General features: G+C 62.5%; 50 protein-coding genes and 2 tRNA genes (2 of these 52 running past the window's edge). 27 read left to right on the top strand and 25 right to left on the bottom strand.

Annotated elements, in window-relative coordinates:
• Positions 1–452, bottom strand: the 5' portion of a protein-coding gene (locus BM216_RS08840; RefSeq protein ID WP_092998052.1) for an FAD-linked oxidase C-terminal domain-containing protein. It extends 982 nt beyond the left edge of the window; 452 of the gene's 1434 nt are visible here — the first part of the coding sequence; its start codon is at positions 450–452; its stop codon lies off the left edge, out of view.
• Between the two features lie 378 nt (positions 453–830).
• On the opposite strand from BM216_RS08840, the gene BM216_RS08845 reads away from it, so the two are divergent.
• From BM216_RS08845 to BM216_RS08860, 4 genes are all read left to right on the top strand, one after another.
• The gene (locus BM216_RS08845; RefSeq protein WP_244530124.1) at positions 831–1349 is read left to right on the top strand and encodes an NUDIX hydrolase; all 519 of its coding nucleotides are present in this window, start codon (positions 831–833) and stop codon (positions 1347–1349) included.
• Between the two features lie 123 nt (positions 1350–1472).
• On the top strand, positions 1473–2978 hold the full coding sequence (locus BM216_RS08850) for an inorganic phosphate transporter (RefSeq protein ID WP_092998055.1): 1506 nt from the start codon (positions 1473–1475) through the stop codon (positions 2976–2978).
• A gap of 12 nt (positions 2979–2990) precedes the next feature.
• Positions 2991–3728 carry a 16S rRNA (uracil(1498)-N(3))-methyltransferase gene (locus BM216_RS08855; RefSeq protein ID WP_092998058.1) on the top strand — a complete coding sequence of 246 codons (738 nt, stop codon included), beginning with the start codon at positions 2991–2993 and terminating at the stop codon, positions 3726–3728.
• A 154-nt stretch (positions 3729–3882) separates the two neighbouring features.
• The gene (locus BM216_RS08860) at positions 3883–5256 is read left to right on the top strand and encodes a glutamate--cysteine ligase (RefSeq protein WP_092998061.1); all 1374 of its coding nucleotides are present in this window, start codon (positions 3883–3885) and stop codon (positions 5254–5256) included.
• Positions 5257–5497: 241 nt separating this feature from the next.
• On the opposite strand, the gene BM216_RS08865 is transcribed toward BM216_RS08860, so the two are convergent.
• The gene (locus tag BM216_RS08865; protein ID WP_092998064.1) at positions 5498–5815 is read right to left on the bottom strand and encodes a DUF1127 domain-containing protein; all 318 of its coding nucleotides are present in this window, start codon (positions 5813–5815) and stop codon (positions 5498–5500) included.
• A gap of 241 nt (positions 5816–6056) precedes the next feature.
• On the opposite strand from BM216_RS08865, the gene BM216_RS08870 reads away from it, so the two are divergent.
• From BM216_RS08870 to BM216_RS08880, 3 genes are all read left to right on the top strand, one after another.
• On the top strand, positions 6057–7007 hold the full coding sequence (locus BM216_RS08870; RefSeq protein WP_092998067.1) for a LysR substrate-binding domain-containing protein: 951 nt from the start codon (positions 6057–6059) through the stop codon (positions 7005–7007).
• A 19-nt stretch (positions 7008–7026) separates the two neighbouring features.
• Entirely contained in the window at positions 7027–7482 is a 456-nt protein-coding gene (locus tag BM216_RS08875; protein ID WP_092998070.1) for a TM2 domain-containing protein, read from the top strand.
• A 114-nt stretch (positions 7483–7596) separates the two neighbouring features.
• Complete coding sequence (locus tag BM216_RS08880) at positions 7597–8532, top strand: hydrogen peroxide-inducible genes activator (protein ID WP_092998073.1); 936 nt, start codon at positions 7597–7599, stop codon at positions 8530–8532.
• On the opposite strand, the gene BM216_RS08885 is transcribed toward BM216_RS08880, so the two are convergent.
• Positions 8529–9425 (bottom strand): dienelactone hydrolase family protein, encoded by an 897-nt coding sequence (locus BM216_RS08885; protein ID WP_092998076.1) that lies wholly within the window; start codon positions 9423–9425, stop codon positions 8529–8531. The two genes, BM216_RS08880 and BM216_RS08885, sit on opposite strands and share 4 nt — an antisense overlap.
• A 102-nt stretch (positions 9426–9527) precedes the next feature.
• Complete coding sequence (locus tag BM216_RS08890; protein WP_092998079.1) at positions 9528–9947, bottom strand: MAPEG family protein; 420 nt, start codon at positions 9945–9947, stop codon at positions 9528–9530.
• 83 nt (positions 9948–10030) lie between these two features.
• On the opposite strand from BM216_RS08890, the gene BM216_RS08895 reads away from it, so the two are divergent.
• Positions 10031–10423: a VOC family protein gene (locus tag BM216_RS08895; RefSeq protein WP_092998082.1), complete on the top strand. Its 393-nt coding sequence runs from the start codon at positions 10031–10033 to the stop codon at positions 10421–10423.
• Positions 10424–10535: 112 nt separating this feature from the next.
• On the opposite strand, the gene guaB is transcribed toward BM216_RS08895, so the two are convergent.
• Together guaB and BM216_RS08905 are read right to left on the bottom strand one after the other, a co-directional pair.
• Positions 10536–12029 (bottom strand): IMP dehydrogenase, encoded by a 1494-nt coding sequence (gene guaB, locus BM216_RS08900; RefSeq protein ID WP_092998085.1) that lies wholly within the window; start codon positions 12027–12029, stop codon positions 10536–10538.
• 189 nt (positions 12030–12218) lie between these two features.
• Positions 12219–13223, bottom strand: a complete 1005-nt coding sequence (locus BM216_RS08905; RefSeq protein ID WP_092998088.1) for an MBL fold metallo-hydrolase — start codon at positions 13221–13223, stop codon at positions 12219–12221.
• 213 nt (positions 13224–13436) lie between these two features.
• Between BM216_RS08905 and BM216_RS08910 the strand changes: the two genes are divergently transcribed.
• A complete protein-coding gene (locus BM216_RS08910) occupies positions 13437–14846 on the top strand; it encodes a DHA2 family efflux MFS transporter permease subunit (RefSeq protein WP_092998091.1) in 1410 nt (469 codons plus the stop codon).
• A 3-nt stretch (positions 14847–14849) separates the two neighbouring features.
• Here the strand turns inward: BM216_RS08910 and BM216_RS08915 are convergent, their stop codons facing one another.
• A complete protein-coding gene (locus BM216_RS08915; RefSeq protein ID WP_092998094.1) occupies positions 14850–15590 on the bottom strand; it encodes an RlmE family RNA methyltransferase in 741 nt (246 codons plus the stop codon).
• Positions 15587–17230 carry a Ppx/GppA phosphatase family protein gene (locus tag BM216_RS08920; protein ID WP_092998097.1) on the bottom strand — a complete coding sequence of 548 codons (1644 nt, stop codon included), beginning with the start codon at positions 17228–17230 and terminating at the stop codon, positions 15587–15589. Before BM216_RS08920 ends, BM216_RS08915 begins: the two co-directional genes overlap by 4 nt.
• 314 nt (positions 17231–17544) lie before the next feature.
• On the opposite strand from BM216_RS08920, the gene BM216_RS08925 reads away from it, so the two are divergent.
• Positions 17545–17618 (top strand) — tRNA-Gln (locus BM216_RS08925).
• Positions 17619–17772: 154 nt separating this feature from the next.
• Here BM216_RS08925 and paoC read toward each other — a convergent pair.
• From paoC to BM216_RS08945, 4 genes are all read right to left on the bottom strand, one after another.
• Positions 17773–19971: an aldehyde oxidoreductase molybdenum-binding subunit PaoC gene (gene paoC, locus BM216_RS08930; protein WP_092998100.1), complete on the bottom strand. Its 2199-nt coding sequence runs from the start codon at positions 19969–19971 to the stop codon at positions 17773–17775.
• Positions 19972–19974: 3 nt separating this feature from the next.
• Complete coding sequence (locus BM216_RS08935; protein ID WP_092998103.1) at positions 19975–20925, bottom strand: FAD binding domain-containing protein; 951 nt, start codon at positions 20923–20925, stop codon at positions 19975–19977.
• Positions 20922–21563 (bottom strand): aldehyde dehydrogenase iron-sulfur subunit PaoA, encoded by a 642-nt coding sequence (gene paoA / locus BM216_RS08940; RefSeq protein WP_092998106.1) that lies wholly within the window; start codon positions 21561–21563, stop codon positions 20922–20924. The genes BM216_RS08935 and paoA overlap by 4 nt, the downstream gene beginning before the upstream one ends.
• Positions 21564–21840: 277 nt before the next feature.
• A complete protein-coding gene (locus BM216_RS08945) occupies positions 21841–22731 on the bottom strand; it encodes a LysR family transcriptional regulator (RefSeq protein ID WP_092998109.1) in 891 nt (296 codons plus the stop codon).
• A gap of 171 nt (positions 22732–22902) precedes the next feature.
• On the opposite strand from BM216_RS08945, the gene BM216_RS08950 reads away from it, so the two are divergent.
• From BM216_RS08950 to BM216_RS08990, 9 genes are all read left to right on the top strand, one after another.
• Positions 22903–23892 carry an aldo/keto reductase gene (locus tag BM216_RS08950; protein WP_092998112.1) on the top strand — a complete coding sequence of 330 codons (990 nt, stop codon included), beginning with the start codon at positions 22903–22905 and terminating at the stop codon, positions 23890–23892.
• An 88-nt stretch (positions 23893–23980) separates the two neighbouring features.
• Positions 23981–25228 carry a multidrug effflux MFS transporter gene (locus BM216_RS08955; RefSeq protein WP_092998115.1) on the top strand — a complete coding sequence of 416 codons (1248 nt, stop codon included), beginning with the start codon at positions 23981–23983 and terminating at the stop codon, positions 25226–25228.
• Positions 25229–25232: 4 nt separating this feature from the next.
• A complete protein-coding gene (locus BM216_RS08960; protein ID WP_092998118.1) occupies positions 25233–26039 on the top strand; it encodes an SDR family oxidoreductase in 807 nt (268 codons plus the stop codon).
• Positions 26040–26228: 189 nt separating this feature from the next.
• The gene (locus tag BM216_RS08965) at positions 26229–27446 is read left to right on the top strand and encodes a (R)-mandelonitrile lyase (protein WP_092998121.1); all 1218 of its coding nucleotides are present in this window, start codon (positions 26229–26231) and stop codon (positions 27444–27446) included.
• A gap of 79 nt (positions 27447–27525) precedes the next feature.
• The gene (locus tag BM216_RS08970) at positions 27526–28104 is read left to right on the top strand and encodes a flavodoxin (protein WP_092998123.1); all 579 of its coding nucleotides are present in this window, start codon (positions 27526–27528) and stop codon (positions 28102–28104) included.
• An 84-nt stretch (positions 28105–28188) separates the two neighbouring features.
• Entirely contained in the window at positions 28189–28893 is a 705-nt protein-coding gene (locus BM216_RS08975) for an SDR family oxidoreductase (protein WP_092998126.1), read from the top strand.
• Positions 28894–28994: 101 nt separating this feature from the next.
• A complete protein-coding gene (locus BM216_RS08980) occupies positions 28995–30242 on the top strand; it encodes an NAD(P)/FAD-dependent oxidoreductase (RefSeq protein WP_092998129.1) in 1248 nt (415 codons plus the stop codon).
• A gap of 32 nt (positions 30243–30274) precedes the next feature.
• Positions 30275–31633 carry a glutamine synthetase family protein gene (locus tag BM216_RS08985; RefSeq protein ID WP_092998132.1) on the top strand — a complete coding sequence of 453 codons (1359 nt, stop codon included), beginning with the start codon at positions 30275–30277 and terminating at the stop codon, positions 31631–31633.
• Position 31634: 1 nt separating this feature from the next.
• Entirely contained in the window at positions 31635–32933 is a 1299-nt protein-coding gene (locus tag BM216_RS08990; protein ID WP_092998135.1) for an NAD(P)/FAD-dependent oxidoreductase, read from the top strand.
• A 37-nt stretch (positions 32934–32970) separates the two neighbouring features.
• On the opposite strand, the gene BM216_RS08995 is transcribed toward BM216_RS08990, so the two are convergent.
• From BM216_RS08995 to BM216_RS09015, 5 genes are all read right to left on the bottom strand, one after another.
• On the bottom strand, positions 32971–33627 hold the full coding sequence (locus BM216_RS08995) for a TetR/AcrR family transcriptional regulator (RefSeq protein WP_092998138.1): 657 nt from the start codon (positions 33625–33627) through the stop codon (positions 32971–32973).
• Positions 33628–33795: 168 nt separating this feature from the next.
• Positions 33796–34329: a gluconokinase gene (locus BM216_RS09000; protein ID WP_092998141.1), complete on the bottom strand. Its 534-nt coding sequence runs from the start codon at positions 34327–34329 to the stop codon at positions 33796–33798.
• 38 nt (positions 34330–34367) lie between these two features.
• On the bottom strand, positions 34368–35399 hold the full coding sequence (locus BM216_RS09005; protein WP_092998144.1) for an AbrB family transcriptional regulator: 1032 nt from the start codon (positions 35397–35399) through the stop codon (positions 34368–34370).
• Positions 35400–35563: 164 nt separating this feature from the next.
• The gene (gene rirA / locus BM216_RS09010; protein WP_092998147.1) at positions 35564–36034 is read right to left on the bottom strand and encodes an iron-responsive transcriptional regulator RirA; all 471 of its coding nucleotides are present in this window, start codon (positions 36032–36034) and stop codon (positions 35564–35566) included.
• Between the two features lie 770 nt (positions 36035–36804).
• On the bottom strand, positions 36805–38301 hold the full coding sequence (locus BM216_RS09015) for a CoA-acylating methylmalonate-semialdehyde dehydrogenase (protein ID WP_092998150.1): 1497 nt from the start codon (positions 38299–38301) through the stop codon (positions 36805–36807).
• Between the two features lie 111 nt (positions 38302–38412).
• Between BM216_RS09015 and BM216_RS09020 the strand changes: the two genes are divergently transcribed.
• Positions 38413–38721 carry a putative quinol monooxygenase gene (locus tag BM216_RS09020; RefSeq protein WP_092998153.1) on the top strand — a complete coding sequence of 103 codons (309 nt, stop codon included), beginning with the start codon at positions 38413–38415 and terminating at the stop codon, positions 38719–38721.
• Between the two features lie 6 nt (positions 38722–38727).
• Positions 38728–39615 (top strand): LysR family transcriptional regulator, encoded by an 888-nt coding sequence (locus BM216_RS09025; RefSeq protein ID WP_092998156.1) that lies wholly within the window; start codon positions 38728–38730, stop codon positions 39613–39615.
• A 63-nt stretch (positions 39616–39678) separates the two neighbouring features.
• On the opposite strand, the gene BM216_RS09030 is transcribed toward BM216_RS09025, so the two are convergent.
• The gene (locus tag BM216_RS09030) at positions 39679–39924 is read right to left on the bottom strand and encodes a helix-turn-helix domain-containing protein (RefSeq protein WP_092998159.1); all 246 of its coding nucleotides are present in this window, start codon (positions 39922–39924) and stop codon (positions 39679–39681) included.
• Between the two features lie 212 nt (positions 39925–40136).
• Here BM216_RS09030 and BM216_RS09035 point away from each other — a divergent pair, with 212 nt between their 5' ends.
• From BM216_RS09035 to BM216_RS09045, 3 genes are all read left to right on the top strand, one after another.
• Positions 40137–40652: a hypothetical protein gene (locus BM216_RS09035; RefSeq protein ID WP_092998161.1), complete on the top strand. Its 516-nt coding sequence runs from the start codon at positions 40137–40139 to the stop codon at positions 40650–40652.
• A 165-nt stretch (positions 40653–40817) separates the two neighbouring features.
• On the top strand, positions 40818–42017 hold the full coding sequence (locus BM216_RS09040; protein WP_092998164.1) for an acetate/propionate family kinase: 1200 nt from the start codon (positions 40818–40820) through the stop codon (positions 42015–42017).
• Positions 42018–42081: 64 nt separating this feature from the next.
• Positions 42082–44490, top strand: coding sequence for a phosphoketolase family protein (locus BM216_RS09045; protein WP_092998168.1), 2409 nt, complete (start codon positions 42082–42084; stop codon positions 44488–44490).
• A gap of 77 nt (positions 44491–44567) precedes the next feature.
• On the opposite strand, the gene BM216_RS09050 is transcribed toward BM216_RS09045, so the two are convergent.
• Positions 44568–45311: an SDR family oxidoreductase gene (locus tag BM216_RS09050; RefSeq protein WP_092998171.1), complete on the bottom strand. Its 744-nt coding sequence runs from the start codon at positions 45309–45311 to the stop codon at positions 44568–44570.
• Positions 45312–45406: 95 nt separating this feature from the next.
• On the opposite strand from BM216_RS09050, the gene BM216_RS09055 reads away from it, so the two are divergent.
• Positions 45407–46318 carry an AraC family transcriptional regulator gene (locus BM216_RS09055; RefSeq protein WP_092998174.1) on the top strand — a complete coding sequence of 304 codons (912 nt, stop codon included), beginning with the start codon at positions 45407–45409 and terminating at the stop codon, positions 46316–46318.
• Between the two features lie 88 nt (positions 46319–46406).
• On the opposite strand, the gene BM216_RS09060 is transcribed toward BM216_RS09055, so the two are convergent.
• Both BM216_RS09060 and BM216_RS09065 read right to left on the bottom strand, forming a co-directional pair.
• Positions 46407–46483 (bottom strand) — tRNA-His (locus BM216_RS09060).
• Positions 46484–46647: 164 nt separating this feature from the next.
• Positions 46648–47091, bottom strand: coding sequence for a phasin family protein (locus tag BM216_RS09065; RefSeq protein WP_244530125.1), 444 nt, complete (start codon positions 47089–47091; stop codon positions 46648–46650).
• Positions 47092–47351: 260 nt separating this feature from the next.
• Between BM216_RS09065 and BM216_RS09070 the strand changes: the two genes are divergently transcribed.
• A complete protein-coding gene (locus BM216_RS09070; protein ID WP_244530126.1) occupies positions 47352–51566 on the top strand; it encodes an ATP-binding protein in 4215 nt (1404 codons plus the stop codon).
• 247 nt (positions 51567–51813) lie between these two features.
• On the opposite strand, the gene BM216_RS09075 is transcribed toward BM216_RS09070, so the two are convergent.
• Positions 51814–53784 (bottom strand): acetoacetate--CoA ligase, encoded by a 1971-nt coding sequence (locus BM216_RS09075; RefSeq protein ID WP_092998179.1) that lies wholly within the window; start codon positions 53782–53784, stop codon positions 51814–51816.
• A gap of 147 nt (positions 53785–53931) precedes the next feature.
• On the opposite strand from BM216_RS09075, the gene BM216_RS09080 reads away from it, so the two are divergent.
• Positions 53932–55779 carry an AsmA family protein gene (locus BM216_RS09080; protein ID WP_177230742.1) on the top strand — a complete coding sequence of 616 codons (1848 nt, stop codon included), beginning with the start codon at positions 53932–53934 and terminating at the stop codon, positions 55777–55779.
• Here BM216_RS09080 and BM216_RS09085 read toward each other — a convergent pair whose 3' ends face one another.
• The 3 genes in view from BM216_RS09085 to BM216_RS09095 are tightly spaced (at most 17 nt apart) and all read right to left on the bottom strand, a layout consistent with a single transcriptional unit that may run on beyond the window.
• Positions 55780–56598, bottom strand: coding sequence for an ABC transporter permease (locus tag BM216_RS09085; RefSeq protein WP_092998183.1), 819 nt, complete (start codon positions 56596–56598; stop codon positions 55780–55782).
• Positions 56598–57527: an ABC transporter permease subunit gene (locus tag BM216_RS09090; RefSeq protein ID WP_092998185.1), complete on the bottom strand. Its 930-nt coding sequence runs from the start codon at positions 57525–57527 to the stop codon at positions 56598–56600. The genes BM216_RS09085 and BM216_RS09090 overlap by 1 nt, the downstream gene beginning before the upstream one ends.
• 17 nt (positions 57528–57544) lie before the next feature.
• Positions 57545–57671, bottom strand: the 3' portion of a protein-coding gene (locus tag BM216_RS09095; RefSeq protein ID WP_092998187.1) for an ABC transporter ATP-binding protein. The gene runs 1031 nt beyond the window's last position; 127 of the gene's 1158 nt are visible here — the last part of the coding sequence; its start codon lies off the right edge, out of view; it ends in the stop codon at positions 57545–57547.

Below are 57671 nucleotides of genomic sequence, written 5' to 3' on the forward strand. Positions count from 1 at the left end.
TGCGAGCTCGGATCGGGCGCATAAAAGAATCCGTCGACGGCGACCGTGTCCGAAATGTTGAGGTTGGTGACGCCGGCCTGCACCGTGGCAGTGCGGTTGGCATAATCGAGTTCGAGAATGCGGGCCATGCGCGACAGGCCGAGCACGACCGCATCCTCCTGCGGGATCGCGCCTCCCGACAGCGAGGTGCCGGCGCCGCGCGGCACGACGGGTATGCCGTTCTCGTGACAATATTTCATCACCGCCGCCACCTGCGAGGTGGTACGCGGCAGGACAACGGCGAGCGGCAGGCGGCGGTAGCTGATGAAGGCATCCGTCTCGAACGGGACCAGTTCGCGGCCCTCATGGATGACGCAATCCGCCGGCAGGATGCCCGCGAGATCGGCAATGATGGCCGCGCGGCGCGACAGGACCTCGCTCCTTGGCGGCAGAAATTGAATGGCCTCCGGCATGCATTCCTCCTCGCATCCCAAATCGGAACCTAACGCATCGATCGCAAAATCGAAAACCGATTTTCGGAGGTGATTTGATCGGTTTTCCCAAATCGCGACATGCCTCCTGTCCCGCAGTCGACCAGGGGACCGACCGCGCGAAATTATTCGGGGAAAAGTCGTTTCGGGACCACCGACATATGCATTTTCGCCATAGTCCCGGGAAAATTGAACAGCTGTGCAATAACCTGTTGACGCGCCCGCCCGACGCACCCACTTATATTTAGCCGGACAAAGGCTTTAACGAGTGATTCACGATCAAAATCGTTGGCGACGCCTCGTTAATCCCGGCGCAAGCATTATATTAGAAAAATAACACTTTCGGAGGTGTTTTCGAAATTGGGCCTAGTCAAACGGATTGCCAGCAATCTTCGTCTCATGGTGCAGCGACCGCCGCGCCAGCAATATGCTGCGCTCTGCTATCGCACGAAGAAGAATGGCGAACCCGAAGTTCTGGTGGCGACCAGCCGTGATACCGGCCGCTGGGTTATCCCCAAGGGCTGGCCCATGGAAAACAGGAAATCGCACCAGGTGGCCGAGCAGGAAGCCTTCGAGGAAGTGGGCGTGAAGGGCAAGGCCGAAAAGGCTGCGTTCGGCTTCTACCACTACAACAAGGGCCTCGATAACGGACTGAAAGTTCCGGTGCGCGTGCAGGTGCATCTGCTGAAGGTCGAAGACTGCGTGAAGAACTTCAAGGAAAAGGGCGCGCGACGGATCGAGTGGGTCTCCTGCCAGGAGGCTGCCGAGCGGGTTAACGAGCCAGAACTGAAGATCCTGATGCTGGAGTTTTCCGAGCGGATGCGGCCGAAGACACCGGCCACCCCTGTGGTTACGCCCGCCGTCAAGTTCGCCAACTAGAACCCAAGCCGTCCGGGCGCGGCAAATTCCACACGCATCACAATCTTTTCGCAAGCGAATGCTAAACGACGGGTCCAGTGATCCGGGCGCCGCTTGTGCCCTCTCTGCCGATCAAAGAACAAAATGGGCCAAAGAAATCCGCGTCTGGCCAAGCCGACGCTCGACAAAGACCTGGAGAAACTCTCCTCCGTCGAGGATGCCGCCCGGCAGGCGTCGCGCGGACTGGCGGCGCCCGGCACGGCGCTGCTGTTCATCATCCTCACCGCGATCTTCGCCGCGTCCTATGTCACGGGCACGCCCGGTGCGGTGATCATCGTCGCCGCGGCCGCGCTCGCGGGCTACATGGCGATGAATATCGGCGCCAATGACGTGACCAACAATATCGGCGCGGCCGTCGGCGCGCGAGCGATGACGATGGGCTTCGGCCTGGCGCTCGCAGCGGTTTTCGAGATCGCCGGCGCGGTGCTTGCCGGTGGCGGCGTGGTCCATACGATCGCCAGCGGCATCATGGACGATACGCTGGTCGCCAACCCCAGTGTGCTGATCTGGGCGATGATGGCGGCGATGCTGTCTGCCGCCGTGCTGATCAATATCGCCACCTGGGCCGGAGCGCCGGTCTCCACCACCCACTCCATCGTCGGGGGAGTGATGGGCGCCGGCATCGCTGCCGCAGGCTTCGGCGCGATCAACTGGGGCATGGTTGTCGGCATCACCGCGAGCTGGATCCTCTCTCCCCTTCTCGGCGGACTGATCGCCGCCGGCTTCCTGCTGCTCGTCAAGGAGACGATCATCTACCGGGAGGACAAGATCGCCGCGGCCAAGACCTGGGTGCCGGTTCTGGTCGGCACGATGGCGGGAGCGTTTGCGGGCTATCTGGCGCTGATCGGCTTCGACCAACTCCTGGAGCGATCGCCCCTCAAAGCTACCGCGATCGCCGTCATCACAGGCGCGATTACCTGGCGCGCGCTGATCCCGATCATCGCCCGGCAGGCCGAAGGGCTGGAAAACCGCAACCAGTCGCTCAGAAAACTGTTCCGCATCCCCCTCATCCTGTCGGCGGCACTGATGTCCTTCGCGCATGGGGCGAACGACGTCTCCAACGCAATCGGGCCGCTGGCGGCCATCGTTTCGGCGGCACAGAGCGGCATCCATGGCGTTCTCAAGGTGCCGCTCTGGGAACTCGTCATCGGCGGCCTCGGCATCTCGCTCGGGCTTCTGCTCTACGGCCCGAAGCTGGTGCGACTGGTTGGCGCCGAGATCACCAAGCTCAATCCGATGCGCGCCTATTGCGTATCGCTGTCGACGGCGCTAACCGTGATCGTCGCCTCCTGGGGCGGGCTTCCGGTGTCATCCACCCATATCGCCGTCGGGTCGGTGTTCGGCGTCGGGCTTTTCCGTGAATGGTACACGCGCCATTCGAAACGCCGTTTCGAATACATGCGGGTCAGAGCCGGCAAGGATCCGGACGCGACCGAGCCTTTCGAACGCAATGACGACGAGCTGCGGCGCCGCTACCTGGTCAGGCGCTCGCATATGCTGAGCATCGTCGCAGCCTGGATGATCACGCTTCCGGCCGCGGCAGGCCTTGCGGCGATCATCGCGACGGTTATGTTCGCGCTGTTCTTGTAAGGATTGAGATCAGTGCGCGCCAATTTTCGCCTGCAACGGCTTTTCGTCGATACTCCACTCGCGCTTCACACGAAGCACGAGGTTTCGTCGGAGCAGTTCAACTATCTCGCAAACGTGCTGCGGCTCGAGGCCGGGGCAAACGTGCTGCTGTTCAACGGGCGCGACGGCGAGTGGCTGGCCGAGGTGACCTTCCCGAGCCGCAAGAAGATCGTACTGGAACCGACCGAGCAGACGCGGCCGCAGCCGGAGCCTTCCGACCTGCATTATCTGTTCGCGCCGCTGAAGGTCGGCCGGCTGGAGTATCTGGTGCAGAAGGCTGTTGAGATGGGCGCCGGCGTTCTGCAGCCGGTGATGACCCAGCACGTGCAGGGCAAGATCACCAATCTCGACCGTCTGCGCGCGAATGTCGCCGAGGCGGCGGAGCAGTGCGGCATATTGTCGATCCCCGAGGTTTCCGAGCCGCGCAAGCTCGCAGGTGTGCTCGAGCGCTGGCCGGCCGACCGGCGCATCATCTTCTGCGACGAGGGCGACGAGGGTCAGAACCCGCTGCCGGTTCTGGCCGGAGTTAGTGAACGGAAGCTCGCGCTTCTGGTCGGGCCGGAAGGTGGCTTTTCGGAAGAAGAACGGGCACTGTTGCGTTCGCTGCCCTTCGTCACCGCCATCCCGCTCGGACCACGTATCCTGCGGGCGGATACCGCTGCGGTTGCAGCGCTTGCCGTCATCCAGGCGGCAATCGGCGACTGGCAGTGAACACGGCTGCAACACTGCGCCAGTATTTCTGAAATGATCTTGAAACAAATTCGCTTGCACAGCAGATGAATTCGGTTCAAGCAGCCGGACGTTCCTCCGCATCTTTCACCCAGATGCGGCGTCCAGACTAAGGCATTCGACCAGGGTAATTTTCATGGCGCGTGATACGACCGACCAGACACCGCTTTCCTCGGTGTCCGAGCTTTCCGCTTATCTGGCACAGGGCTCGCGCCCGAAAGACAAATTCCGTATTGGCACCGAGCACGAGAAGTTCGCCTTCTTCCGCAAGGATAACAGCCCCGTGCCTTACCACGGCGAGGCCAGCATTTCCGCGCTCCTGAAGGGCATGCAGGAAAAGCTCGGTTGGGAGCCGATCATGGACGGCGACAACATCATCGGGCTCGGCGAACAGTCCGGCATGGGGGCGATCTCGATCGAGCCCGGCGGCCAGTTCGAACTTTCCGGCGCGCCGCTGGAGACGATCCACGAGACCTGTCGCGAATCCAACCGGCACCTTGCGCTGGTGAAGGAAATCGCCGAGCCGATGGGCATCGGCTTCCTCGGCCTTGGCGGCAGCCCGAAATGGTCTCTTTCCGAGACCCCGCGCATGCCGAAATCCCGCTACGACATCATGACCCGCTACATGCCGAAGGTCGGCACCAAGGGTCTCGACATGATGTACCGAACCTGCACGATCCAGGTGAACCTCGACTTCTCGTCGGAAGAAGACATGGCGCGCAAGATGCGCGTGTCGATGAAGCTGCAGTCAATCGCGACGGCGCTGTTTGCCTCTTCGCCGTTTACCGAAGGCCGCCCGAACGGGCTCGTCTCCTGGCGTGGCGACATCTGGCGCGACACCGACAACCAGCGCTCGGGCACGCTGCCCTTCGTCTTCGACGCCGGTTTCAGCTTCGATGATTATGTCGAATGGGCGCTCGACGTGCCGATGTATTTCATCGTCCGCGACGGCAAGTACAAGGACTGCACCCACGTCACGTTCCGCCAGTTCATGGATGGCGCGCTGAAGGGCGAGGTTGCCGACTGGCAGCCGAACATGGGCGACTGGACGAACCACCTATCGACGCTGTTCCCCGACGTTCGCCTAAAGCGCTTCCTCGAAATGCGCGGCGCCGATGGCGGTCCGTGGCGCCGCATCTGCGCCCTGCCGGCCTTCTGGGTCGGCCTGCTCTATGACGATGCCGCGCTTGCCGATGCCGAAACGCTGACCGCCGACTGGACCTTCGAGGACGTTACCGCCATGCGCGACGCCGTGCCGGCGGAAGGTCTGAAGGCGACGATCAAGGGCCGTTCGGTTCTGGACGTTTCCCGCGATGCCGTCTCGATCGCCAGAGCCGGCCTCAAGTCGCGCGCGCGGCTGAACGGCGAAGGCCAGGACGAAAGCATCTTCCTTCAGCCGCTCGAAGAAGTGCTGGCGAAGAAGGCGACCATGGCGGAAGACCTGCTCTCGCTCTTCAACGGCCGCTGGAACGGGTCGGTCGAGCCGGCGTTCAAAGATTACCAGTATTAATTAAAGGCAAGATGGCTGGCGCGGACATGCGCTTCCTCTCCTCATTCCTGTGCTCGTCACAGGGATGAGGGAGAGTGGGGCGGGCCGTCGCGCCAAAAGCCAGGCTTGCGCAAGCTTCCAATTCTCCACCAACCGACCACATAAAAAAAGCCCGGCGCGGATCGTCCGGCCGGGCAAGGGGCAGGGTTATTGGCTATCACCCTGCGGGGAAAATCGTCAGATGCCGAATTGAGGCACGCGGTCAGCGTCTGGCGGGGCGCTTGAACCGCGTGCGGGCGCGTTCGCGGGCCGCCCGTGCCAGAAGCAGGGACGGATCGTCCAGCGCGCCGGACTGATCGAGTGCTGCGACGACATCACGGCGGCTAAGTCCGATATCGTCGAGCATTCGATCGTCAAAGTCCGAAAGTCGGTTCGCTGCCACGCGATTGCGGAAGGCACGCCATGCGGACTTGATGCGCACCAGCATGGTCGTGGCCATAATGGTCTGGGCAGAGACGACGGAGCCGACGCCCCGGGCCTGAACAAGCTTGATCTCGGTTCCGCATTCGGTCGTGCTCATCGGAATATCCTTTCATCGGGCACGGGTAAGACTTTCCAGCCGCAACGGATGCGGTCGGATTGTCAGGTGATGCTGCGCATTCCGGATGCCTGCGCGTGACCTACACATCCTTTCGGATGCATGGACGCTGCTGCGAGGAACGCCTTTCTTTTAGAATTGCACACGTTATCGGCGAATCTTATTGATCAGTCCAACGAATGTTTTTAATGATCATCATCAAACACACTGATGGATGACCGCCATGTCTGCGCCTCTCGACATCGACCAGTTGCATACCTTCATCGCCATCATCGACACCGGCAGCTTCACCAAGGCTGCGGACAGGGTGTTCAAGACCCAATCGGCCGTCTCCATGCAGATGCGCAGGCTGGAGGAGCGGATCGGCAAACAGCTGTTCGCAAAGGATGGGCGCGGCAACCGGCTGACGGCCGAGGGCGAGAAGCTGATGAACTATGCCCGCCGGATCATCCGCCTCAACAACGAGGCGATCGCCGCCTTCGACGACAACCGCCTTGAAGGCACGATCCGGATCGGCACGCCGGACGATTATGCCGACCGCTACATGCCGGAAATCATCGGGCGGTTCGCCAAGACCCATCCCAATGTCGAGCTCTATATCGTCTGCGAACCCTCGGTCAGCCTCGGCGAGAAGATGGCGCGCGGCGAGCTCGATATCGCGCTCGTCACCCACAATCCGCGCCAGCGCATGTCCGACGTGGTGCGCACCGAGCCGCTCTGCTGGGTCGCATCGGCCAACCATCCGCTGAAGGACGACGCGCCGGTGCCGCTCGCCGTCGGGCGCCGCGACTGTCTGTGGCGGCAGCTTGCCTGCTCGGCGCTCGATGCCGACGGGCGCGAATATCAGGTGCTGTTCACCAGCTGGTCCTCCACCGTGGTCGCGGCCGCGGTGCTTGCCGGCATGGCGGTATCCGTCCTGCCGGAATCGGCGCTGCGCCCGGGCATGAAGGTGCTGACGGCCGCCGACGGTTTTCCGCCCCTGCCGCCGGTGCAGATCGGCCTGATGAAGCGACCGGGACTTTCCGTCTCGCTGATGAACGCGATCACCGACCATATCACCGCCTGCCTCGACAACATCTCGCCGGCCGCCGTGCCGGAAGAATTGGAAGGCGACCTGAAAGGCTTTGCCCGCCAGCCGCGGGCACGATCGGGCCAGGTGATGACGGGATGGTGAGGCTCCCTGGGAGCGACTGTTGAGATTTCCTCGCACGAAAAGCCGCAAGCCAGCCTTCGCGGAGGACGAGATCGTTCGCTCCTACGAAACGCATCCGCGTTATCTTGAAGAGCGGAAATCCTTATCGCACGCATATTACAGACAGATACGATACGGACACGGATGGCTAGGGTCACACCGGCGCTATCTGGGCTACCGCCGTTCCGGCAACATCCAGGCGCTGCTGACCTGCCTTCTGTTTCTCACTGTCTTCACCCTGGGGCATACCTATCTGTTTTTCGGCATCTTCGCGCCGGTATTCGCCTGGTTCATCATCGATCTCTTCCTCCTGCCCGGCATGACGCGCAGCGCAAACCAGCGCCTTTTGCGGCAGATTGCCCACGAAGAGGGCGGACTTCCCTATAGCGACCCTGAACAGGCATCATCCTCCACACCGGGAGATCCTCAAAGATCGGACAAACCTGCGACCCAATAGGGCGACGACACGGACGATCGTTGAAACAACCCGCAGGTTTGCACTTGAACGACGGGGTACCGTCTCATAATTTCCAGCAGCGACCTTGGTCATTTTCAATCAGGAAAACCTATCATGCTGACATTGCGGCAGATGCGCTATTTCGAGGCGCTGGCGACGACGCGGCATTTCGGGCGGGCGGCGGCGCTGGTGCATGTCAGCCAGCCGGCCTTGTCCTCGCAGATCATGGAGATGGAGGATCATCTCGGCATCAAGCTGGTGGAGCGCAGCCGCGCGGGCGTGCTGTTGACGCCGAAGGGGGCGGAGGTGTTGCGGCGCATCCATATCATCCTCGGCGAGGTCGAACGGCTGGAGGAGACGGTGCGCGAGCGCGGCGGGCTTTTGGGCGGGCTGATCCGCATCGGCATCATACCGACCGTCGCGCCCTATCTGGTGCCGCATCTGGTGCCGCATCTGCGGGAAAATTTTCCGGCAATCGAGATCGAGCTGAAGGAGGCGGTGACCGACCGGCTGGTCGCGGAACTGGCCGACGGCAGGCTGGATGCGGTCATCGCCGCGCTGCCTGTCGAAGCGGACAATATCGAATCGAGGGTGCTGTTCTCCGACCGCTTCTTCATGGCGGTGGCGGATAATGATCGCGATATCCTGACCTCGCCGCTGACCGAAGCGCAGGTGGATGCCGAGCGGCTTCTGCTTCTGGAGGAGGGCCATTGCCTGCGCGATCAGGCGCTGGCCGTCTGCGGCACGGCCGGACGGCGCAGCCTCGTCAATTTCGGCGCCACCTCGATGGCGACGTTGCTGCAGATGGTGTCCCACGACATGGGGATGACGCTGATCCCGGAAATGGCGATCTCATCCGAGACTGCCCGCAACAACCTGCGCATCGTGCCCTTTGCCGACCCGGCACCTTCGCGCGAGATCGGGCTGATCTGGCGCAGGTCCAGCAGCCGCGCCGAGGATATGGCGGCGCTCGCCGATGCCATCATAGCCTGCGCGCCGCCGGCAGGCGGCACCGCAGGCCCCGCTCAGCCGAAAGCAGCCGTCGTCTAGGACAGATATTTCTTGAAGAACTCGACGGTCCGGCTCCAGGCGAGATCGGCGGCGGCCTTGTCGTAGCGGGCGGCAGACGTATCGTTGTTGAAGGCGTGGTTGACGCCCTCGTAGACGAAAATCTCGAAGGTCTTGCCGTTCTTCTCCAGCGCCTCGCGATAGGCGGGGATGCCGGCATTGATGCGCTCGTCGAGGCCGCCATAGTGGAACATCAGCGGCGCCTTGATGGCCGGAACATCGTCGGCTTTCGGCTGGGCACCGTAATAGGCCACGCCGGCATTCAGGTCGGGCGAATGGACGGCGAAATTGTTGACCGTTCCGCCGCCCCAGCAGAAGCCGACGGCGCCGACCTTGCCGTTGGCGCCATCGATGCCGGCAAGATATGTCCGGGCCGCTTCGGCATTGGCGGCCGTGTCCACGGCATCGAGGGTGGAAAACATCTGCCGGGCCTGATCTTCGTCTGCCGGCGTGCCGCCAAGCGGCGAAAGGAAATCCACCGCCAGCGCGTTGAAGCCTTCTAGCGCCATGCGGCGGGTGATATCCTTGATATGATTGTTGAGGCCGCGGTTCTCGTGAATGACGATGACGCCGCCGCGCGGGCCGGTGGCCGATTTCGGGCGCACCAGATAGCCCCTCATCATCACGCCCTTGGTGCCGGGAAAGGTAACGTCCTCGATCGCCAGGCGATCGTCGGTATCCGGCACGATCTCAGCCCTCGCGCCATCGGCGGCGAGCATCGGGGCAATCGCAGCTGCCGCAGCACCGGAGCCCGCAAGCACGCTCAGCCGCTCCATGAACTTGCGGCGATCGAGATGAAGATGGGTGTATTCGTCATAGGCGCTGATCATCGCCTGGGTGATCTTCGGGGTTTCCCCGCTGCCTTCCTTTTCCATTGCTCGGCTCCTCGTCCGGACGGAATTCCGAACGAAGCCTACAGCCAATGGAGGCCGGGGAAGCTACACGTGTTCGTGAAAGCCTGCCCCGACCCACAGGGATCAGTTGAGCGCCAGCCAGACGGCAAGCCAGATCCACATCAGGATCAGGGTGAAGAAGCCGACGAGGAAGGCCGGGCGGCGGTAGCGCAGCCGGTTGTTGGTCAGGTGCACCCAGACATGCACATAGCGGGAGACGACGAAAAGCCAGCCGAGCGCGACCGTTCCCCAATTGTCTGCCGTCGAGGCATAGAGCGTCAGGCTGACGGCATAGAAGAGCACGGGCAGTTCGAACTGGTTCTTGATGCTGTTATGAACGAGCAGGCTTTCCGGCGGCTCCTCGCGGTTCTCGCGGAACTGGCTGGCCTTGGCGCTGCCGCGCGTTACCGCGAAGGTGCGTTTTACAGACAGAAGCCAGTAGAGGAAAAAGACGAGCGCCGCATGGGCGATCATCGGCCAGAGCGTTGCATTGGTGGAAAGCATGGGGTCTCCTAATAATGCGAAGAGCAATAGCCTTTGAATGCTTTGGAGACAACGGCGCTTACAGAAGAACCGGGGGAGTTTCAGTGTCCATCATCAGCCACATCACCTTGGGAACCAACGACAAGGCTCGATCGGCAACATTCTATGACGCGGTTCTGGGAGCTATCGGCTTTGCCCGGTTGCCCAAACCGCCCGAGAAGCCGCTTGCCTATGAGCGGGATGGCCAGATGCCGACCATCTACATCTACACTCCGGAGGATGGCCGCCCGGCGACATGGGGCAACGGAACGCACGTTGCCTTCATTGCCGAAACGAGATCGCAGGTCCATGCCTTCCACGACCATGCGCTGAACTGCGGCGGAACCAGCGAGGGGTCACCGGGTCCGCGACCGCATTACGGCCCGAACTACTACGCCGCCTATGTCCGCGATCCTGATGGCAACAAATTGCAGGCGGTCTGCTACTCCCCGGAGTAACTGGTAATCCTGGCCATGACGCCGGGGTGGTGCCCAAGCTGAAGACGGACCAGAAACAAAACGGCCGGACATTTCTGCCCGGCCGGAAATATGCTGAAGAGGTTCAGAGACCTCAGGAGCTGGCACCCGGATAGTTCGGGCTTTCACGGGTGATCGTCACGCCATGCGGGTGGCTTTCGCGCAGGCCGGCGCCGGAAATGCGCACGAAGGTCGCCTTGTCCTGGAAGTCCTTGATGTCCTTGCCACCGACATAGCCCATGGCGGCCTTTAGGCCACCGGCGAGCTGGTGCAGCACGGCCGAGACCGGCCCCTTGTAGGGGACCTGGCCCTCGATGCCTTCCGGCACGAGCTTCAGCGTGTCGCGCACTTCCGCCTGGAAGTAGCGGTCTGCCGAGCCGCGGGCCATGGCGCCAACGGAACCCATGCCGCGGTAAGCCTTGAAGGAACGGCCCTGGTAAAGGTAAACCTCGCCCGGGCTTTCATCGGTACCGGCGAGCAGCGAGCCGACCATGACGGCCGAAGCGCCGGCGGCGATGGCCTTGGCGAGATCGCCCGAGAACTTGATGCCGCCATCGGCGATGACCGGGATGCCGTGCTTGTTGGCTTCTTCAACCGAAGCCATCACCGCTGCGAGCTGCGGCACGCCGACGCCTGCAACGACGCGGGTGGTGCAGATCGAGCCCGGACCGATGCCGACCTTGATGCCATCAGCACCGGCATCGATCAGTGCCTTGGTGCCTTCAGACGTCGCGACATTGCCGGCGATGATGCGAACCGAGTTCGACATGCGCTTGGTGGCGGCAACGGCATCCAGAACCTTCTGGGAATGGCCATGGGCGGTATCGACGACGATGACGTCGACGCCGGCTTCGATCAGGCGCTCTGCGCGCTCGACGCCATCAGGCCCGGTGGAGATGGCGGCAGCGACGCGCAGGCGGCCATGGGCATCCTTGGCGGCGTTCGGGTTGAGCTGCGACTTCTCGATATCCTTGACGGTGATGAGGCCGATACAGCGGCCTTCATTGTCGACCACCAGCAGCTTTTCGATGCGGTGCGAGTGCAGCAGGCGCTTGGCTTCGCTCTGCTCGACGCTTTCCTTGACCGTGATCAGGTTGTCCTTCGTCATCAGTTCGAAGATCTTCTGCGAAGGGTCGGAAGCGAAACGAACGTCGCGGTTCGTCAGGATACCGACCAGACGACCCGGGCGGCCGCCGTTTTCGACGACCGGGATGCCGGAAATGCCATGCGCCTTCATCAGCGAGAGGGCTTCGGCGAGCGTCGCGTCGGGGCCGATCGTGACCGGATTGACGACCATGCCGCTTTCGAACTTCTTGACCTGGCGGACCTCTTCGGCCTGCTCGATCGGGGTCAGATTGCGGTGGATGACGCCCATGCCGCCCGCCTGGGCCATGGCGATAGCCAGGCGGCTTTCGGTGACGGTGTCCATGGCCGAAGATAGGATCGGCAGCGAAAGGTCGATGTCCTTGGCGATGCGGGTGGAGATATTGGTCTGCCCCGGCATGATTTCCGAGTGTCCCGGCTGAAGGAGGACATCGTCAAAGGTAAGCGCTTCTGCGCCGGTTGCCGAGATTACGATCCGAGCCATTGCCAATTCCTTCGGTTGAATAGGCAGAATCCTCCGGGAAAGGGAAAATCCCTGTCCGGCTTCTTCTGCATGAAATACATGGAAGTTGGCGAGGGCTGGTAACACGTTCATGACAGGAAGGGAACAGAAAAAACCCGAAGGGCTGCCCCTCCGGGTTTGCATGGCTCGCAATTCAGCCGTGAGCTCTCGTCAGATGTCGAACTGGTAGCTCTTCGGGACGAAGCGGTAGCCGGTTTCCTGCTTCTCCGCGTAGCCGACAGCCGGGAACGGCATGTGGTAGCCGAGGAAGGCGACCTTGTCGGTGGCGATCATGTCGAACACCTTCTTGCGCGTCGCAGCAGCAGCGGCCTTGTCCATGTCGAACTTCACTTCCCAATCCGGGCGCTGCAGCGACAGGACGAAGTGGTTGGCGGTATCGGCCGTCAGGATCAGGCGCTTGCCCTGCGATTCCACGTTGAAGATCAGCATGCCGGGCGTATGGCCGGCGGCGAGCATGCCGGTGATGCCGGGGACGACTTCGCCGCCGTCACCGATGAAGGTCATCTTTTCGGCGAGCGGCTTGACGTTGGCAAGCACGGCCTTCTGGTTGCCTTCGGCCGGCGTGCCGGCGCGGGCGGCATCGGTCCAGAAGTCGTATTCGGTCTGGCCGGTGATGTAGCTGGCATTCTCGAAGGCCGGCTTGCCGTCTTCCATCAGGCCGCCGATATGGTCGCCGTGAAGGTGGGTGAGCACAACCTTGGTGACATCCGCCGGCATGTAGCCCGCAGCCGCCATGCCTTCCACCAGGCGACCCGCGCCCATGGCGTGGCCGGCCTTGCCGAAGCCGGTGTCGAACAGGATGACGTCACTGCCGGTATCGATCAGCGTCGGGGAGAAGCTGTTGACGAACTGGTCGGTCGGCAGGAAGTTTTCGGCAAGCAGCGCGCCGACGGTCTCGGCCGACTGGTTGGTGCCGAAGGTCTCATTGGGCACGCCGGACGGACGCGCGCCGTCCTTGACGACGAGAACCTGGAAACCGCCGACCTTGAACTTGTGAATGTCGGGTGGGGTGACACGATCGATTGCCAATTCACTACTCGCTTTTGTGCTGTCCTGGGCAAATGCTGCCCGATTGCCGATGATTGCCGGGGCGGCGAGGATGGTGACACCTGCCGTACCAAGTAATGTTCGTCTTCCGATACCTTTTTCAACCATATCCCAAATCCCTCGCGACAGATCGTTTTGCCACGCCTATCTAACGCGCCGGCGAGAAAAGTAGACGACGCGGCGGGTGGAAAAGCCGCATTTCACGCAGACGTGACACCAGAACGAGAAAGCGCAGGATCGTCCTTGGCAGACGGGCATTAGAGGTTTACACCGCCCTCACCTCTTTCTTTCCGGGCCTGTCATCCCATGGCATCCGTCTCAATGAACCGCATCATTCCCCTCATCCTCGCCGTCGCGCTCTTCATGGAGCAGATGGATTCCACCGTAATTGCCACGGCGCTGCCGACGATCGCTCTCGATCTCGGTGTCAGCCCGATCACCCTGAAGCTGGCGCTGACCTCCTACATGGTGGCGCTCGCCATGTTCATTCCGATCAGCGGCTGGATGTCGGACAAGTTCGGGGCGAAGAAGATCTTCCGGCTGGCGATCCTGGTCTTCGTCATCGGCTCGGTGCTCTGCGCCATATCGGATTCGCTGATCCAGTTCGTACTGTCGCGCTTCCTGCAGGGGATGGGCGGGGCGATGATGACGCCAGTCGGGCGTCTCGTGCTGTTGCGCACCACAAGCCGCAGCGATCTCGTCTCCGCCATGGCACTGCTCACCATCCCGGCGCTGGTCGGGCCGCTGACGGGACCGCCGATCGGCGGGTTCATCACCACCTATTTCTCCTGGCACTGGATCTTCATCATCAACGTGCCGATCGGACTTGCCGGCATCTATCTGACCGGTGTCCACCTGCCGGACGTGCCGCCGATGGCAACCGAGCGGCTGGACTGGATGGGTTTCTTCCTGACCTCGGTCGCCGCTTCGGGCGTCGTCTTCGGGCTATCGGTGATCGGCCTGCCTGCCCTGCCACCGGCCGTGGGGATCAGCGCCACGATCGCAGGCTTTGTCGCCTCCTTCCTCTATGTGCGTCACGCCCGGCGGCATCCGCACCCGATCCTCAACCTGAAGATTTTCAACGATCGCGCGTTTCGGGCATCGACGAGCGGCGGCACGCTGTTCCGCATCGCGACCGGCGCCATCCCCTTCCTGATGCCGCTGATGCTACAGCTCGGTTTCGGGCTCAATCCGTTCCAGTCAGGCCTCATCACATTCGCCGGCGCCATCGGCGCGCTGACGGTGAAGTTCCTGGCCCGGCGGCTGTTTTCGCTTCTCGGCTTCCGCACGGCACTGCTCCTGGCCGGCCTGCTCGGAGCGGCGATGACGGCGGTCAACGGCTTCTTCACGCCCGAGACGCCGCATATCCTCATCATCGGCTCGCTGCTGGTGGCGGGGTTCTTCCGCTCGCTGTTCTTCACCGGCGCCAATGCGCTCGGCTATTCGGAAATCTCCGATCAGCTGGCAAGCCAGGCGACGTCCATGGCATCCGCCATGCAGCAGGTCAGCCTAGCACTCGGCGTGGCCTTTGCGGCCTTCATCCTGGAAATGTCGTCGGCGTATTCCGGCACGCATCTGCAGCTTGCCGATTTCCACATCGCCTTCTTGATCGTGGCGACGGTCTCGGTGTTTTCGATCGTGCCGATCTTCAATCTCGACCCTTTGACAGGAGCCGAGGTTTCCGGCCACCGCCGCGGAATGCGCGTCGTGCAGCCGGAAGCAGGCGAGTAAGGATCAGAGCGCGGACGCTTCGTCCTCGCCCTCGCTATCAGTCTCTGCGGCACGGCGGCCCTTGAAGTGCTTGGCGAGCAGGAACATCTCGACCGATTCCTGCCGCGACGAGGCGGGCTTCACATGGATGACCTGCTTGAAATTCTTCTTCAGCAGGTCGAGCAGATCCTTTTCCGTGCCACCCTGGAAGGTTTTCGCCAGGAAGTGACCGCCTTCGGCCAGAACCTCGATGGCGAAATGCGCAGCGACCTCGCACAGATGCATGGTGCGCAGGTGATCGGTGCGGTGATGGCCGGTGGTCGGCGCCGCCATGTCGGAGAGAACGAGATTGGGCACCCCGCCAATCGCTTCCTTCAGGAGTTCGGGTGCGCTGTCATCGAGAAAGTCGAGCTGTAGGATTTTGACACCCGGCAGCGGATCGACCTCGAGGAAGTCGATTGCGGCGACGCGGGGATCCTCGTCCGTCGAATTCGTCACCTTGGCGGCGATCTGCGACCAGCTGCCCGGAGCAGCACCAAGGTCGATGATGCGCTTCGCGCCCTTGAGGATCTGGTGCTTCTCGTCGATTTCGAGCAGCTTGAAGGCCGCGCGGGCGCGATAACCTTCGAGCTTCGCCCGCTGGACATAAGGGTCGTTGATATGGCGCTCGAGCCAGCGGCGCGAAGAGGCCTTCAGCTTGCCCTTCTTCACCTTCTGGCCCAGCTTGCGGCCCGTTCTGTTTATGCCGACCGGTGGTTTTGTCATCGCCGTTTCAAACCTTCTTCGGTACCGCCGTTCGCCGCGCGGCGCGAGCGGCCGCGCCGCCATACGCCGTCATCGGCCATCATGTCTGTCAAAAGCCCTTCGCGCAGGCCGCGATCGGCCACCCGCATGCGGTTGGACGGCCAGCGGCGGCGGATCGCCTCCAGGATGGCACAGCCGGCGAGCACGAGATCGGCCCGGTCCGGACCGATGCAGGGATTGGCGGCACGACCGGCAAAATCCCACGACAAAAGCTTCGCCTGCATGGCGGAGACTTCCGCATCCGAAAGCCACAGCCCGTCGACCCTGCGGCGATCATAGCGCGGCAGGTCTAGATGGACGCCGGCAAGCGTCGTGACCGTGCCGGACGTGCCGATGAGGTGGAAATCGTGATCCGGATTGCGTCTGGCCGAGCCGATCGGCGGGCAATCGAACTTTGCCAGCATGCCCTCGACCTCGACCACCATCGCCTCGAAGACATCGGGCGTGACATCGCGACCGCCATGGCGTTCCGACAGCGTCACGACGCCGACGGGAAGCGAGGTCCAGTGGGTGATGTGGTTGGCAAGCCTGCTCGAACGATTGTCGCCGATGCGGATTACCGCAATTTCCGACGAGCCGCCGCCAATATCGAAGAGCACGATGGAGCGCGCCTCGCGGCCGACGAGCGACGAGCAGCCGGAGACCGCAAGCCGGGCTTCCGTCTCGCGATCGATGATCTCGAGATCGAGCCCGGTTTCCGCCGTGACGCGGGCCAGGAACTCCTCGCCATTGGCCGCCGCGCGGCAGGCCTCGGTGGCGATCAGCCGCATCTTGCGGATCGGCTTGGCCGAAAGCTTGGACGCGCAGATGCGCAGCGCCTCGACGGCGCGGTCCATGGCATCAGCGGACAGCCTGCCGGTGGCGGCAAGCCCCTCGCCGAGCCGCACGATGCGGGAAAAGGCGTCAACGACGCGGAAATGGCCGGGCCGCGTCGGCTGGGCGATCAGCAGGCGGCAATTGTTTGTGCCGAGATCGAGCGCGGCATAAAGATCGTCGCGGAAGGGAAGTGCCGCCTCGAAACCGTGCTGGCCGGGCATCGCAGCGCCATTGGCGCGCTCCGCCGCATGGGGGGAGTTTGCGCGCAGCAGCGCCGGCTGGGAGACGCCGTTCAGCGCATCGCGGGCGTGCGCGTCCTTGGCGGAACCCTGAGCGTGTCCATGATTTCCCCTGCCCTGGCTTCCCTGGCCCTGGTTTCCCTGGCCCTGGGCGAGCGGGCGCCCCTGAAGACCACGGCCGCCGCGATTCTTCTTGCGGCGGTCCCGTCCCTTGGCCTTTACGGCATTACCGGGTTGTGCGGAATTCTGACGCTGGTCCTGTTCGGCGCGCACGGGTGCGGCCGACGGCGCGGCAGCCGTATCGGGATTGGCGGGACGGTCGGATCTCGACCGCCGACGCTTACGCTTGCGCGCAGGATGATCCTGCTTCGCTTCGAGACGGGCGGCATTCTCGGCGGAAGGGGCCGATGATGCGTGCGGAGAGGCCGACGCGTTACGGTTCTTGCCGCCGCGCTTGCCCTTCCTGCGGCGGGACGGCTTGCCAGCCCCGCCTTCTGCCGCCGACGCCCCGCCATTTTGCGGCACACGGCCGCTATCGGGGTCCATTGGTCGTTCTGTCCATCTCGCCGCGCACCACCTGAAAAGGGACGCTGCGGCGTCTGATTGCTTCGTTGTCCCAAAGATAACAGCGAGGGCGCCATTCGCCAACCGCCTTTTTCGAAGGGCGGGCGCAGCATCCGTCGAACACCGGCTGCATCCCCCGTGCGGCCTTCGTCCAGCCCCTGTGCAAGCCCCCTCGCCCGGGGTCGGCGGCCAACGAAGAACGTTGCGAAAAAATTTCGGAAAAAGGTATTTGCAAGTCGCAAAGGTTTGGCTATAAGCGCCGCACACCGATGAGCCGGCCAATGGCCGCTCCCTGCTGGGGAATAGTTCAACGGTAGAACGACGGACTCTGACTCCGTTAATCTTGGTTCGAATCCAGGTTCCCCAGCCAATTTCTCTCTTCATGTCATAAAAATCGCACGCCAAAGGCGTCCGGAAGAATAATTTACGTAGCTTTGCTGCCTCTGGCCAGCCCCTGCGCCGAGCCCCACGCCGGGCGAGGAACAAACGTGCGCACCGCTTCCCGCGATGCGCACATCCCAAACTTACCCGATCCGCGGCAGGTCGCGGATGATCTTATCGAGTGTGACCGGATAGTTGCGGACACGCACGCCGGTGGCGTTGTGGACGGCGTTGGCGAGGGCAGCTGCAACGCCGCAGAGGCCGAGTTCGCCGACGCCCTTGGCCTTCATCGGCGAGGAATAGGGATCGGTCTCGTCGAGGAAGATCACCTCCTGGTCGTGGATATCGGCGTGGACGGGCACTTCGTAGCCGGCGAGATCGTGGTTGACGAAGAAGCCGCGGCGCTTGTCGACGGCGAGTTCTTCCATGAAGGCGCCGCCGACGCCCATGGTCATGGCACCGATCATCTGGCTTCGCGCCGTGATCGGGTTGAGGATGCGGCCGGCGGCGGCGACGCCGAGCATGCGGCGAACGCGGATTTCCGCCGTATAGGCATCGATGCCGACCTCGACGAAATGAGCGCCGAAGGTCGACTGCTGCTTTTCCTCGGAGACATCGCCGTATTCGATCGTGTCCTCGGCGGTGATGCCGTCATCGCCCGCCGCCTGCGCCAGCGAGATGGCCCGGTTGCCGGAGCGGATCTCGCCATCGGCAAACGTCACGTCGGTCGAGTTGAAGCCGAGCTTCTGGGCGATCTTTTCACGCAGTGCGACGCAGGCGGCATAGACGCCGGCGGTCGAGCTGTTGGCGCCCCATTGGCCACCGGAACCGGCCGAAACGGGAAAGCGGGTATCGCCGAGATTGACCGCCACTTTGTCGACCGTCAGACCCATCATTTCCGCCGCCGTCTGGGCGATGATCGTATAGGTGCCGGTGCCGATATCGGTCATGTCGGTCTCGACGGTGACCACTCCTTCCCGGTCCAGCCTGACGCGGGCGCCGGACTTCATCACCAGGTTGTTGCGGAAGGCGGAGGCAACGCCCATGCCGACCAGCCAGCGGCCGTCGCGGACGCTGCCCGGAGTGGGGTTGCGTCTCTCCCAGCCGAATCGTTCAGCGCCTAGGCGCAGGCACTCGACGAACTGGCGGTGCGAGAACTGCTTTTCCGGCTTTTCCGGGTCGACCTGCGTGTCGTTGATGATGCGGAATTCGACCGGATCGATGCCGAGCTTCTCGGCCATCTCGTCCATGGCGATTTCGAGCGCCATCAGGCCTGGAGCCTCGCCCGGGGCCCGCATCGCATTGCCTTCCGGCAGGTCGAGGGTGGCGAGCCGCATCGCCGTCATCCGGTGCTGGCCGGCATAGAGCAGCCGCGTCTGCATCACCGCCGCCTCCGGGCCGCCGCCGGGCAGATCTCCCGACCAGCTTTCATGGCCGATGGCGGTGATCCTGCCATCCTGCCCAGCCCCGATGCGGATGCGCTGGATGGTGGCGGGACGGTGCGTCGTGTTGTTCATGAGGAAGGGGCGCGGCAATGCCAGCTTCACCGGCCGTCCGGCAGCCTTGGCGCCGAGTGCTGCCAGCAGCGCATCGGAGCGCAGGAAGAGTTTCGAGCCGAAGCCGCCGCCGATGAAGGGCGACATGATGTGGATCTTGTCTTCTTCCATGCCAAGCGTGGCAGCGATCTGCGCCCTGTTCCAGGCAATCATCTGGTTGGAGGTCCAGAGCGTCAGCTCGTCGCCGTTCCAGACCGCGAGCGAGGCATGGGGCTCCATCATCGCATGGGACTGGTCGGGCGTTGTGTAGCGCTCGTCGAGCTTGACAGCGGCGGCCTCGAAGGCGGGGCCGAAGTCGCCGGCAGCACTGTCCGGATCGCCGCTTTCGGGTTTCACGGCATTTTCCATCTCGGCGGCGAGATCGAAAGCGCCAGGTGCCTCGACATAGTCCACCTTGATCAGCTGGGCGGCGGAGCGGGCCTGTTCGAAGGTTTCGGCCACCACCACGGCGATCGCCTGGTGATAGTGCTGGATCTCCGGCCCGCCCATGAGAGTTGCGGTGTTCAGGCTGCCCTTGCCGAGTTTGCCGGCCGATTCGGCGGTGACGACCGCGAGCACGCCCGGTGCCTGGCGAGCGGCCTGGACATCCATCGACGAGATGCGGCCCTTGGCGATGGCAGCGCCGACCGGATAGCCATAGGCCGCCTTTAGGCTCGCATCGTGCCATTCATAGGCGTAGGTGGCGGTACCGGTGACCTTGCGCGGGCCATCGATGCGGGTGATCGCCTGGCCGACGACCTTCATCTGGTCGATCGGGTTGTTTGTCGCGGGTGTATCGAAACGCATGGCTTACCCCTTCGTCTCTTCGAGGATGCCCGCGAGCGTGCGCTCGGCGAGGGTTACCTTGAATTCGTTTTCTTCCGTGGTGCGAGCACCGTCGAGCAGCTTGCGCATGACCGTGGCGGCACCGTTCGGCATGTCGGCCTCGGCCGCCTCGACGCGCCACGGCTTATGGGCGACGCCGCCGAGGGCGACGCGTCCGGTTCCGTCCGGCCTGACGATGGCTGCCACCGAGACGAGCGCGAAGGCGTAGGAGGCCCGGTCGCGGACCTTGCGGTAGACATGACGACCCGCAACCGGCGGCGGGAGGGTCACCGCGGTGATGATCTCGCCCTGGTCCAGCGCGGTCTCGATATGCGGCGTGTCGCCCGGTAGCCGGTGGAAATCGGCGATCGGGATGCTGCGGGTCACACCGTCCGACTTGACGGTCTCGACCGTGGCGTCGAGCGCGCGCATGGCCACGGCCATGTCGCTCGGATGGGTGGCGATGCACTGGTCGCTAACGCCGACGATGCCGAGCTGGCGGGTGACGCCGCCGATCGCTGAACAGCCGCTGCCCGGCTGGCGTTTGTTGCAAGGCTGGTTGGTATCATAGAAATAGGGACAGCGCGTGCGCTGCAGCAGGTTGCCGGCCGTGGTCGCCTTGTTGCGCAGCTGGCCGGAGGCGCCGGCCACCAGCGCGCGGGTCAGCACGCCATAGTCGCGACGGACCCTCTCATCGGCCGCCAGATCGGTATTGCGCACCAGCGCGCCGATCTTCAGACCGCCCTTCTCTGTCGCCTCGATCTTGTCCAGACCTAGACCGTTGACATCGATCAGATGGGTCGGGGTCTCGATCTCGAGTTTCATCAGGTCGAGAAGGTTGGTGCCGCCTGCGATGAATTTCGCATTGCCGTTATCCGCCACAGCCGCGGCTGCCGATGCAGCCGAGGTGGCGCGTTCATAGGTAAACTGTCTCATGCCGGCCTCCCTGCAACATCGTTGATTGCAGCAATGATGTTGGCATAGGCGCCGCATCGACAGATGTTGCCGCTCATCCGTTCGCGGATCTCGGCATCGGTGACCTGCATCTGCGCCGCCAGATCCTCGGTGACGTGGCTCGGAATGCCGGCCGCGATTTCCTCAAGGACGGCGACGGAGGAACAGATCTGTCCCGGCGTGCAGTAACCGCACTGGAAGCCGTCGTGCCTGACGAAGGCGGCCTGCATCGGATGCATGTCGCTGGTCGTGCCGAGGCCCTCGATCGTGGTGATCTCGTCGCCCTCATGCATGACGGCAAGCGACAGACAGGAATTGATGCGGCGGCCATCGACCATAACCGTGCAGGCTCCGCACTGGCCGTGGTCGCAGCCTTTCTTGGTGCCGGTGAGCGCCAGCTGTTCGCGAAGCGCGTCGAGCAGGGTCGTGCGGTTGTCGACGGTCAGCTCGCGGCGGGTGCCGTTGACGGTGAAGCTGACCTGGGTGCTGTGGCGATCGATCGTGGCGGTGGTGGATTGCGCCTGGGCGCTGGCACCCGCATTTGCGGCTGCGACGGAAACGGCTGCGGTTCCGACCATAAGATCCCTCCGTGAAATTTCGAGGACGTGTGGAATTGACATCTTGGCTCCCTTCTTGCCCTGAACCCTCGCGACAGGCAGGAGGCCAAGGCAGTTCAATCTCCAACCGGCTGGTCGGGTTCCATTGCTGATCAGAAAAGACTAGGGTCACGGCATCTTGCCGATTACCGCCCGGCTATCGATGACAGCTATACTTTCAGCTCATCAATGCCTGCGACGTCGCATAAATCATTCAGGATCAGCCACTTACGCAACGCGCAGCGGCCTATTCCGGCCTGATCACGGGTCTTGAACAGATGGTGATGCCGGATTGATGGCGTCAGCGATAGCGGAGAGCCTCGACGAGAAGGGCAAAGGCAGGCGATGCAAGCCTGCGGCTCGGATAATAGAGATGGTAGCCCGGGAATGGCGTGCACCATTCCTCCAGCACCGGCACCAGACTGCCCTTGGCAACCAGCGGAGCCAGATGATCTTCCGGAAGACAGGCAAGCCCGAGCCCGTCGAGCGCTGCATCGATGATCATCGGCACGTCGTTGCAGATGAACTGGCCGTCGACACGCACATTGACGGGACGGCCGTCACGCTCGAACTCCCAGGCGTAGAGTCCGCCGAGGGTGGGAAGCCGCAGGTTAATGCAATTGTGCCCGGTCAGATCGTAGGGCGTCTGCGGTTTTGGATTGCGGGCGAAATAATCCGGAGCGCCGACGACCATCATCCGCAATTCGGGGCCGATCCTGACCGCGATCATATCCTTCTCGATGCTTTCGCCGAGGCGCACGCCGGCGTCGAAGCGTTCGGAGACGAGGTCGACGAATTTCTGCTCGACCGAGATCTCGACATTGATGTCCGGATAGTCGGCCATCAGGCGCTTGACCTTGGGCATCAGGATAGCCTGCGCGGGCAGGCGGCTCGAGGTGATGCGGATCGTGCCGCCGGGCCGCTGGCGCATGGCGCTCAGGGCATCGATGCGGCTTCTTATGTCGTTGATCGCGGGCCGCAGCGTTTCCATCATCTGCTCGCCCGCTTCCGTCGGCACGACATTGCGCGTCGTACGCGTCAGAAGGCGCACGCCCATCCGCTCCTCGAGGCGGCGCACGGTGTGGCTCAGCGACGATTGCGACGTGCCGAGCTGTGCCGCCGCGCGGGTAAAGCTCCGCTCTTCCGCAACCGTGAGGAAGGCGACGAGATCGCCCAATTCATCCCGCTTCATTCATGAATTCCAGATATAAGTTCATATGAAACTTAGCATCTAATCGGATTAACAAGCCAGTTCTAAATCTCCTCCCACGACGAGTTGATCGGCTGTTGAACAGCGGAGGCCGCCAAGGATTCCGGCCGGCCGCGCCTCTCGGCTCGCCGTCACTCGTGAAGGAGAGCTAAGTTGAAAAAGCGTATTCTCGGCAAGGCAGGTCTTGAAGTGTCGGCCCTCGGCTTCGGCTGCATGGGGCTCGATTTCGGCTATGCCAGCAAGGTCAGCAAGCAGGAAGGCGTCACCCTGATCCGCCAGGCGGTCGATCGCGGCGTGACCTTCTTCGATACGGCGGAGGTCTACGGTCCGTTCACCAACGAAGAGATGGTCGGCGAAGCGCTGAAGCCGGTGCGGGACCGTGTGGTCATCGCCACCAAGTTCGGCTTCAACATCATCGACGGCAAGCAGGCGGGCCTCAACAGCCGGCCGGAGCATATCAAGACGGTTGCGGACGAGAGCCTGAAGCGCCTCGGCACGGATGTGATCGATCTCTTCTACCAGCACCGGGTGGACCCGAACGTGCCGATCGAGGACGTGGCCGGTGCGGTGAAGGACCTGATCGCGGCCGGCAAGGTGAAGCATTTCGGCCTGTCCGAACCGGGCGCCCAGACAGTACGCCGAGCCCATGCGGTGCAGCCGGTGACGACGCTGCAGAACGAATATTCGCTCTGGACCCGCGGGCCGGAGACGAACGGCATTCTCGACACCTGCGAAGAGCTCGGCATCGGGCTGGTGCCCTACAGCCCGCTCGGCAAGGGGTTCCTCACCGGCGCGATGAGCAAGGACACAAAGCTCGGCGAGGGCGACTTCCGCAAGAACCTGCCGCGCTTCACACCCGAGGCGATGGAGAAGAACCAGGCACTGGTCGATCTCCTGAAGGCGATTGCCGACGACAAGGACGGTACGCCGGCCCAGATCGCGCTCGCCTGGCTGCTCGCGCGCAAGCCCTGGATCGTGCCGATCCCCGGAACGACGAAGCTGCACAGGCTGGAAGAGAACCTCGGCGCAGTCGAGGTCGAGCTTTCGGCGGCCGAGCTTGCCCGGATCGAGAAGGCAGCAGCCGAGATCAAGGTCGAGGGTGAGCGCTATCCCGAGCACCTTCTGAAGACGACCGGGCTCTGATCCGGTCACTTTTCATTCAAGGATCGGGCGGGGAGCAAAGCTCTTCCCGCCCTTCGCGAAATTACTCCCAAGTCGAAGTTCCAAGCCAATGTCATCCGACGCCCAGATCATGTCCGCCCCTTCTAATGCCGGCAACACGTCCTCGCGCCATGCGGGACGCTGGCATGTGCTGGCCATTCTCAGCGCGCTGATGGGATTTGCGTCGATTTCGACGGATTTCTACCTGCCTGCAATGCCGAGCATGGCGGACCAACTGGGCGCAGATGCCGGCAAGGTGGAATATACGATCTCCGGCTTCCTGATCGGCTTTAGCCTCGGGCAACTTCTGTGGGGCGCCATCAGCGACAAGTATGGCCGGCGGGTCCCCGTCGCGATCGGCCTCGTGCTGTTCGTCATCGGCTCGGCCGGCTGCGCCCTGTCGCAGAGCGTGGAGGCGATGATCGCCTGGCGCATCCTGCAGGCGCTCGGCGCCTGCGCGGGCGTCGTCCTGTCGCGCGCCATGGTGCGCGACCTCTACCACGGACCGCGCGCGGCGCAGATGCTCTCGACACTGATCGCCGTCATGGCAATTGCGCCGCTGCTCGCTCCGATCATCGGCGGCCAGATCGATGCCATTTCCGGCTGGCGGGCGATCTTCTGGACGCTGGTCGTCCTTGGCCTTCTGGCGCTGGCCGGGCTGTTCTCGCTGCCGGAGACCTTGTCCGCTGAACGGCGACGCACCGATCCGCTGATCGGCGCCTTCCGCCGCTACGCGAACCTGCTCGCTCACAGGAAGATCATCGGTTACGCCGGCGCCGGAGCGTTCTTCTATTCGGGCATGTATGCCTATATCGCCGGCACGCCGTTTGCCTTCATCACCTACCATCACGTGCCGGCAGAATATTACGGCCTGCTTTTCGGTGCCGGCATCATCGGCATCGTCATCACCAACCTCGTCAATGCCAGGCTCGTTCATCGTTTCGGCATGGACCGCATCCTGATGGGCGGAACGCTTGTCGCGATGCTGGCGGGGATCGTGCTCGCGATAAACGCCTATTCGGATCTGGGCGGCCTCTGGGGTCTGTTCCTGCCGCTGCTGGTATTCGTTTCGGTGACCGGCTTCATCGTCGCAAATTCGATCGCCGGCGCCATGGCGGACTATCCCGAACAGGCGGGTTCCGTCTCGGCGCTCGTCGGTGCCATCCAGTATGGCAGCGGGATCGCAGGTTCCGGCTTGGTCGGCGCCTTCGCAGACGGCACGCCCTGGCCGCTGGGCTGGGTCATCGCCGTCATGAGCATTGGCAGCGTGCTCTGCGCCTGGCTCGTCACCTCCTCCCCGAAAACCGAACAGAAATAACGTCATGACCCAGCAGCGACTGAGAATACTCGTCGTCGGTGCGACCGGCAGTATAGGCCGCCATGTCGTCGCCGAAGCGCTCGCCCGCGGCCATGCCGTAAGAGCGCTGGTGCGCGATACCCGCAAGGGACGGATGCTTGGCGATGCCATTGACCTCGCGATCGGCGACCTGACGGAAAAGGCCGGTCTCGACATGGCCGTCGAAGGTGCCGATGCGATCATCTTCACCCATGGTTCGAACGGTGGCGGCAAGCTCGGCTCCGAACGGGTCGATTATGGCGGTGTGCGCAACCTGCTCACGGCGCTCGGACCACGCAAGGTACGGATCGCGCTGATGACCGCGATCGGCGTGACCAACCGCACCGGCAGCTACAATCGCTCGACCGAGGCCCATGACTGGAAACGCCGCGCCGAAAGGCTGGTACGCGCCAGCGGCCATGCCTACACGATCGTCCGCCCCGGCTGGTTCGACTACAATGATACCGACCAGGAAAAGCTCGTGCTGCTGCAGGGCGACGAACGGCAGTCCGGCACGCCACAGGACGGCGTCATCTCCCGCAGGCAGATCGCCCAGGTTCTGGTCGCGAGCCTGACATGCGATGCCGCGCGCAACAAGACATTCGAGCTGGTTGCCGAGACGGGTCCGGCGCAAGGCGATCTCGAACCGCTTTTCTCGACGCTGGCCGCCGATGCACCCGACGGGCTGGATGCGATCCGTGATGCGGCGAACATGCCGATGGACGAAGAACCCGACCGCATACTCGACGATCTCGCCGCCCTGCGCCGGCAGAGCTTTGCCACGGCGAGCTGACACGCACCACCCATGGGACAGCAGAGCGCGAAGCCGTAACCAGCACTTATCCCAGAGGAAACCATTCATGAACCGGGCGCATAGGCCCAATCAGATCGAGCCATCTAATCCCGGCGGCATTCCGGCCCATCTCAGATTCGGGCTCTACGCCGCCACTTGCCCGCGCCCGATCACCAAGAGGAACACCGGATGAAGAATATCGCCGCCACCATTGCCATCTCCACCCTCGCCGCGACCGGCGTCGAAGCGCAGGACGAGCGGCGCCGCGTAGCTCCGCCCGCCGTCTATGACGTGGCACCCGGGCTCGGTCATTTTACAGACGGCGTGCTGTTCGGCGAGGTCTGGGAACGCACCGAACTCAAGCCGCGCGACCGCAGCCTCGTCACGGTCTCGGCGATCGTCTCGACTGGGAAAACGGCGCAGATCGGCGGCCATGTGCGCCGGGCGCTGGACAATGGCGTCACTCCGGCCGAAATCGGCGAACTGATCACCCAGCTCGCCTTTTATTCGGGCTGGCCGAATGCCATCTCGGCCGTGATGGAAACCAAGAAGGTCTTCGACGAGCGCAATGTTGCCCCGGTGGCCAATAGCGAGGCTGCCCGGATCGAGCTCGAAGCGGCTGCCGAAGCCGTGCGCACGGCAACGGTCAATGCCTCTGTGGCGCCGACGGCGGAAGCACTGGCGGATCTCACCAACCGCGTATTGTTCGGCGATCTGTGGCAACGGCCGGATCTTTCCGCCCGCGATCGCAGCCTCGTGACGATGACGGCGCTGGTGGCAATCGGCCAGCCGGAGCAGCTGCCCTTCCACGCCAACCGCGCGATGGACAACGGGCTGACCGCTGCCGAGGCTTCCGAAGCTATCACGCATGTCGCCTTCTATGCCGGATGGCCACGCGCCATGTCGGCAGTGCCCGTCCTGAAGGGCGTCTTCGAAAAGCGCGGCACCGCAACGCAGACGGCCTCTGCCCAAACAGCATCGCAAGGAGCATCCATGGACCTCCAGGTCACCCGCGCCAACACCAATCCGGTCCCCGGCCCGGCCGATTATTTCACCGGCGAAGTCCGGGTGTCGGCAAACTACAAGAGCACCGAGCCCGCCCGGGTCGGCGGCGCGACCGTTGCCTTCAACGCCGGTGCCCGCACCGCCTGGCACACGCATCCGCTCGGCCAGACGCTGTTCATCGTCTCCGGCAAGGGCTGGGTGCAAAAGGAAGGCGGCCCGGTCGAGACCGTCGGACCCGGTGACGTCGTCTGGATCCCTCCGCATGTGAAGCACTGGCATGGCGCTTCCGCTGACGAGGCGATGAGCCATTTCGCCATCGCCGAAGCCCAGGACGGCAGCGTCGTCACCTGGATGGAGAAGGTGTCCGACGAGGATTACGGCAAGGGCCGTGCGATCGACTGATCCAGTGCAATCCCGGCAGGCATCCAGGCGAGCCTGCCGGACTGCGGAACCCCAAAAGGCAGACCGACAGGAGGGAAGGATGCGAAACGGATTTGCAAGAAGAGACCTTCTGAAGGCCCTGCCCCTGACAGCCGCCGGCCTTGCGCTGGCAGCAACCAGAGCATCCGCCCAGGAACAGGCTACCGGCTCTGGCAGGACGCTGGTGGCCTATTATTCGCGAACCGGTAACACCGCCGTCATCGCCCGCCAGATCAGGCGGGCGCGGGATGCGGCGCTGTTTCAGATCAAGACCGCCGTACCCTACCCGGAAGATTACGAAGAGACGGTCGAACAGGCGCGGCGGGAAACGCGATCGGACTATCTGCCGCCGCTCGCGCATGTCGTCGCCGACATAAGCCAGTATGACACGATCTATCTCGGCCTGCCGATCTGGGGGATGACGGCACCACCGGTGATCCGCTCGTTCCTCATGGCCCATGACCTTTCCGGCAAGACCGTCGTGCCCTTCATCACCCATGGGGGTTATGGGCTCGGCAACAGCATGGACGTGCTGCGTACCCACATGCAGGGAAGCGATCTGCGGCCGGCCTTCTCGATGGAGGCCGATCAGGAAAGGCGCACCCTGGAACAGGTCTCCGGCTGGCTGACCAGCTTCTGATCGGTCCCCTCAAGCCGGCTTGCAATGCTGCGGCGATCGCGCCAAGTTCGAACCAACGAACGAAAGCATGAGAGGGAGCATCCGATGTCGGCAGAGAAGGTAGCGATCGTCACGGCAGGTGGCAGCGGAATGGGCGCCGAGGCCGCCAGACGGCTCGCCGCAGACGGCTTCAAAGTCGCGATCCTGTCATCCTCCGGCAAGGGCGAGACGCTGGCCGCGGAACTCGGCGGTCTCGGCGTCACCGGATCGAACCAGTCGAACGACGACCTGACGCGTCTCGTCAACACCGTGATGGATGCCTGGGGGCGTGTCGACGTACTGGTCAACAGTGCCGGCCATGGTCCCCGCGCGCCGATCATCGATATCACCGACGAGCAATGGCATACAGGCCTCGACGTCTATCTGATGAACGTGATCCGTCCCGTGCGGTTGGTGACGCCGATCATGCAGGCGCAGAAGTCCGGCGCGGTCATCAACATCTCGACGGCCTGGGCCTTCGAGCCGGCCGCGATGTTTCCGACATCGGCGGTATTCCGCGCAGGACTTGCCTCCTATACCAAGATCTATGCCGACACTTACGCGGCCGACAATATCCGCATGAACAACGTGTTGCCCGGCTGGATCGACAGCCTGCCGGCGACAGAGGAACGCCGCGACGCCGTGCCGATGAAGCGCTACGGCACGAGCGCCGAGATTGCTGCAACGGTTGCGTTCCTCGCCTCCGACGGCGCAGGCTACATCACCGGCCAGAACCTGAAGGTCGACGGTGGCCTGACGCGCTCCGTCTAGGTCCCGAACGACCCTAAGCGACTGATATTTTTCATTTGCGCCGCAGCATCCGCAACGGCATGTTGCCCGGATCGGATACATGCGGAAAGCGGATATCGGTCATGGCAGCGGATGCAATCGTTCTAGGGGCAGGTATTGTCGGGGTTTCGACGGCCGTTCAACTGGCCCGTCGCGGTAAGTCGGTGGTGCTGGTCGATCGCGGCGAGCCGGGGCGGGAAACATCCTACGGCAACGCCGGGCTGATCCAGCGCGAAGGCGTCGTGCCCTACGGCTTTCCGCAGCAGTTCGGCACCATCCTGCGCTACGCGCTGAACAACCGGATCGACGCCCATTTCCACTGGCGAGCCATTCCCTCGGTGTCGTCCTTTCTGGCGAAATACTGGTGGCATTCCAACCTGTCCCGGCACCAGCTCATCGCACGCGCCTATGCGCCGCTGATCGAGCATTCGATCGCCACCCATAACGAGCTGATCGAGGAAGCCGGAGCGCAGGACCTGATCGTCAAGAACGGCTGGACGGAAGCGTTCCGCACGCCGTCAAAGCGGGATGGCGAGTTTCGCGAGGCGGAGCGGCTGAGCCGGGAATATGGCGTCGCCTTCAAGCGGCTTTCGGCGAACGAGCTCGCAGCCCAGGAACCGCATCTTTCGCGCGATTTCGTCGGCGGGCTGAAATGGGAAGACCCGTGGTCGGTGAAGAGCCCGCTGGCTTTGACGCAGGCCTATGTGCGGCTGTTCGAAAAGCTCGGTGGCCGAGTGCTGAAGGGCGATGCCCGCAGCCTGTCGAAGACGACGACGGGATGGCGGGTCGTCGCCGGCGACGGCACGGTCGAAGCCAAGGATGTGGTCGTGGCGCTCGGGCCGTGGTCGGACACTGTGACGAAGCCGCTCGGCTACAGCTTTCTCGTCGGCGTCAAGCGCGGCTATCACATGCATTACGGGGCAAAGGGCAACGCGACGCTGAACGGCTGGACCATGGATGCGGAGCGCGGCTATTTCCTCGCGCCGATGGCCCAAGGGATCAGGCTGACGACAGGCGCCGAGTTCGCCCGCCGCGACGCGCCGAAGACGCCGATCCAGCTCGAGCGCGCCGAGGCGGTGGCAAAGACGATCTTTCCCCTGGGCGAAAGGCTGGACAAGGAGCCCTGGATGGGCGCGCGTCCCTGCACGCCGGACATGATGCCGGTGATCGGCAAGGCACCGCGCCACGAGGGCCTGTGGTTCGCCTTCGGCCATGCCCATCACGGGCTGACGCTCGGGCCGGTAACCGGCCAGGTGATCGCCGAGGCGATCATGGGCGAGAAGACGCTGATCGACATTTCCGCCTACAGGCCGGAGCGGTTCAATGCCTAGCCCGACGCCCGGTTCTCGGCTAGGTCTTGTGCATGGATGATATCAGCACCGCCCAGATCTTCTTCGACAACAATCCGGATATCGAGGTCCTCGAGGCCTTCGTGATCGACGCCAACGGGGTGCCGCGCGGCAAGTGGATCCCGCGTGAACGGGCGCTCGACGTGCTGGCCAAGGGCATGGCGATGCCGCGCTCGGTTTATGCGCTCGACGTCTGGGGCCGCGACGTCAACGCAGCCGGGCTGGCTCAAGGGACCGGCGATCCCGACGGGCTTTGTTTCCCTATCCTCGGCACGCTCTCGCGGGTGCCGTGGCTGAAGCGGCCGACGGCGCAGGTCATGCTCGGCATGCAGGACCCCGACGGCCAGGGCTTCTACGGCGATCCGCGCCAGGTGCTCGCCAACGTGCTGCGCGGCTTCCAGAAGATCGGGCTGACGCCGGTCGTGGCGACGGAGCTGGAATTCTACCTGATCGACCCGCTGCGTTCGGCGCTCGATCCCGTGCGGCCGCCGAATTCGCGCGAGGGGCGCTGGCACACCGGGCAGACGCAGGTCCTGTCGATCTCCGAGCTGCAGGATTTCGAGGACGTGTTCCATGGCATTGCCAGCGCCGCCCGGGCGCAGGGCATTCCCGCCGACACGACGGTGCGCGAGAACGGGCCCGGACAATACGAGATCAACCTCAACCATGTGGCCGATGCGCTTAAGGCAGCCGACTATGCGGTTCTCCTGAAGCGGATCGTCAAGGGCGTGGCGCGCGCCAACGATCTCGACGCGACCTTCATGGCAAAGCCCTATGGCAGCCAGGCCGGCAGCGGCATGCATGTGCATTTCTCGCTGATCGACGATGCAGGGCGCAATGTCTATGCCGGCGAGGACGGGCCTTCCGAGGCGCTGTTCCATTCGGTCGGCGGGCTTCTGGAAAACATGGGGGAGAGCATGGCGGTGTTTGCGCCGCATGCCAATTCCTACCGGCGGCTGAGGCCTTCCGAACATGCACCGACCTATGCCTCCTGGGGGTTCGACAACCGATCGGCGGCCGTGCGTGTGATCACCGCCTCGAAGCCCGCGACACGGATCGAGCATCGTGTCGCAGGCGCCGATGTGAACCCCTATCTGGCGCTGGCGATGATCCTCAACGCGGCACTTTCGGGCATTAAAGAGAAGCGCAATCCGGGCGGCGCCATCACCGGCGACGACCACGCGATCAGCCACGAACCGCTGCCGGTCAACTGGGACTACGCCCTGGCGCAGTTTTCCCGCTCGACCTTCGCCTATGCGACGCTCGGACCGAAATACCGCGCGCTGTTTTCGGCCTGCAAGGCGCAGGAACTGGCGGAATTTGCGGTTCGCGTCACGGACGTTGAATACGATGCCTACATAAGGACGGTGTGAGATGGCCTTCAGGACCAGTGACAATCCGGGCCACACCGGCTCGTGGTATGCTGCAAGCGCAAACGACAAGCGCGTGCGACCGGCGCTTGAAGGCGAACTGACGGCCGACGTCTGCATCATCGGCGCGGGCTTCAGCGGCATCTCGGCGGCGCTGGAACTTTCGGAACGGAGCTATTCCGTCATCGTGCTGGAGGCCGAACGGATCGGTTTCGGTGCTTCGGGGCGCAATGGCGGTCAGATCGTCAACGGCTACAGCCGCGATCTCGAGACCATTGCCGGCCGCTACGGCCGCGACAAGGCGATCGAACTCGGCAGGATGTCGCTCGAAGGCGGCAACATCATCCGCGATCGCGTCGCCAAATACGCGATCGACTGCGACCTCGTGCCCGGTGGCTTCTTCGCCGCCTTCACCGACAAGCAGATCCGTCAAATGGAAGAGGACAAGGCCGAGTGGGAGAAGCATGGCCACCCGGGCCTGGAAATGGTGTCGAAGGCCGAGGTGGCGAAATATGTGAAGACCGACCGTTATGCCGGCGGAATGATCGACACGCTGGGCGGCCACATCCATCCGCTCAACCTGGTGCTTGGCGAGGCTGCCGCGGTGGAAAGCCTGGGTGGGAGGATATTCGAAGGGTCACGGGCAATCGCCGTCGAGCCGGGCACTCAGCCGGTGGTGCGGACGGCAAATGGCGCGGTGAAGGCCTCCTATGTTCTGATCTGCGGCAATGCCTATCTCGCGCCGCTGATGCCGGAGATCCATGGACGCATGATGCCGGTGTCGAGCCAGGTGATGGTGACCGAACCGCTGGATGGCGCGCTGATCGAAAGCCTGCTGCCGGCGAACTACTGCGTCGAGGATGCCAATTACATTCTCGACTACTATCGCCGCACGGCAGACAACCGGCTGCTCTATGGCGGCGGGATCGGTTATGGCGGCAATGATCCGAAGGATCTGACGGGAGTCATCCGTCCGAATATGCTGAAGACGTTTCCGCAGCTACAGAACGCCAGGATCGATTATGCCTGGAGCGGCAACTTCGCCCTGACGCTGACGCGCATTCCTCATATGGGCAGGCTGTCGGACACGATCTACTTCTCCCACGGCGACAGCGGCCATGGGGTGACGACGACGCATCTCCTGGGCAAGATCCTCGGAGAGGCCGTTGCCGGCCATGCTGAGCGGTTCGATGTGTGGGCGTCGCTGCCCAACCTGCCCTTCCCCGGCGGCAGCACCTTCCGGGTGCCGCTCACCATGCTTGGCGCATGGTGGTACGGGCTGAGGGACAAGCTGGGGCTTTAGGTGCACTCAAAGCGGTCCGCGAACGGACCGCTGCATGTCACGTGGCCATTTCAGGAAAGTGGCCCTTGAGGAAATAGGTCGCGTGGGTGCGCACGATCGACTTGAACTGGGCGGAGATCTGCGCCGCCTCTTCCGGAACCATCAGGGCGAGGCGCAGGGTCGCGCCGGCCATGTGGAACATCACGAAAAGCGTCTGAGCATAGCTTTCCCGCAGGGCTTCGGCGACGAAATGCTGCGTCACCTGAAAGAAACCTTCGGCCTGAGCCCTGGTCTCGGCGATATCCAGATCAGCCAGTGCCTTGTCGGCCTGGATCGCGTTCAGCAGATCCTGGGTCGAGGGCTCCTCGCGCATGCGCTGGTAATACATGTCGAAAAGATCGTCGGTGGCGCGCAAAGCGTCTTCGGCGGTCTCGATACGGGATACATGGCCCGCGATAAGCTCACGCACATCTTCGACATAGAGTTCGTAAAGCATCGCGATGATCGCGGACTTGTTGGGGAAATACTGGTAGACGGAAGCGATGGGACCGCCGGACAAAGCCGCGATCTCTTTCATCGTTACGGCATCGATGCCCTTTTTGCCGATCAGTTCCTTCGCAACTTTCAGGATTTCGCCGATACGTTCCCGACTTCTTTCCTGCTTTGGCACCCGACGAAGCGAAGCACGTCCGGCAACCTGGCTCGACTCCTGCATGCGAAACCTTTTCTGACCAACGCCTGTTAAAGACATGCGTCGCCAGCCCAGCCAGCAACGCTAATTGGGCGTTATACGTAAAAAGGTTGTGTTCGGATCACTTGCAGGGCGAAAATAATGAAAGAAGGTTCTAATTTCCTTGGATATAAAGAATTAACTGAATATTAATCACGTTTTTTCTTGCCATAGTTGCCGAAGCTTGGCAATTGCTGCATCTACAATTTGTGGAACGGTCGCATCTATATCCACGGTGACGACACCCGATTCGCCCTCCGGGCTCTCCAGCGTCGCCAACTGGCTCTGCAGAAGCGAGGACGGCATGAAATGGCCCTGCCGGTGGCCCATGCGATCGGCAAGCAGTTCCGGCGAACCTTTCAGGAAGACGAAGTAAAGCGGCTCGCCACCGGCGCTGCGAAGCTTTTCGCGATAGATCTTCTTCAGCGAGGAGCAGGTTGCGACAATATCCTCGTTGCGGTCGCGTGCCGCGTGCAGGTTCTCGCCGATCACCTCAAGCCACGGCCAGCGGTCTTCGTCGGTCAGCGGAATGCCTTCCGCCATCTTCTTGACGTTGGCTTCGGGATGAAGCCTGTCCCCCTCGACGAAAGTGCAGTGAAGGCGACTGGCGAGGAGTTCGGCAATCGAGGTCTTGCCCGCGCCGCTCACGCCCATGACGATGATCGCCTTAGACTTCGTTTCGTTCATTCCATCCTCCCTCTCGATGCGGCCCTGGCCATGCCGGACTATCGCAATCTTGCATCCTTGCCGATGACGACGGGCATCAGCACGGACAGAAACATCAATCTCAATACATGGTGCGCGCCGACATAGGTGGGATCGGCATGCAGCATGACGGCCATGGCCGCCATCGTTTCCAGCCCACCGGGCGAAAAGGCGATGAGCGCGGCATCAAGCGGCACATTTGCAAAATAGGACACGAAGACGGCGATGCCAGCGGCAAGCACCATGACAACAAAGGTTACGACAAGGCCAGAAACGAAGGCGATGCGCAGATCCGCCAGGGCAACGCCGGAAAAGCGGGTGCCGATCAGCGAGCCGAGCAGGATATAGGTCGGCGTCAGGACCCAGTTGGGGACGCTGCCGTGCACCGTGCCGGTAATATGGGTGGCGATGGAAACGAAGACGCCTCCGAGCAGCATTGCCGCGGGAAACCTCCAGCGCTTGAACATAAGGCCGAACAGGGCGGACGCGACAAGGATGGCGACCAGAATGGGCAGGTCCATCGTCTGCGGAAGTACGATCACATCGTCTCCGGCGAGATCGAAGACTTCAACGATCAGCGGCACGCTGATCGTGAGCGCCAGCACGCGAACGCTCTGGGAAATGCTGACGGCCCTCAGATCGCAGCGCATTTCCGCAGCGAGGCTGAGCACGTAGCTCAGATGCCCGGGGGACGCGGCCAGCAGGGCGGTCGTCCTGTCATAGCTGAAGACGCGCTGGAGAACCCACGCGGCGGCGAAGAGCAGGATGACGATCGCAATAAAGACCATGACGAAGCTGAGCGGCCAGGTGCGGGCCGCAACGAAGATCTCGGGCGTTACCGTGGAGCCCATGGAAACGCCGACGATGACGAAGCAGACGTTGCGGACTACATGCGGCACCGACAGCGAAAGGCCGGCAAGACTGCCGACAGTGACGGCCACCGCCGGGCCTATCAGGAAGGGAGCCGGAAGACCAAGGGCGCTTGCAATGACCGCGCCCGCAATTCCGATCAAAGCGGTGACAGCAAATTCACGTAATTCGGGAAAATTCATAAAAACCGGTCCTGAGACCCTGCCCGGCGCGGAACAACTATCTGCCTGGCAAGGTGACAACCGTTCTAGCCAACGGGGAAGGAAGGTCAACCGGAGCAGACATGCAGGCAATAAAAAACGCCGGCTGAAACCGGCGTTTTCCAGAAACTACAAATCCTTGCGGGTCAGGCGGCAGGAGCCACAACCTTCGGCATGGAAAGATTGTTAATGCCGAGCAGGAAGTTGATCTGCGGACGCGCCTTGACCAGATCGTCGATCGTATAGTCAGCCAGCACGTCGAAGAAGGCATTGAGCGCCTTGCGCAGCGCAGCGTTCAGGCCACAGCTGTCGACCAGCGGACATTCGACGGCGCCGTCCTCGAAGCATTCAGCCATGGCGAACGAGTCTTCGGTTACGCGAACGACATCGAACAAGGTGATCTTGTCCGCGGCGCGGCCGAGCTTTACGCCGCCGTTACGGCCGCGAACGGTCTCGACGAGGCCGGCCTTGTTGAGCGGCTGCAGGATCTTGAACAGAAACAGCTCGGAGACACCATAGGCCCTGGCGATCTCGGGAATGCGGCTGAGATGGCCTTCATTGGCCGCACAATACATCAGCATGCGAACGGCGTAATTGGTCTGCTTGGTCAAACGCATCGTATTCTCCGGAGGTCTTTCGACCTATATATAGCCTAAGCTAGTTTTGAACAATTCCAAATTGGAGAATTATCATCAGATTTTGCGGCAAGAGATCTGAGCCTGCCGATCCTCCAGTCGAGCCGGCATCTCCCTTCAGTCTAGATATCGCTAAAATATGCCCGCGTCACTCAACTTTTTAAGATTTCCACCCGTTGTGCGCGTTTTCAGTGGAATAGTCACAACTTCGGATGTTTCCCTCGTCCGCGGGTGAAGCGATATCGGGCCAGGATCGTGTTCCAGGGGGAGCCCCGGTTGCGACCACAAGGACCAACCTGGCCGAGGGCAAGGCGCAGCATGGTTTCGATGTTATGGGGATACCGGGGCGGGAAAGCCCTCCCCGATATCAAAAGAATATGATGTTTTCCGGCGTTTCTGCCGATGTCAGGCCCACCACGCAAAGCCGGCGGTGAATAGGCCAGATACAACCAAGGCCAGCAGAAGGGTCGCGCCCAGCCTGCCGATGCGAGCGCGCCGCGCCCGCTTTTCGTCCCACTCGTATACCATGAACTCCCACTCCTACTTGCAACTAAATTAGGCGCCCCTTGCGGGACGTCAAGCGCCGGGGGTGGAACATTCGAGGCTTGCGCGAGCCATGCCGCGCGCATCAATTGGTAGAGGGTGACCATTGCGACGGGACGAAAAAGAGGGGCCGGCGGCGCGAAAAAGGGGCTCCAACCGGAGCCCCTTTCATATTTCACCACTATAAAGCCGCGACTTTCTCGCCGGACCTATTTCATCACCGGCATGACAAATTCCGCACCGTCCTTGATGCCGGACGGCCAGCGGGCGGTGATCGTCTTGGTCTTGGTCCAGAACTTGATCGAATCCGTGCCATGCTGGTTGAGATCGCCGAAGGACGAGGCCTTCCAGCCACCGAAGGAGTGGTAGGCGAGCGGAACCGGGATCGGCACATTGATGCCGATCATGCCGATATTGATACGGCTTGCGAAGTCGCGGGCAGCATCGCCGTCGCGGGTGAAGATGGCGACGCCGTTACCGTATTCGTGCTTCATCGGCAGTTCGAGCGCATCCTCGTAATTGGCGGCACGCACGACGGAGAGAACCGGGCCGAAGATCTCCTGCTTGTAGATCTCCATGTCGGGCGTGACCTTGTCGAACAGGGAACCACCGACGAAATAGCCGTTCTCGTAACCCTGCAGCTTGAAGCCGCGGCCGTCGACGAGGAGTTCGGCGCCCTCTTCCACGCCCTTGTCGATCAGGCCGTTGATACGGGCATGGGCCTCCTTGGTGACGACCGGGCCCATATCGGCCTTGTCATCGGTGTAAGGGCCGATGCGCAGCGACTCGATCTTGGGGATGAGCTTCTCGACGAGGCGGTTAGCGGTCTCCTCCCCGACCGGCACGGCGACCGAGACGGCCATGCAGCGCTCGCCCGCCGAGCCGTAGCCCGCGCCCATCAGCGCGTTGACGGCCTGATCCATGTCGGCATCCGGCATGATGATCATGTGGTTCTTGGCGCCGCCGAAGCACTGGGCGCGCTTGCCGTTGGCGGCCGCCGTTCCATAGACGTAACGGGCGATCGGGGTGGAGCCGACGAAGGAGACGGCGCCGATGTCCGGATCCGTCAGGATCGCATCGACGGCCGCCTTGTCGCCGTTGACGACGTTGAGGATGCCTGCCGGAAGGCCTGCCTCGATCATCAGTTCGGCCAGGCGGATCGGCAGGGACGGATCGCGCTCCGAGGGCTTGAGAATGAAGGCGTTGCCGCAGGCGATGGCGGGCGCGAACATCCACATCGGGATCATGCCCGGGAAGTTGAATGGGGTGATGCCGGCGCCGATACCGACGGGCTGGCGGATCGAATACATATCGATCTGCGGACCGGCGCCTTCGGTGAACTCGCCCTTGGAGAGATGCGGAATGCCGATGACGAATTCGCAGACTTCAAGGCCGCGGACGATGTCGCCCTTGGAATCCTCCACCGTCTTGCCGTGCTCCTTCGATAGCATGACGGCGAGCTCATCCATGTTCTGGTTGAGGAGATCGACGAATTTCATGAACACGCGGGCGCGGCGCTGCGGGTTGGTGGCCGCCCATTTGGGCTGCGCTTCCCTGGCGTTCTCGACCGCCGCGCGGATTTCCGACACGCTGGCAAGCGCGACCTTGGCCTGCACTTCGCCGGTCGCCGGATTAAAGACGTCAGCTGTACGGCCGCTGGTGCCCGCGACGCGCTTGCCGCCGATGAAATGACCGATTTCCTGCATGGTGTTCCTCCATTTTCTTGACTGCCAAGAAGCTTACACTTCAATTTGCACAAGGCAACGAAATGAAATACGCATCCGTTGTGCAGAAATTGAAGTCAGCGGAGATCCATCATGGCAGAGAAGCTGGTCAGGATTGCGGAGTTGGAGATCGATCCCACGCGGATAGACGCCTATCGCGCCCTGCTCTGCGAGGAGATGGAAGCATCCCTCTACAAGGAACCGGGCGTGCTCCAGCTGCAGGCCGTCGCCGAAAGGGATCATCCCGAACGGCTGCACATCTTCGAGGTTTATGCGAGCCGCGAGGCCTATGAGGCGCATCTGACGACGCCGCATTTCCTGAAATACAAGCACGCCACCGCGGACATGGTGAAAGCCTTGAGGCTGATCGACGTCGATCCGGTGATGCTGCGGACAAAGTGAGCGGTCATGGACTGGGATGACGTGCGCATGTTCCTGGCGGTGGCGCGTTCCGGCCAGATCCTTGCCGCTTCCAAACGGCTCGCCATCAACCATGCAACGCTCGGGCGGCGGATGACGGCGCTGGAGGACGGCTTGAAGACCCGGCTTCTCATCCGCCGCACCAATGGCTGCAGCCTGACGGCGGAAGGCGAGGTCCTGCTGGCCGCCGCCGAGCGGATGGAAACCGAAATGCTCTCGGCTCAGGCAAGGACCGGACGCAACGACGCGGCGATATCCGGGACGGTGCGGATCGGGGCGCCCGACGGGTTCGGCGTTTCGTTTCTCGCCTCCCGCATGGGCCGCCTCACCCGCCGCCACCCGGACCTCAAGGTGCAGCTCGTGCCGGTTCCGCGCTCCTTCTCGCTGTCCCAGCGCGAAGCCGATATCGCGATCACCATAGAGCGGCCCGAACAGGGGCGGCTGATATCCTCCAAGCTGACCGACTACACGCTCGGTCTCTATGCCTCGAAGGCCTATCTGGAGACCGAGGGGGAACCGAAGAATGCCGAAGACCTGAGGCGACACCCGCGGATCGGTTATGTGGAGGACCTGATCTTTTCACAGTCTCTCAATTTTACCGGTGAGGTAATGCGCGACTGGGATGCGGGGTTCGAGATTTCGAGCGCGATCGGACAGACGGAGGCCGTCAGGGCCGGTGCCGGCATCGGCATCCTGCACGACTACGTGGCGCGGCAATATCCGGAACTCGTGCGGATATTGCCGGATCTCACCATCCGGCGATCCTACTGGACGACCTATCACGAGACATCGCGCGATCTCCTGAGGCTGAGGACGGTGGTCGACTTCATCCGGGAACTGACCGTGCAGGAAGGCCACATCTTCGTCTCCGGCTGAAGGTGTCGGACCATAAAAGAAAAGCCCGGACGAGCCGGGCTTTGCGTATCAGGCACCTGACAATCAGGAGAGCAGAAGCGTCGACGGCGGAATCTTCAACGCCGCGGCGATGCGCCTGACCTTTGCCGGATCGGCATCGGAGCCTGCCTCGACACGGACGATTTCGTCGTGGACGAGGCCGGTGGTCAGAGCCAGATCGTCGATGCTGTAGCCGGCCGCGAGGCGGGCATCGGCAACGGCCTTGGCTACTTCACCGGAAATATCTGCACCATTTCCAGATGCCTTAATGTTGCTGATTGAAACTGTCATAAGGTTTCATCCTTCTCGAAGAACCTGCCAAATGCGGCAGGTGAAGGGGGTCTATGACCCAAACTGCGACATGCGGTCGCGGCACGAAGATAGGCCAATAATCTGCATGTGCAAGGCCTAATGCTGCATCGCACAACAACAAACCGCAAAAAGCGGCGGCGCCTCCACTTTTTAGCCCGTTTTTTGGGCCTCTCCAAGGCCAGGAGAACCAAATGCCACATTCGCGCGTTCTTGGTGCAAACGAGGACGCGAACATGCCCTATTCCAACTCCTTCACGGGTGCCCGATACGAGAGCGGTCGTCACGAGACGGATGCGCAGGTGCTGCATGCAGCGCATAATCTGGTCGAGGTCTTCCTTCTATTTCTGCGGGAACACGAGATGGGCAGCGACCTGCTCGACACTCAGGAACTGCCGGCATCCAAAAAGGCGCTTGTGAACGCCTTTCGCGTGGTGATCGCAACCGAAAGCCGTCCAGGCGCCCGCGCCCTTCTGGTCAAGGCCGGCTTGACGCTTGCCCAGTTCCAGGACGGTATCGGCGCGCGCATGTCAGTTACGCCCGTCACCGCAGGAAACAGCCAGAATGACCGGCACTGGACGCCAGAGCCCGGGCAGATCCGCCGGTTCGACATGGCGCTGAACCGGCTCGGGCAGGAGCGATCGCAGCTCACCCAGATCTTTCAGCAGGCCCTGCGGATGGCAGAGAAGAAGCCGACCCATCACGCCTGATGGAATGCGGATCGGATTGCCCTGGCTGTTGCATATCTCCCCGTCTTCGCGTCAAGATGAGCATGTCTCGGAAATTTGCGGTGGATCAAGGATGACCTGCCGCCATTCCACCAATTTGCGCCCGGCCGAAATGCGCGGCCGCGGCCGACAATGAGGGAGACCTGCATGACCGACAGCCTTCTCGTCACATTCAATGCCGGATCGTCGACCGTGAAGATCGGCATATTCGGCGTCGAGGACGGCGAGCCGAAGCGGATCGGCAAGGCGGTGGTCGATTTCTCAGCGCATCCGCTGACTCTCGAGATCAAGGAAGGGCCACAGGAAACCGACATCCCCTTGAGGGCGAAGAGCGCCGATGACCTCTCCGAGCTGATGGACGAAGTGCTGACGGCCCTGACGGAGCATTTCCCGCTCGACCGGATGACGGCGGCGGGCCACCGGATCGTTCATGGAGGCGACCGGTTCGACGGTGCCGCCGCGCTGACGAAAGAGACGATCAGCGAGATCGACGCACTGACCGAGCTTGCACCGCTGCATCAGCCGCAGGCGCTGAGGATGATCCGCGCGATGCGGCAGCTTCGGCCGAAACTCTTTCAGACCGCATCTTTCGATACGACATTTCATCTTACCCAGGACGAGACGGTGCGGCGGCTCGCGATCCCTCGCGATTTGCATGACCGCGGCGTGAAGCGCTACGGGTTTCACGGGCTGTCCTATAATTATGTGGCTGGAGCGTTGAAGAAGCAGCTTCCCGGGATTGCCGAACGCAAGGTGGTGATCGCTCATCTCGGCAGCGGCGCAAGCCTGTGCGGCATAGAGGGCGGCCGCAGCCGCGACTGCAGCATGGGCTTTTCGACGCTGGACGGCATTCCGATGTCGACGCGTCCCGGATGGCTCGACCCCGGCGTGATCCTGCATCTCATCGGCCCGCTCGGCAAAAGCATCACCGAGGTGGAGGACATGCTCTACCACAAGTCCGGCCTGCTCGGCGTGTCCGGTATCAGTGGCGACACCCGCGACCTTCTGGAGGACGAGAGCTCCGCCGCGCGCGAGGCGCTGGACCTGTTGACGCTCAGGATCTCCGGCGAGATCGGACGCATTGTCTCGATGCTCGGTGGGCTCGATGCGCTAGTCTTCACCGCAGGCGTCGGCGAGCACCAGCCGAAGATCCGGGCGATGATCGCTGAACGCCTGCGATGGCTTGGTGCGGCTATCGACGAGACGTCAAACGAGAAAAATGCGCTGACGATCAGCAGCGCGGCAAGCCGGATCGGCCTGCATGTCATCCCGACCGACGAGGAACAGGTGATCGCCGAGGATTGCCTTGCCCTCCTCGAGACGAAGCAACAATCGCCCGCACCATGATCCATGTCATGAAAGGCATCGGTCCCGCGCGGTAAACCTATGCGAGCAGACAAAGGAGCAATCGATGCAAGCGAATACTCTTGTCCAGAACGTCGCCGAATTTTCCGAAGCAGACCTGCCCGAGGCCGAACTTCGACTGATGGATCGCTACTGGCGGGCCGCCAATTATCTTTCGGTCGGCCAGATCTATCTGCTCGACAATCCGCTTTTACGCGAGCCGCTCAAGCCACAACATATCAAGCCGCGGCTGCTCGGCCACTGGGGCACGACGCCGGGGCTGAACTTCATCTATGCCCACCTGAACCGGGTGATCAAAGCCCGCGATCTCGACGTCATCTATATCTGCGGGCCGGGCCATGGCGGACCGGGCATGGTGGCCAATACCTATCTGGAAGGCATCTATAGCGAAATCTATCCGGATATCGCCGAGACGATGGACGGGATGCGCAAGCTGTTTCGCCAGTTCTCGTTTCCCGGCGGCATTCCGAGCCATGCGGCGCCGGAGACCCCCGGCTCCATCCATGAAGGTGGCGAACTGGGTTATGCGCTGGTGCATGCCTATGGCGCGGCCTTCGACAACCCCGACCTGATCGTCGCCTGTGTGGTGGGCGACGGCGAGGCGGAGACCGGGCCGCTTGCCGCCAGCTGGCATTCCAACAAGTTCCTCAATCCCGCCCGAGACGGTGCGGTGCTGCCGATCCTTCATCTCAACGGCTACAAGATCGCCAACCCGACGCTTCTGTCGCGCATCGGCGACGAGGACCTGAAAAAACTGTTCGAGGGCTATGGCTACGAGCCGCTTTTCGTCGAAGGCCACGAGCCCGAGGCGATGCATCGGCTGATGGCCGGCGCGATGGACAGGGCAACGGACGCGATCCGCGCGATACAGGACAAGGCGCGTGGCGGCAAATCTCCCGCCGAACTGCCGCGCTGGCCGATGATCGTGTTGCGCAGCCCCAAGGGCTGGACGGGGCCGAAGGAAGTGGACGGCAAAAAGGTGGAGGATTTCTGGCGCGCCCATCAGGTGCCGGTGTCCAACTGCCGGGACAATGCCGACCACCGCAAGATTCTCGAAGACTGGATGCGCTCTTACGATCCGGAAGACCTGTTCGACGCAGACGGACGGCTGAAGCCGGAACTGCGCTCGCTTGCCCCCGCCGGAGAAAGGCGAATGGGCGCCAACCCGCATGCCAATGGCGGGCTGTTGCGCAAGGAACTCATCTGCCCGGATATCCGCGACTATGCAGTCGATGTGAAAGAGCCCGGCAAGGCGATCGTGCAGACGACGGAAGTGCTCGGCAAATATCTCCGCGACGTCATGAAGCTGAACGACACGGAGAAGAACTTTCGCATCTTCGGCCCGGACGAGACGGAATCGAACCGGCTCGGCGCCGTGTTCGAGGTGACTGACCGGGTGTGGATGGAAAAGATCGAGCCTTATGACGTGCATCTTTCGCCCGACGGGCGGGTGATGGAAGTGCTGTCGGAACATCTGTGCCAGGGCTGGCTTGAAGGCTATCTGCTGACCGGGCGGCACGGCCTGTTTTCCTGCTACGAGGCCTTCATCCACATCATCGATTCGATGTTCAACCAGCATGCCAAGTGGCTGAAGGTGACGCGGGAACTCGAATGGCGCAAACCGGTAAGCTCGCTCAACTACCTGCTCACCTCGCATGTGTGGCGGCAGGACCATAACGGCTTTTCCCACCAGGACCCCGGCTTCGTCGATCTCGTGGCCAACAAGAAGTCCGATATCGTGCGCATCTACCTGCCGCCGGATGCCAATACGCTGCTGTGGGTCGGCGACCATTGCCTGAAGACCTGGGACCGGATCAACGTGATCGTCGCCGGCAAGCAGCCGGAACCGCAATGGCTGAACATCGAGGATGCCGCCAAACATTGCGAGGCCGGCATCGGCATCTGGGACTGGGCGGGCAACGAGGATGACACGGTGTCGCCCGATGTCGTGATGGCCTGCGCCGGTGACGTGCCGACGATGGAGACGCTGGCGGCGGTGACGATCCTGCGCGAAGCGATCCCGGAACTTCGGATCCGCGTCGTCAACGTCGTCGACCTGATGACGCTGCAGTCGCAGGACCAGCATCCGCACGGGATTTCCGACGAGGATTTCGACAGGCTTTTCACCACCGAGCGGCCGGTGATCTTTGCCTATCACGGCTATCCCTATCTCATCCACCGGCTGACCTATAAGCGCAACAACCACCGCAACATCCATGTCCGCGGCTTCATCGAGGAAGGCACGACGACGACGCCCTTCGACATGACGGTGCTGAACGAGCTCGACCGTTTCCACCTGGCGCTGGAAGTGATCGAGCGGGTGCCGGAACTGAAGGACAAGGCGGCCGCGGTGGTGGAGATGCTGAAAGACAAGCTCGACCAGCACCACGACTATGTGCGCGAATACGGTGAGGACATGCCGGAGGTGAGCGGCTGGACGTGGTCCGGACGGTAGAAGGGCTAAGGCCTGTAGTGCACCGCAAAAAACGCATGCCGGGCCATAGGCGGCCCGGCAATTTTGCTACAGGATATTTAGCTGGCGAGCGCCACCGCGTCGGCGCCCGCGGGAAGACGCATCGGGGCCGACGGATCGGTCGCGGCACGCCAGACGGCCTCGGCCACATCGCTGGAATGGGTGACCTCGGTCCGCCCCATCATGCCGCCAAGGATGTTCCTTGCGTAATCCGCATAGGCTTCATGGAAGCCGCCGTTTCCCTGCATCCGCGCCATGGCCGTCTTGCCGAAACTGGTCGTTGGAGCAGCGCCCGGGAGCACGACCCTGACGCTGATGCCGAACGGCTCAAGTTCAAGCGCGAGCGATTCCGTGAAGGCATTTACTGCCGCCTTGCTTGCCGTATAGACCGAAAGGAGCGGCAGCGATTTCAAGGTCACGCTGGAGGTGACATTGACGATGGTGCCCGCGTTCCTTTCCCGAAACTGAGGCAGGACGGCCTGGACCATCCGCATCGTGCCCAACGTGTTCGTTTCGAAAAGGTCGCGGGCGACGTCGATCGGCGTTCCCTCCAGTGCATTCAGCCAACCGATTCCGGCATTGTTGACGAGGACATCGATCGGGCCTGCAGCCTCGATGGCACGGCGAATGCTGTCTTCATCCGTCACATCGAGAGAGATGATGCGGAGATTTTCCGTGGGCGGCAGGATATCCTGGCGTGGGGTGCGCATCGTGGCGATGACTTTCCAGCCGCGTTCCAGAAAATATCTGGCGATGTCGAGACCGAAACCGGATGAGCAGCCCGTTACGAGTATGGTCTTCATGAGAACCCCTTTCATGGATGAAGACATGAAAGTAGATATCGAAGTCAGGACGTTCTATAATTGAAAGTCCTCATTTCGTTTTCAAGAGTCCTGAGTTGACCGATCCCTTTGCCGAAGTCGTCGCTCTTCTGCAGCCCAGCCTGCCGTTTTCGAAAATGGCGAGCGGCTCCGGCCCGTGGCGTGTTGATGGGTCCGTTACCCACAGGCCGCTCTTTGCCGTCATACTGGAAGGCACGTCGCTTCTCACGCTCGACGGGCAGTCGCCGATAGAGCTTCAGAAGGACGATTTCATCCTGATTCCAGCAACCGCCGGGTTCGTCATGTCGGGCATTGATGACACTCAGACGGGAGACGGCGATCCACTTGCCGTGACCAAGCTGGATGACGAAACGCGGCATGGCGACCCGCATGGTCCGGCGGATGTCAGGATGCTGGTCGGCGGCATCGCTTTCGGTTCCCCGGACGCGACCCTGCTCGTTTCTCTGCTTCCGAAAGTCATTCATGTGCGCGGCGAGAAGCGGTTTGCGACCATCGTCCAGCTGATCAGGGACGAGGCACGCGAAGAAAAGCCGGCTCGCGAGATGATCCTGGCGCGGATGCTGGAAGTGCTTCTGATCGAGGCGCTGCGCTTCGTATCCGACAGCGACGCACCTATGGGATTGATGCGCGGGCTTTCCGATGAACGCCTGGCCGCCACGATCCGGAAGCTGCATGAAGATCCGCGGCGAGACTGGAGCGTTGAGCAGTTGGCAAGCGAAGCCGCATTGTCGCGTTCCGTCTTTTTTGCCCGGTTCCGCAGGGCGATGGGCGTCGCGCCGATGGAATATTTGCTGTCCTGGCGGATGGCGCTTGCCAAGAACCTGCTGCGCCGCGGCGAAGGTGGTATCAAGGAAATTGCCGACCGCGTCGGCTACGGCTCCGCCAGTGCGTTCAGCGTCGCCTTCACACGGTTCGTCGGCGTTCCCCCGACGCAATATGTGCGGGAGACTGCGGGCTCGGAACCATAATAAATGCGGAAGAGAGGTGACGTCGGCAGGGAATTTTCTTCTCTCCCGGCAAGTCCCTGTGACTATCAGACTTTCCGGGAGAGAAGAATGGTACGGTTGAGTGGGGTCGAACCACCGACCTCAGGTGCCACAAACCTGCGCTCTAACCAACTGAGCTACAACCGCACAAATCGCCGCAGCGATATTGAGGGGTCACATACGGCCATCGAATGGAATTTGCAAGTCTGCCCGCCGACAAAATTTGAGCATATCGCCGCGTAGAGGTTCAAGGCCAACTCGCCGAGCCGCCGCAGTGGCAGTGGAATACGGCCATCTGCGCGACCACCCGATCAGGACGGCTTGAAGGTGTTCATAACCTTTTCGGCCGCTTCCTGGCCGGGCTTCGACAATTCGTCGGCAACCTTGCGGGCCGCTTCCTGCATGCCGCGCGCCTGCTCGACGGAAAGTTCGGCCTGCTTGCGAACGAAGGTCGTCTGCAGTTCCAGCACTTCCGACATCGACTTCGCGCCCATCAGGCTTTCCATATGGGCAAGCGACGCCTGGGTATTTTCACGAAAGGCGTCGATCGCCTTCAGGCCCATTTCCATGGTGCCGGCCTGGGCCGAATGGATTGTGGATTCCATGGTGCGGGAGGCTTCCTCCGCGGCCGATTTCATCTTACCGTAGCTGTCCTGGGAATGGCTCGCGCCTTTTTCCGCAAATTCGCGCCAACTCTGCGTCAGCTTTGCAGGATCGAAAACGGAAAACGAGAAGATGTCATCAGTATAGGCCAAAACCATTCCTCCCAGAATCTGGCACAAATCCGGTCCGGCGAAAAAACAGGCATCGCCGTCCCTGTCTGCACTAAATATAGCCGATGCCATTGTGCATTGCAACATATTGCGTCTTGCACAGCCCGACCCACATTAACCTTGTTTGCGCGTTCCCATGCTCTCTTGTGGACCCTTGAAGGGGGTCGGGATATTAACAAGAGGTTAATGTCAAACCAGGATGCGGGCATCCCCGCCCTACATGTGAACTTACAGGTTTACCCATGTCGGAAGTGCAATACCCATTCATCGACCTCGCCGTACACGAGCGTGTCCGCGAAGCCTTTGCAGCAGGTATGGCAGTGGCGATATTCACGCCTGAACTTCGCACCGTCTGCTGGGCGAACGGCCGCGGTGCGCAGCTGTTCGGTTTCTCGTCGATCTACGATCTTCTCGAGCAAGGCGCCGACCGTTCCGACCTGATGTTCCGCCAGGTGGAGCCGATTGCACGCTCCCTGCAGGCCGTTGGCGATCGGCGCACATTCACCATCCGCATCGCGTCGGGTTTCTCGCGCATCGCCGTGCAGGCAAGTTGCGAGATGATCCGTTTCCAGGGCAAGACCTGCATCATGCTGGCGCTGGCCGCCGACAATCGGAAACTTTCATTGGCCGAGCGTGCGGCGCGACTGATCGAAGGTTTCGACGACCCGGAAACCCATATGGCGGTTCTCGACGGTGATGGCGGCATCCTCGCCTCATCGGGCGAGTTTGCCGGCCTCAACATCTCGTCCCAGACCGCCCGGATGCTGGTATCAATGGTCGGAAACGACCGGAACCGGCTGATCAAGCGCCCGATTTCCACCGCCAGCGGCTACCTGCCGGCAGCGATCGGCACGGTATCGGACGATCCCGCACTTCACCTTCTCTTCGTTGTCGGCATGGCCAGGACGCGCAGTGCCGTCACGGTTGTCGCGCCGGTGGCCGCAGCCGGTGCGGCGCAGCCTTTCGCTGACGTGCCGGCTGAGCCGGTGGTCGAGGATGACCTGCGGAGCGACTACGAAGACGCGCTGAACGCCGTTGCCGCGATCGAGGAAAATCCCGAGGCGGAAGAGGAAATCTCGCTCGACGGCATGCCTTCGGATGCCGAGAGTGACTGGCAGTTCGACGACACCCTTGATGCGCCTGTCGCAGGCGAGGCAAACGACACGGCTGCCGAGACTGTCGACGCCACGGAAGAGGCAGAGGCGGTAGACGACGATCCGTCTGAGCACGACGCGCTCGGCGATGACGAAACCGACGATGCGGCGATGGTTTCCTCCGAGACCGAGGTCTCGGAGACGGCCGCGCCGCTGGAAGAGCTCGTGCCCGAATACGCGGCGGCCGAAGAACACGTCGAGCAAGCGGACGCTGAGGAAGACGAGGCCGAAGACACATCGTCTGAGGCGGATGATGATCAGCTGGTCTCGGCGGATGCCGGTGGCGATGCGGATCCGATCCAGGAAGTGGCAACCGAAGTTTCCGCGACCGAACAAATAGCCGAGGCCGCCATCGCTTCCGATCAGTTGGCGCCGGCCGAAGAACTCGCCGAGGCCGCCGTTTCGGAGCAGCCTGACGTGCGCCAGATGCGCGCTGTGCGCTTCGTCTGGAAGATCGATGCGAGCGGCCATTTCAGCGAGATCTCCAAAGAGTTCGCCGAGGCCGTCGGCCCGCATGCGGCCGACATTGCCGGCATGGCGTTTTCCGATCTCGCAGCGCTTTTCAATCTCGATCCGGACGGCAAGATCGGCGAGCTTCTCGGCAAGCGCGACACATGGTCGGGCAAGACCATCTGGTGGCCGGTCGAAGGCACGTCGCTGGTCGTGCCGGTCGATCTCGCCGCCCTGCCGACCTATACAAGGACGCGTGAATTCGACGGCTTCCGCGGCTTCGGGATCGTGCGCCTGGCGGATGCGGCCGAAGATCCGAATGCGGCCGGGCTTTCGCTCGGATCGGCGCCTGTCGATAAGGCTGTGAGCTCTGTGCCGCTTGCAGGCGCCGAGGCTGCCGAAAGCGGCACCGCTGCCCTGGAGCAGGACGAGTATCGGGACGAGGAAATCCGCGGAGAGGCGGAAGAGCGCGATACCGCCGGAGACCATCTCGGTAAAGACGAGGCCATCGCTTCCGATGATCCGGTTCCGGCTTTCGCGTCAAATGAAAACGACGCCGCATCCAGCGGGAATGCCGATGTCTCGGATGAAGACGATGAGGTCTCGTCGGATGAATGGCCGGTGGGCGAAAAGCCGGCCCTGAGGCTGGTCGAGACGCCCGCAAGGGAACATTCCGACAAGGTGATCCAGCTGGAGGAGCGTCGCTCGCGGTTGAGCCCGGGCGAGCAGGCAGCATTCCACGAGATCGGACGACGTCTCGACACGATCGCCCGGCCATCGGATGAAGCCGAAGGCGAAGATGCCAAAAAGGTAGAAAATTCGCCTTCAGCCGGTTTCGGCGAAGAGACCGAGCGTTCGGAAGACGATGCGATTTCCCCTTCCGGTCAGGATGATGGAGCGGGCAACCGTGACGATCTAGCGGATGAGGTTCAGTCCGGCGATATCGAGCTGCCCTCGCCTGCCGGCGAAGACCCGATCGCCGCGACGGGTGACGACGAAGCGCAACAGAGGCAGGCTGCCGAAGAACAGGCAGAAGACGAGTTGTCGGACGATGCCCCGGCCGGAATGACGGCCGAGGAAGCGACCGCGCAGGCCATCGCTGAAGGAGCCGCAGCTGACGATGAGATGACCGGCGACGAGCGGAGCATCGAGCCGGAAGCGACGGAAGCCGACGACTTGTCGAGCGTGTCGGGCGACATGCATGACACGGCCGTGCCGGAAGAGGCGGACGACGCCGAAGCGGAAGAGCCGGTAGCAGAGACGCAGGGCGAGGTTCCCGTTGAGGAGCCCGCCCGCTCGGTGGAGGCGGAAGCCTATGCCTTGATGCTGTCGGGCCGGGAACGGACCGGTCTGTCCGCCGAGATCGTCGACCAGATGCCGGTAGCGCTGCTGGTGCATGCCGGGGACGTGCTGATCCACGCCAATCCGGAGTTCCTGACATTGACCGGCTATGCCTCGCTCGAGGCACTGTCGGACGTCGGCGGGCTCGACGCGCTGCTGCAGCGCCAGGAGCTGGAAGGCCGGGGGGCCGAGGCTGGCAGCATGGTCGTGGTTCGCGCCGACGACGCGATCGTGCCGGTGACGGCGCGGTTGCAATCGATCCGCTGGAACGATGCGGCCGCCCTGATGCTGGCGCTGATGCCGGTCGCAACACCGGAAGCGGTGGATACGGACGAAACGGAAGTCGATGTCGTTCCGCTGAATGCGCTGCGCGCCGCAGACCAATTGGTGAAGCTGCAGGTCGAGGTCGAGGAACTGCGCGCCATACTGGAGACGGCGACGGACGGCGTGGTGATTATCGGTTCTGGCGGCGAAGTGCGCTCCATGAACCGGGCGGCCAGTGCGCTGTTCAATTTCGATGGCGAGGAAATCAACGGCCAGCCCTTCGTGACGCTGTTTGCGCATGAGAGCCAGCGGGCCGTGGTGGATTATCTCGGCGGCCTTTCGGGCACCGGCGTCGCGAGCGTGCTCAACGACGGCCGCGAAGTGATCGGCCGCGAGGCGTCGGGCGGCTTCATTCCGCTGTTCATGACGATCGGCCGGTTGACCTCCTCCAACGGCTTCTGCGCCGTGATCCGCGACATTACCCAGTGGAAGCGGACCGAAGACGAATTGCGGGCGGCAAAGCGCGCGGCCGAAACGGCCAATGCCCATAAGAGCGAATTCCTGGCGCATGTCAGCCACGAGATCCGCACGCCGCTCAACGCCATCATCGGCTTTGCCGACATGATGGGGTCGGAACGGCTCGGCCCGGTCGGCCACCCGCGCTATGTGGAATATGCCAATGATATCGGCCGCTCGGGCCGTCATGTGCTCGATATCGTCAACGACCTGCTCGACATTTCCAAGATCGAAGCCGGCGAGCTGGATCTCGATTTTTCCGCCGTCGGGCTGAACGAGACTGTGTCGGAAGCCGTGTCGCTGGTGCAGCCGCAGGCCAATGGCCAGCGGGTGATCATCCGCACCGCGCTGTCGCAGTCCGTGCCGCAGGTCGTCGCCGACCTGCGCTCGATCAAGCAGATCGTGCTCAATATCCTGTCGAACGCCATCCGCTTCACCCCGTCGGGCGGGCAGATCGTGGTCTCCACAGGCTATGAGGCAAATGGCAGCGTCGTGCTTCGGATCCGCGATACCGGCATTGGCATGAGCCGCGCGGAGCTTGAACTGGCGATGAAGCCGTTCCGCCAGGTGCCGGGCGCATCGCGCAACCGGGGCGACGGCACGGGTCTCGGCCTGCCGCTGACAAAGGCGATGGTGGATGCAAACCGGGCGAGCTTCAACATCACCTCGGCACCAAACGAGGGGACCCTGGTCGAGGTAACCTTCCCGTCGCAGCGCGTACTGGCCAGCTGACGCGCGATTTTTTACGACACCCTGCGCGCCATGCGTGCACTTGGGCGTAAAAAGAAAGGCAGCATATTGCTGCCTTTGGAGAGGTAATGCTGTCCAACGACGATAGGATGCCAGACCTCATGTCCCGGAAGCTCATCGCCCGATTGAACTATACATCCAATCCGGGCAAGCGGCACAAGTTTGAGGAACGTCCATCAACAAGAGCTTAACCATGTCCCGTTCCGGATCATTGCGGACACGGGCAGCCTCAATGTTCAAGCTCAGCAAGGTTTTCGAAGAGCGATAGCGCATCCGGATTGGCCAGCGCCTCCTTGTTCCTGACCTGCCTTCCATGGACGATGTCGCGCACCGCAAGCTCGACGATCTTGCCGGATTTGGTGCGGGGAATATCGGCCACCTGGATGATCTTGGCCGGGACATGGCGCGGGGATGCACCGCTTCGGATGCGGTTCCTGATCGCCTTTGCTAGATCCTCGTCCAGCGCCCGTCCATCGGCAAGCCGCACGAAGAGCACGACGCGGACATCGTCCTGCCAGTCCTGGCCGATGCAGATCGCCTCGGCGACCTCCTCCATCTGTTCGACCTGGTTGTAGATCTCCGCCGTGCCGATGCGCACGCCGCCGGGATTGAGTGTCGCATCCGAGCGCCCGTGGATGATGAGGCCGCCATGAGAGGTCCATTCGGCGAAATCGCCGTGGCACCAGATGTTGTCGAAACGCTCGAAATAGGCGGCGCGATATTTCGCCTTGTCCGGATCGTTCCAGAACATCAGCGGCATGGAGGGGAAGGCCCTGGTGCAGACAAGCTCGCCCTTTTCGCCGCGCACCGGCCTGCCCTCCTCGTCCCAGACATCGACCGCGAGGCCGAGGCCCGGCCCCTGGATCTCGCCTTTCCAGACCGGCTTCAGCGGGTTGCCCAACACGAAGCAGGAGACGATGTCCGTGCCGCCCGAGATGGAAGCGAGGTGGATATCGCCCTTGATAGCCTCGTAAACGAAGGAGAAGCCTTCCGGCGACAGCGGCGAACCGGTGGAGGTCATCAGGCGAAGTGCTGAGAGATCATGGCTCTCCTTCGGCACGATGCCCGACTTTCGTACGGCATCGATATATTTCGCCGACGTACCGAACACTGCGAAACGCTCCTCGGCGGCATAATCGAACAGGACGTTGCCGCTTGGGGCAAAGGGCGAGCCGTCGAAGAGGCAGAGGGTGGCGCCGACCGCGAGGCCCGAGACCAGCCAGTTCCACATCATCCAGCCGCAGGTGGTGAAATAGAAAAGTCGTTCACCCGGCTCGATGCTGCAATGGAACCGGTGCTCCTTCAGATGCTGCAGAAGCGTGCCGCCGGCCGAATGGACGATGCATTTGGGAATGCCGGTCGTGCCGGAGGAAAACAGGATGTAGAGCGGGTGGGAGAAGGGAAGCCGTGTGAATTCGAGCGGCTTGTCGGCATAGGCGTTGACGACATCGAGATAGACGCGCGCGCCGTCCACTGAAACGGCGAGCGTTGCCGCGTCGCCATCCTCCGGGCCGGCATAGGGTACAACGATGACCTGGGCGCCGAGCTTTGCGGCCACCGCCTTCAGCTTGGCCGACACGTCCTGCCGCTTGCCGTTGTACCAATAGCCGTCGCAGGCGATGAACAGTTTCGGTTCGATCTGGCCGAAACGGTCGAGCACGCCCTGTTCGCCGAAATCGGGCGAGCAGGATGACCAGATGGCGCCGAGCGAGGCCGCCGCCAGCATGCAGGCGATGGTTTCCGGCATGTTCGGCATCATCGCCGCGACGCGATCGCCCTCGCCGATCCCCATATCGCGAAACGCCTGCTGCAGCCGCGAGACCTCCGAGGCCAGCCGGGCCCAGGTCCAGCTGTCATGCGCCTTGTCCTCGCCGCGGAAGATCAGCGCCTCGCCCTGCCTGTCCGAATGGACGAGCAGGTTTTCCGCGAAATTCAGACGGGCATCGGGAAAGAAGCGAGCCTCCAGCATGTCGTCGCCATTGACCAGCGCCGTTTCACCGCGCTCACCTTTGACCTCGCAGAAATCCCAGAGATCCGACCAGAAGGTGCCGCGCTCGCTCGTCGACCACAGATGGAAAGCGTCATAATCGGGGAAGTCGACCCCATGGCGCGTCTCGCACCATTCGATGAAGCGGTAGAGCGGTGCATTGCGCTGCTCCTCCTCCGACGGCATCCAAAGCGGCTTTTCCTGATCGAGCATGGACCTCCCTTTCCTCCTCGTGCCACGGCGGGGTGCATTGCCGCGACGAGCGATGTATAGCATGTCGCTCCCGACCATAAAGCATGGCGTTGCCGTCACCTTCATGGCCATTTGCGCCCTGCCGACATTTCCTATATGCGCCTGTCCATGCTGAAAACCGCCGTCGACACCCTCCGCAGGCACGCCAACCGGCCGTTCGGCCGGGTGCTGCTCGTATCGATGGCGGTCCTCATCGTCCTGGGCATCGTCTTTCGCATCGCCGCGCCCTTCATGATCTCCACCCTCGTGGTGAGGGAAAGCATGGAGAATTCGGTATCGCAGTGGACCGGGCACAACGCGACGATCGGCGAAGTTTCGCGGATTCGCTTCTGGCCGCATCCGGAAGTCACGCTCACCGACGTCACCATCCATCGGGACACCGGCAAGGGCGAGAAGACGCTGGCGAAAATTGCCGAGCTTTCCGCCACCTTCGATCTCGGCAAGGCGCTGCTCGGGCGGCCTGTCTTCGAGAATTTCCACCTCACCAACGCGCATGTCACGCTGACCCGCACCCGCACGGGCGGGCTCGAATGGACCAATGGCGGGTTGCTGATGGAAGCGATCGCGCATGTCGGCCAGGCGAATGGCGGCCAGCGGCTGGATGCAGACCGCGATGCGCCAATCGGCGAAATGCAGGTGACCAACGGCACGATCGAGATCGTCAACGAGACCGACGGCCACTCGATGCAATTCGACGCGATCAACGGCACGATGGACTGGCCGGAGCTTTCCGGTGCCGTCGACATCAATGCGGAGACGATCTTCCGCGGCCGGAAAATCGCGCTCGATGTCTCCACGAGCCAGCCGCTTCTGCTGCTGGGCGGCAGGGGCGGACAGTTCCGGGGGCTTGCCTCCACCGATATCGGTCTTGCCAGCTTTAACGGCATGGCGAGCTTTTCCTTGCGCGGCTATTTCTCCGGCGATGCCGAGTTGAGAACGTCGGACATGCCGGCCGCCCTGCGCTGGCTGGATATCGACCCGGCGCTGGCCGATGGTCTGTTTTCCGCATCCGCGACGGCGAAAATCATCGCCGACCGGGACGACCTGAGGTTCGAGAACCTGTCGCTGGGGCTGAACGATGAACATGCGACGGGCCTGCTCGAGGTCGACACGCCGACGCAGGGCCAGCCCCGTCTTTCCGGCACGCTGGCCTTCGATCACATCGATTTCCTACGCCTTCTGAAATCCATGGAGCCGGCCATCGGTGATGATGACGATGGCCGTATTCCACCTCTGGTGAAACGACTGGAACTGGACCTGCGCCTCTCCGCCCGAACGGCGGCACTCGGCGCCGTGCAGTTGCAGGACGTCGCGCTCGGCCTCATGAATGTGGGGCAGCAGTTCCGCCTCGATATACTCGACGGCAATATGCAGCCCGGCCGTCTCACCGGCCGCGTCAACACGATCAGGGAAGACGAGCGCGACGCCGTTGCCATCCGACTTTCGCTACGGGGTGCCGATTTCGCCGCGATCGCGAGGCAATTCAACATGACCGGACCGGTGCCGGCGACGCAGGGCACGTTCGACCTGTCGCTTGACCTGCCGCGCCCGCTCAACCGGGATGCATGGAATGCCGCGGTCGGCACCATGCAGTTCAATTCCGGCGCCGGTCGACTCGACGGGCTGAACCTTTCGACCATCCGGCAACTTGCCGGGCAGAAATCCTATTTCGCGCTTGGCGAGGCGTCCAATGGATCGCTCGAGTTTGAAAGCATCAAGGCGAGCGCAGTCGTCCATGACGGGATCGCCGACATTCGCGAGGCGCAGATCACCGGAACGAATGACGTGGTGACGATGACGGGTGCCGTGCCGCTGGTGAACCGCAGCTTTGCGCTTTCGGCGACCGTGGCGCCGAAAGCCGGCACCGACAAGCCGCTCCATTTCTTCATCGGCGGCGCGTGGCCGAGCCCGGTCTTCTGGCCGACCGCAGCGCCCGGCCAGAAACCGGGCGAATAATCAGGTCGCACCGCGCACCGCGAGATGCTCGTCGCGGATCCGCTTCACCTCGGCCCGCTTGGTGCTGAGCGAGGCGCAGATGACGCCGACGGTGACGAGCGCGATCAGGATGGTGCAGATCGCGTTGATCTCGGGCGTCACGCCGAGGCGGACCTGCGAATAGATCTTGATCGGCAGCGTCGTGGCGCCCGGACCGGTGTTGAAGCTGGCGATCACAAGATCGTCTAGCGACAGGGTGAAGGCAAGCATCCAGCCGGCGATGACGGCCGGGAAGATCAGCGGCAGGGTGATTTTGAAGAACGTTTTCACCGGCGGGCAGCCGAGATCGAGCGCGGCCTCCTCCAGGCTGCGGTCGAAGGTCAAGAGCCGCGACTGCACGACGATCGCGACGTAGCACATGGTGAAGGTCGTGTGGGCTATGGTGACCGTCCAGAAGCCGCGATCGACATTGAGCGCGACGAAGAGCAGCAGCATGGACAGGCCGGTGATGACTTCCGGCATGACGAGCGGCGCATAGATCATGCCGGAAAACAGCATGCGGCCGGGAAAGCGCGTGAAGCGGGTGAGTGACAGGGCCGCCAGCGTGCCGAGAATGGTGCCGAGCGTGGCGCTCAGGACGCCGACGCGGGCCGTCACCCATGCGGCGTCCATCAGGCCCTGGTTGGACCACATGGCCGTGTACCAGTGCAGCGAAAACCCGCCCCAGACTGTGACCAGCCGCGAGGCGTTGAAGGAATAGACGATCAGGATGATGATCGGGATGTAGAGGAAGGCGAAGCCCAGGGTCAGGACCGTGACGTCGAAGCGCGAGGATTTCATCAGACCACCTTCTTCTGCTGGTTCTGGAAGATGGCGATTGGCACGACGAGCATGATCAGCAGGATGACGGCGACTGCGGAGGCGAGCGGCCAGTCGCGGTTGCCGAAGAATTCCGTCCACAGCGTCTTGCCGATCATCAGCGTGTCGGCGCCGCCGAGCAGATCAGGAATGACGAACTCGCCGGTGATCGGGATGAAGCAGATCATTGAGCCGGCGATGACGCCCGGCAGGGACAGTGGGAAGGTAATCTTCCAGAAGGCCTTCCAGGGCGGGCAGCCGAGATCGCTCGCCGCTTCGAGCAGCGTATTGTCCATCTTTTCCAGCGCCGCATAGAGCGGCAGGACCATGAAAGGCAGATAGGAATAGACGATGCCGATGAAGACGGCCGTGTCGGTGCGGAAGATCTGCACCTGCTGATCGGGTCCCATGAGGCCGATCGTCTGCAGAAGCAGCGTCAGCAGGCCATCCGGCTTGAGGATGCCGATCCAGGCATAGACGCGGATCAGGAACGAGGTCCAGAATGGCAGAATGACGAGCATGACGAGGGTCGGCCGGATCGAGCTCGGCGCACGGGCCATGGCGAGCGCCATCGGATAGCCGATCAGCAGCAGCAGCAATGTCGAGATCGCCGCGATCCTGAGCGACGACAGATAGGACATGATGTAGAGCGGATCATCCGTCAGGAAGATGTAGTTCTCGAAATCCAGCTGCGAGAGGGAATCACCGATCTCGCCGAAACCATCGAAGGTCGGCAGATAGGGCGGCATGGCGATCGCCGTGTCCGACAGCGAGATCTTCAGAATGATCAGGAAGGGCGCTACGAAGAACAGCAGCAGCCAGACATAAGGCACAACGACCACGAGCCAGCGCGTCCAGGAAGGACCGCCGGCATTGGCTGCGGGAGGATTGGTTTCAGCGACGCTTGCCATCTTCGCTCTCCCCTTCCCTAGCGTGTCAGGACAAGGCCGGCATCGCGCGACCAGGTGAGCCAGACCATGTCGCCGAAGGTAATCGGACGATCGACGAGACGGGAAATGTTCGCCTGGGCGGCACGCATCAGGCGGCCATCCTCT

Origin of the sequence: Rhizobium sp. NFR07 (assembly GCF_900111905.1) — a bacterium.
In the GTDB taxonomy this organism is placed as follows: domain Bacteria; phylum Pseudomonadota; class Alphaproteobacteria; order Rhizobiales; family Rhizobiaceae; genus Neorhizobium.

What these genes read in the sequence shown, in the direction of transcription:
- BM216_RS09080 (WP_177230742.1), top strand. Translation starts at nt 53,932, where the DNA reads ATGCTGAAAACCGCCGTCGACACCCTCCGCAGGCACGCCAACCGGCCG.
- BM216_RS08865 (WP_092998064.1), bottom strand. Translation starts at nt 5,815, where the DNA reads ATGAGCACGACCGAATGCGGAACCGAGATCAAGCTTGTTCAGGCCCGG.
- BM216_RS08945 (WP_092998109.1), bottom strand. Translation starts at nt 22,731, where the DNA reads ATGAAGCGGGATGAATTGGGCGATCTCGTCGCCTTCCTCACGGTTGCG.
- BM216_RS08960 (WP_092998118.1), top strand. Translation starts at nt 25,233, where the DNA reads ATGACCCAGCAGCGACTGAGAATACTCGTCGTCGGTGCGACCGGCAGT.
- BM216_RS09085 (WP_092998183.1), bottom strand. Translation starts at nt 56,598, where the DNA reads ATGAAATCCTCGCGCTTCGACGTCACGGTCCTGACCCTGGGCTTCGCC.
- BM216_RS08905 (WP_092998088.1), bottom strand. Translation starts at nt 13,223, where the DNA reads ATGGTTGAAAAAGGTATCGGAAGACGAACATTACTTGGTACGGCAGGT.
- BM216_RS08935 (WP_092998103.1), bottom strand. Translation starts at nt 20,925, where the DNA reads ATGAGACAGTTTACCTATGAACGCGCCACCTCGGCTGCATCGGCAGCC.
- BM216_RS09035 (WP_092998161.1), top strand. Translation starts at nt 40,137, where the DNA reads ATGCCACATTCGCGCGTTCTTGGTGCAAACGAGGACGCGAACATGCCC.
- BM216_RS09090 (WP_092998185.1), bottom strand. Translation starts at nt 57,527, where the DNA reads ATGGCAAGCGTCGCTGAAACCAATCCTCCCGCAGCCAATGCCGGCGGT.
- BM216_RS09050 (WP_092998171.1), bottom strand. Translation starts at nt 45,311, where the DNA reads ATGAAGACCATACTCGTAACGGGCTGCTCATCCGGTTTCGGTCTCGAC.
- BM216_RS08965 (WP_092998121.1), top strand. Translation starts at nt 26,229, where the DNA reads ATGAAGAATATCGCCGCCACCATTGCCATCTCCACCCTCGCCGCGACC.
- BM216_RS08880 (WP_092998073.1), top strand. Translation starts at nt 7,597, where the DNA reads ATGCTGACATTGCGGCAGATGCGCTATTTCGAGGCGCTGGCGACGACG.
- BM216_RS08970 (WP_092998123.1), top strand. Translation starts at nt 27,526, where the DNA reads ATGCGAAACGGATTTGCAAGAAGAGACCTTCTGAAGGCCCTGCCCCTG.
- BM216_RS08990 (WP_092998135.1), top strand. Translation starts at nt 31,635, where the DNA reads ATGGCCTTCAGGACCAGTGACAATCCGGGCCACACCGGCTCGTGGTAT.
- BM216_RS09000 (WP_092998141.1), bottom strand. Translation starts at nt 34,329, where the DNA reads ATGAACGAAACGAAGTCTAAGGCGATCATCGTCATGGGCGTGAGCGGC.
- BM216_RS08860 (WP_092998061.1), top strand. Translation starts at nt 3,883, where the DNA reads ATGGCGCGTGATACGACCGACCAGACACCGCTTTCCTCGGTGTCCGAG.
- BM216_RS09070 (WP_244530126.1), top strand. Translation starts at nt 47,352, where the DNA reads ATGTCGGAAGTGCAATACCCATTCATCGACCTCGCCGTACACGAGCGT.
- BM216_RS09005 (WP_092998144.1), bottom strand. Translation starts at nt 35,399, where the DNA reads ATGAATTTTCCCGAATTACGTGAATTTGCTGTCACCGCTTTGATCGGA.
- BM216_RS08850 (WP_092998055.1), top strand. Translation starts at nt 1,473, where the DNA reads ATGGGCCAAAGAAATCCGCGTCTGGCCAAGCCGACGCTCGACAAAGAC.
- BM216_RS09020 (WP_092998153.1), top strand. Translation starts at nt 38,413, where the DNA reads ATGGCAGAGAAGCTGGTCAGGATTGCGGAGTTGGAGATCGATCCCACG.
- BM216_RS08885 (WP_092998076.1), bottom strand. Translation starts at nt 9,425, where the DNA reads ATGGAAAAGGAAGGCAGCGGGGAAACCCCGAAGATCACCCAGGCGATG.
- BM216_RS08910 (WP_092998091.1), top strand. Translation starts at nt 13,437, where the DNA reads ATGAACCGCATCATTCCCCTCATCCTCGCCGTCGCGCTCTTCATGGAG.
- rirA (WP_092998147.1), bottom strand. Translation starts at nt 36,034, where the DNA reads ATGCGTTTGACCAAGCAGACCAATTACGCCGTTCGCATGCTGATGTAT.
- BM216_RS08995 (WP_092998138.1), bottom strand. Translation starts at nt 33,627, where the DNA reads ATGCAGGAGTCGAGCCAGGTTGCCGGACGTGCTTCGCTTCGTCGGGTG.
- BM216_RS09075 (WP_092998179.1), bottom strand. Translation starts at nt 53,784, where the DNA reads ATGCTCGATCAGGAAAAGCCGCTTTGGATGCCGTCGGAGGAGGAGCAG.
- BM216_RS09015 (WP_092998150.1), bottom strand. Translation starts at nt 38,301, where the DNA reads ATGCAGGAAATCGGTCATTTCATCGGCGGCAAGCGCGTCGCGGGCACC.
- BM216_RS08980 (WP_092998129.1), top strand. Translation starts at nt 28,995, where the DNA reads ATGGCAGCGGATGCAATCGTTCTAGGGGCAGGTATTGTCGGGGTTTCG.
- paoC (WP_092998100.1), bottom strand. Translation starts at nt 19,971, where the DNA reads ATGCGTTTCGATACACCCGCGACAAACAACCCGATCGACCAGATGAAG.
- BM216_RS08870 (WP_092998067.1), top strand. Translation starts at nt 6,057, where the DNA reads ATGTCTGCGCCTCTCGACATCGACCAGTTGCATACCTTCATCGCCATC.
- guaB (WP_092998085.1), bottom strand. Translation starts at nt 12,029, where the DNA reads ATGGCTCGGATCGTAATCTCGGCAACCGGCGCAGAAGCGCTTACCTTT.
- BM216_RS08890 (WP_092998079.1), bottom strand. Translation starts at nt 9,947, where the DNA reads ATGCTTTCCACCAATGCAACGCTCTGGCCGATGATCGCCCATGCGGCG.
- BM216_RS08955 (WP_092998115.1), top strand. Translation starts at nt 23,981, where the DNA reads ATGTCATCCGACGCCCAGATCATGTCCGCCCCTTCTAATGCCGGCAAC.
- BM216_RS08920 (WP_092998097.1), bottom strand. Translation starts at nt 17,230, where the DNA reads ATGGACCCCGATAGCGGCCGTGTGCCGCAAAATGGCGGGGCGTCGGCG.
- BM216_RS09040 (WP_092998164.1), top strand. Translation starts at nt 40,818, where the DNA reads ATGACCGACAGCCTTCTCGTCACATTCAATGCCGGATCGTCGACCGTG.
- BM216_RS09025 (WP_092998156.1), top strand. Translation starts at nt 38,728, where the DNA reads ATGGACTGGGATGACGTGCGCATGTTCCTGGCGGTGGCGCGTTCCGGC.
- BM216_RS09045 (WP_092998168.1), top strand. Translation starts at nt 42,082, where the DNA reads ATGCAAGCGAATACTCTTGTCCAGAACGTCGCCGAATTTTCCGAAGCA.
- paoA (WP_092998106.1), bottom strand. Translation starts at nt 21,563, where the DNA reads ATGTCAATTCCACACGTCCTCGAAATTTCACGGAGGGATCTTATGGTC.
- BM216_RS08985 (WP_092998132.1), top strand. Translation starts at nt 30,275, where the DNA reads ATGGATGATATCAGCACCGCCCAGATCTTCTTCGACAACAATCCGGAT.
- BM216_RS08975 (WP_092998126.1), top strand. Translation starts at nt 28,189, where the DNA reads ATGTCGGCAGAGAAGGTAGCGATCGTCACGGCAGGTGGCAGCGGAATG.
- BM216_RS08915 (WP_092998094.1), bottom strand. Translation starts at nt 15,590, where the DNA reads ATGACAAAACCACCGGTCGGCATAAACAGAACGGGCCGCAAGCTGGGC.
- BM216_RS09030 (WP_092998159.1), bottom strand. Translation starts at nt 39,924, where the DNA reads ATGACAGTTTCAATCAGCAACATTAAGGCATCTGGAAATGGTGCAGAT.